This is a genomic window from Methylobacterium sp. E-025, from assembly GCF_022829705.1.
In the GTDB taxonomy this organism is placed as follows: Bacteria; Pseudomonadota; Alphaproteobacteria; order Rhizobiales; family Beijerinckiaceae; genus Methylobacterium.
Map to the genome: position 1 here is coordinate 1 of NZ_JAKSYR010000112.1, position 54,608 is coordinate 54,608.

A 54,608-nucleotide genomic window follows, 5' to 3' on the forward strand; every position below is an offset into this window, starting at 1 on the left:
CCCGTGGGCGCCGTCGTCGGCGCTCGGCTGTCCCGGCGAACGCGCGCGCCAGGGGCATCGGCGTCGGCGTCGCCCGCGGTCCGAGCGATGCCCGGGACGACGTCGCGATGCCGGGGTTCCGCGGCCGGGCTCGGCGTGAACTGGTATAGCCGGATCATTGACGTGAACGTGATCGATCATCCAGAACCCGGGGCACGAGCCGGACCGTAGAGGGGCAGGCAAAGCGACTTCCTCTACGAACAAAGGACGCCCCCTCCTCATGCACATCAGTACTGCGTCCGAAGAACTCTCGCCGAACGAGGGGTTGCCCCGTCATGTCCAGGACATGATCGGCCGGCGACTGGACGAGCTCTTCCCAGCGGTCGCCGACGCCGACCCCGAGACGAGGCTCGGCCAGGTCCTGCTTCGGCTCAGGGCCGCCCTGCTGGACGCCCAGGCGGAACGGCAGGTCTCGAAGGCGTTCAGCGACAGCCTGATCGCGGCGGTGCCGCGCCTGCGCCGCTTCGCGATGATGCGCACCCGGAGCGCGGCCGAGGCCGACGACCTGGTCCAGGCGACGCTGCTGAAGGCGTGGGAGCACCGCTCCCGCTTCCAGGCCGGCACGAACCTCGTCGCCTGGCTGTTCACGATCCTGTGCAATGCGCACATCAACCAGGGCAAGCGCTACCGGCGCGAGGTCCGCGACGTCGACGGTGCCTTCGCCGCGGCGCTGACGTCGCCGGCCGAGCAGGAGCATCGGATCGGGCTGATCGAGCTGCAGACCGCCCTGGCCGAGCTCCCCGTCGACCAGCGCGAGACCCTGCTCCTCGTGGTGCTGGAGGGCCTGCCCTACGAGGAAGCGGCCCTCGTCCTCGGGTGCCAGCCGGGCACGGTGAAGAGCCGGGTCAGCCGGGCGCGCGAGCGCCTTTCGCAGATTCTGGGCATCGCGTGAGGGATGCGGGGGTCGAGGAAGCGCGCGAGCCGACGGCCCCGTTCGATCCGACAGCCGCCTTCGCGCAGGTCCGGGCGGGCGTCGACGGCGACCTCGCGCAAAGTGCGCCCGCGTTGCGAGATGCCTTCTGAAAGCGGTCGCCCTCGTCTACGGAGGCGCCGCGTTCGGGTTCGGCACGGCGCGCGATCCGTCAGGTCCCCCGGCAAACAGGCATCGTGACCGTCGGAAGCTCGCGGATCCGCTGCGAGCCCCGACGCCGCTTCACGTTTTCTCGATCTGACCACATCGTCCGTTCCGCGGCGGAGCCGATGCCGCCCCCGGTCGTTCAGGCGATCAGGGCATTCTCCGTTTCCCGTGGATCGATCGCGACGATGCCGAAGGCTCCGCCATGGCTGCTCACGCGCGGCACGCTCGCCGTGGCGGCCATCGCCGTCCTCCTCGCGGCCGCCGCGCTCGCGATCTACCTCGCCCAGGCGACGACGCTGGTCATCGCGGTCGCCCCGCGGGACGGCACCGAGCCCGGACTGATCAAGGCCTATGCCGACGCCCTCGACGCCGGCGGCGAGAACGTCCGCCTCAAGATCCTCCCGTTCGACGACGTCCGCGAGAGCGCTGCGGCGCTCCAGGACGGGCGCGCCGACCTTGCGGTGGTCCGGCCCGACGTCGACCTGCCGACCAACGGCCTGACCCTCGCGATCCTACGGGACTAAGCCATGATCATCGTCTCGCCGGAGGCGGCCGGGATCGACGACTTCCCCAAGCTCGGCGGCAGGCGCCTCGGCATCGCCGCGCACAAGGACGCCGACTTCTCCCTGCTGAAGAGCCTCCTCGGCTATTACGGCCTCACCCTGGAGACCGAGGTCGCCGGGGCGAAGGTCCCGGCCCATTCCGTCCTGCTCGTCCCGGTCGAGGCGACCGAGGTCGGCACGGCCGTCCAGGCCAGGAAGGTCGACGCGATCGTCAGCATCATCGCCCCGTCGGCGCCGAAGGCCTTGGCCCTCGTCGAGGCGGTGAAGGCCGTCAGCAAGGGCGGCAAGGTCAACTTCGTCGGCGTGCCCGACGACGCCGCCCTCATCGAGCGCTTCCCGCGCCTGCAGGCCGTCACGGTCCCCGGGGGATTGTTCGGCGGCAAGCCCAAGCTGCCGGGCGACGACGTCAAGACGGTCGGCGCCTCGTACCGGCTGATGGCCCGAGCCTCCCTGAGCCGGGTGGTCGCGGCCGACGTGACCCAGCACCTGTTCGAGCTGCGCACCGCCGCCGCCAAAACCAGCGACGCGGCCGAGTACGTGCTGGCGCCGGCCTACGACACGACGGTCGCGGCCACGAGCGCGCGAATCCCGATCCATCCCGGCGCGATCGACTATTACGAGCGCGAGCAGCACAGCTTCGTCGACCGCTACGGCGACACCCTCTACCTGCTGGCGGCCCTGGCCGGCGGCCTGTTCTCGGCCGTGGCCTGGCTCCGCCAGCGGTTGGCCGGCCTGCGCCGCGAACGGATCGACGAGGTGACGGATCGGCTGCTGGCGATCATCGACGAGGCCCCGACCCTGCGCGACCCGGCCGCCATCGAGGCCCTGAACAGGGAGATCGACCGGCTCGCGACGGACGTGGTCCGCTACGCCCGCGAGCGCGCGCCGGAGATGCGGACCATGGCCGCCGTCGGCATCGCCATCGAGACCGCCAAGGCGACCGTGGCCGATGCCCGCAACGCGGTGTCCGGAGGCGACGCCCCCGGCAGCAAGCCGCCCTTCAGGCCGAGGCTTCACCTTGCGGGCGGCGGCGAGGGCTGACGGCGCTTCGCGCCTGCCGAGGATGCCCGAAAGGATTGTCGGCGCGACCCCGGCTTCGGCGGCGACGTCACGTCCTCGCGGTCACCGGCTGGCCGGCCGAGCCGAAGCCGCGCTTCGCGCCGGCGCGGTTGACGACGCCGAACCGCAGCACCGCCTGCTCCAGGTAGTCGATCGCCGCCACCAGGTGATCGCGGGCCGCCTCGATCGCCTCGGCCCCGTCCTCCGGCCGGGTGTCGGCGAGCTTCACCGCGGCGATCAGCACGCGGTCGCGCTCGTCCTCGATCCGCCGGTCGCGCTCGACCGAGCCGCGGATCTCGGCATCGAAGGCATCGACCACCGACCACGGGAGGGCGTCCGCGCCGGCAGAGCCGACGAACTTCTCGGCGTGGCGCCGGGCGGCGGCGGTGGCCCGTCGCAGGCTGGAGGCGAGCTCGGCGTCCATGGGGTTGTTCCGATCCTTGTACGCTGCACCGACGGTTTCAGCGCGCGCGCGTTCCCTCCCTACACCCCGACGCGCCGTCATGCAGGCGCCGCCCCGAGGCGGAGCCTGACGACGGGATAGCCCTGGGCGGGCGCAACGCGCCCGGCCCGAGCGTCAGGGCAGGGGCGCCTCGCGCGTCATCCAGGCCTCGATCCGGGTGACGTCGGCCTGCGACAGGCCGTGACCGCCCGGGAGGACCGCGTGCTCGACGCGGGCGCCGGCCGCGGCGAGCAGCGCGGCCAGCCCTGCCGCGTTGTCGCCCGGGACGATCGGGTCGGCCGCGCCCGAGAGCATCAGCACCGACCGGCCCGAGAGGTCCGCCGGCGCGGGGTCGGACAGCGGCATCATCGCCCGGAGCAGCACGGCGCCCGCCAGCGCCTCGGGGTGCAGCAGCAGCATCGCGGCGGCGATGTTGGCGCCGTTCGAGAAGCCGAGCGCCAACGGCGCCGGAAGCCCGTAGCGCGCTCGCGCCGCGGCGACGAACCCGGCGAGGTCGGCCGCCCGGCGCCGCACGTCCGCAGCATCGAACACGCCCTCGGACAGCCGGCGGAAGAAGCGCGGCATGCCGTTCTCGAGGACCGGCCCGCGCGGCGACAGCAGGGCCGCGCCGGGAGCGACGATGCGACCGAGGGGCAGCAGGTCGGTCTCGTCGCCGCCGGTGCCGTGCAGGAGGAGGAGGGGCCGGACGGGGGCGCGGCCCGGCTCGAAGCGGTGGACGAAGCCGAGATCGGGGTTGGGCATGTTCGGGCTCCCAAAGCGTGGGGCAGGACGATCCCGCCCCGCATTCGCGCGGGGCGGGACGACGGATCAGGCGAGGTCGGGCAGCGCGGCCGCGATCCGCGCCCGGTGCGGCTCGAGGCCGGCGGGCAGCTTCAAGGCGCTGCCCAGGGTGGCGAGCGGCTCGTCGACGGTGAAGCCCGGCACGTCGGTCGCGATCTCGAACAGCACGCCGCCGGGCTCGCGGAAATACACCGAGCGGAAGTACTGGCGGTCGCGCTGCTCCGTCACGGCGAGGCGGTGGTGGATCGAGAGCCGGTCCACCGTCGCCGCCTGGGCCGCGTCGTCGGCCGCCCGGAAGGCGATGTGGTGCACCGATCCGGCCCCCGGCCGCCCGCTCGAACGATCGGCCGCCGTGGCGAGCGTCACGAACCCGCCGGCCGCCGCGCTGCCGGCGTAGCGGATCGATGCGCCGTCGCGTGCGGCCTCGCGGAACCCGAGGCCGTCGGTGAGGATCGCGGCGGTCGGGCCGGTCTCGGCCAGGCGCAGCGTGACGCCGTGAAGGCCGCGCAACGCGTGCTCGGCCGGCACGTCGCCGCCGTCCCGGGTCGGCGCCGGGCCGGCCTCCTCGACGCCCACCAGGGCCAGCCGCATCCCGTCGGGATCGCGGAAGCGCAGGATCGGCTCGCCGAACGCGCTCGACGGCGCCTGGTGGTCGACATTCATCGCGACGAAGCGGTGGATCCACCAGCCGATCGAGGCCCGCGGCACCCGGAAGGCGGTCTCCTGCGCCTCGCCGACCCCGACGCGGCCGGCAGCCGCATGCGCGATCGGGAAGAAGGTCAGCAGCGTGCCGGGCTGCCCGGCCTCGTCGCCGTAATAGAGATGGTAGGTGCCCGGGTCGTCGAAGTTGACGGTCGTCTTGACGAGCCGCAACCCGAGCACGCGGGTGTAGAAGTCGCGGTTGCGTGCCGCCGGGCCGGAAAAGGCGGTGACGTGGTGGAGGCCGATCTCGGACATGAGGCTTCTCCTGCCTGGCGCCCCTGGGCGCTGGTGATGGACCTCACTTGAGGATTGCCCCGACCGATTGAAATCGAAACGATGGAAACGCATCGTTTCTGATGTCACATCGAACGGTCCGCCCGCCTTCGGCGACCTTCGGCGTGGCCGGGCGACGCTCCGGCTGCTATGGCGGGGCGTTCGACACGCGGGGAGACGGCGAATTTCCGACGATGCATGGGCGACCGCGCCGGGGCTGCTCGCGGTCCTCGTCCTGGTGCTGGCCAACGGGTTCTTCGTGGCGGCGGAGTTCGCCCTGGTCTCGGTACGCCGGAGCCGCGTCGCCGAGCTCGTCTCCGAGCGGCGCGCGAACGCGACGGCTCTGCAGCGGGCGACCGACCGCCTCGATGCGCATCTCGCCGCGACGCAGCTCGGCATCACCCTGTCGTCGCTGGCGCTCGGCTGGGTCGGCGAGCCGGCGCTCGCCCACCTGATCGCGCCGGCGGTCGACGGGCTGCCGCTGTCGCTCGGGCCGGTGGCCGCCCACTCCATCGCGGTGGCGATCGCCTTCGCCCTGATCACGTCGCTGCACATCGTGCTCGGCGAGCTCGCGCCCAAGAGCCTCGCCCTCCAGCGCAGCGAGCGCACCGCGCTCGCGGTGGTCCGCCCCCTGGCCCTGTTCCTGTTCGTGTTCCGGCCGGCGATCCTGTTCCTCAACGGGCTCGGCAACGGCGTGCTGCGGCTGTTCGGCCTCCAGCCGGGCCACGGCGAGGGCTCGCTGCACTCGACTGCCGAGCTCAACCTGCTGATCCAGGCGAGCCAGGAGGCCGGCCTGATCCGCGAGGTCCAGCAGGAGGCGGTGGAGCGGATCTTCGCCATCGGCGAGCGCCGGGTCAGCGACATCATGACCCCGCGCCACGAGGTCGAGTGGGTCGACGCCGACGCGGAGCAGGAGGCGATCCTCAAGGCCATGCGCGCCTGCGGGCACGCCCAGGTCGTGGTCAGCCGGGGCCAGGTCGACGAGCTCGTCGGCGTGGTCCGCAAGCAGGACCTGCTCGATCAGGTGCTCGACGGGCGGGCGATCGACATCGCCTCCGCGACGCAGGCGCCGATCGTCGTCCACGAGAGCATGACGATCCTGGCGGTGCTGGAGACCTTTCAGAGCCAGCCGATGCGCATGGCCGTGGTCGTGGACGAGTACGGCACCCTGGAGGGCATCGTCACCCAGACGGACCTGCTGGAGGCGATCGCCGGCGACATCCCCGAGCCCGGCGAGGAGCCCGACGTGGTCGAGCGGGCCGACGGCTCGCTCCTGATCGACGGGATGATCCCGGCCCGCCAGGCGTTCGAGCGGCTCGGGCTCGCCGAGCCGCCGGATTCCGACGACTTCACGACGCTGGCCGGCTACGTGATCTACCAGCTCGGCCGCATCCCCGCGGCGGGCGACGCCTTCGAGGCCGGCGGCTGGCGCTTCGAGGTCATCGACATGGACGGGCGCCGGATCGACAAGGTGCTGGCCTCCCGCGCCACCGCGTAGCACACCGGACGCCCCGGCCGAGGCGGCGGGGTGGGAGGCGAACCCCGACATGGCCGACGGCCCCGAGATCCCGATGCCCGGCCGCGCCGCGCCGCCCCGCACGTCCCCGCCGGCGGTCGGCCTCGCCGAGGCCGTCCCCGTCTGGGGCCGCATCGCCGCGCTCTCCTTCGGCGGCCCGGCCGGGCAGATCGCGGTGATGCATCGCATCCTGGTCGAGGAGCGGCGCTGGATCTCCGAGGACCGCTTCCTGCACGCGCTGAACTTCTGCACGCTGCTTCCGGGGCCGGAGGCGCAGCAGCTCGCGACCTATATCGGCTGGCTGATGCACGGCACGCGCGGCGGGCTGGTCGCGGGCGGCCTGTTCGTGCTGCCGGGCCTCGTCGCGATCATGGCGCTGAGCTGGGTCTACGCGCTGTCGGGCAACGTCGGCGTCGTCGCCGGCCTGTTCTTCGGGTTGAAGGCGGCGGTGCTGGCCATCGTCGCCGAGGCGGTGCTCCGCATCGGCCGGCGCGCCCTGAGGAGCGCACCGATGGTCGCGCTGGCGGCGGCCTCGTTCGTCGCGCTGTTCCTGTTCGACCTGCCGTTCCCGCTGATCGTCCTGGCCGCGGGCCTCGCCGGCTATCTCGGGGGCCGGGCCGGCCTGCCGCAGTTCCGGGTCGGCGGCGGCCACGGAGCGGCCGGCAGGACGGATGCCGGACCGTACCTCATCGGCGACGCGGCGCTGCCGCAGGAGCGGGACGCCCCCGCGCGCACGCTCCTGACGGCGGTTGTCTGGGCCGCGCTCTGGCTGACGCCGGTCGCGGCGATCGTCGCCATCCTCGGGCCCGACAACGTGTTCGGGCAGATCGCCCTGTTCTTCTCGAAGATGGCGATGGTGACCTTCGGCGGCGCCTACGCGGTGCTGGCCTACGTCGCCCAGCAGGCGGTCGGGCAGTTCGGCTGGCTCCGGCCGGGCGAGATGCTCGACGGGCTCGGCATGGCCGAGACGACGCCGGGGCCGCTGATCATGGTCACGCAGTTCGTCGGCTTCCTCGCCGCGTTCCGCAATCCGGGCAGCCTGCCGCCGCTGCTCGCCGGCACGCTCGGGGGCCTGCTCACCACCTGGGTCACCTTCGCGCCGTGCTTCCTCTGGATCTTCGTCGGCGCGCCCTACGTCGAGCGCCTGCGCGGCGACCGGGCGCTGGCCGGCGCGCTCTCGGCAATCACGGCGGCGGTGGTCGGGGTGATCCTGAACCTCGCGGTCTGGTTCGCGCTGCACACGCTGTTCGCCCGCCTCGAACCCGTCGCCCTCGGGCCGATCCGCCTCGAGCTTCCGGTGCTCGCGAGCCTGAATCCGTGGGCGCTCGTCCTCGCCGTCGCGGCGCTCGTCGCCGTGTTCCGGCTCAAGGCCGGCGTGATCCCGACGCTGGCGGCCTGCGCGGCGGCCGGCATCCTCCTGCACCTCGCCGGCCTGGTCGGATAGGCTGCGCGCGCGTCGTCGGGAACCGCGCCGCTGCGAAGGCGGCGACGCGGCTCAGGTTCACGTGCGCCGGCGATCACCAGCGATGATGCCAGCCGCCGTGGTGGCCGCCCCATCCGCGATGGCCGCCCCATCCGCGGTGCCAGCCGCCCCAGCCGACGTGACGGTGGCCGCCCCAGCGATGCCAGCGCGGGCCGTAGGCGAAGCGCCGGTAGCCGTAGAAGGCGGGGCGATGCACGAAGCGACGGTAGACGAACGGCCGGTAGCCGAAGTTCGGGCGGCAATAGCCGTAGAACCCGCGGTGGAATCCGGGGCCGCAGCCGTCGCGGGCCTCGGCGGCGCCGGCGCTCGCGCCGACGAGGCCGAGGGCGACGATCCCCGCCGCGACCGGGGTGGTGATGAACGATACCTTCATGGGATTCTCCTGTGACGGGTGAGGGCCGGCGGCACGCCGCCGGCATCGGTCGTTCGTGACGGGTCGTCAGAAGCGGTTCGGCCGGCAGCGTCGGCCGGCCGGGCCGATGTGGAAGCCCGGCGGGCACGAGCGGCCGCGGACGTAGCCGCCGGCCTGCCCGCCGGGTCGGCAGCCGCCGTAGGGTCCGCGATGGCCGAACGGGCCGCAGCCGCCGTAGACCTGGACGATGGTCGCGTCCGGGCCGGCGAGCCCGGCGAGGGGAAGCGCCGAGGCCGGGGCGGCCGCGGCGAGGGTGCCGGCCAAGCTGCCGGCGAGGATGCAGGCGCCGAGACGTCGTCTCACCATTCGAGTCTCCTGGACATGGAAGGCGCGGCCCGTCCGGCCGCACCGGGATCTTCCGGGTTCGAACCCCGGAAACGGGGGATCAGGCGAGGAGGTCGCGCATCGGCGCGACGCCTCCGCTGCCCGGGAAGACGGTGTCGGCCAGCGCCCGGTCGGGGAGGCCGAGATGGTCGCGCAGGACGCCCTTCAGCACGGCGCGCAGGTCCGTGGTCGGGCGCAGGTCGCGGCCCTCGAGCAGGGCCGCGGGTGCGAGGCCCGGCCAGTCGGCGACGACCCGCCCGCCGGCCACCGCGCCGCCGGCGAGGAAGGCGGCCGCCGCGGTGCCGTGGTCGGTCCCGTCGGTGCCGTTGGCGTGCGCGGTGCGGCCGAACTCGGTGGCGACCGCGACCACGGTGTCGCCCCAGGCGGGGCCGAGCTCCGCCTTCAGCGCCGCCAGCGCGTCGTCGAGCGCCTTGAGGAGGTGGGCGAGGCGGCCCGAGGCCGGCCCCTCCGCGGCATGGGTGTCCCAGCCGTCGAGCGCCAGGGTCGCGATCCGAGGCCCGTCGGGGCGGGCGAGCATCCGCCCCGCCGCCGCGGCCAGGGTGGCGTAGATGCGGCCGGGACCGCCGACCGCTTGCCCCCCCTCCGGCAGCATCGCGTCGAGACGGTTGCTTTCGGTCAGCGCCGCCAGCAGGGCCGGATCGCGCTCGCCGTAGAGACGCTCCAGCCGCATCACCGTGTCGTCGAGCGGCGCGCGCAGGTTGCCGGGCGACCAGCTCATCACCGGGGCGGGCCCGCGCATCACCAGGGGCACCGTCGCGCCGCAGGCGAAGAGGTCGCGTCCGCGGGCCGGGCCGGCGGACGGCAGCAGGGCGGCCGCGCGATTGAGCCAGCCGGTCCCGCTGCCGTTCGGGCTCGGGGTGCCGTTCTCCAGGACGTCCTGCCCGTCGAAATGCGAACGCTCGCGATAGGGCGTCGCCACCGCGTGCAGCATCAAGGCCTCGCGGGCATCGAACAGCCCCTTGAGGAACGGCAGGTTCGGGTTGAGGGCGAACAGGCCGCCGAGCGGCAGCGCCGCGCCGGCGCCCGACGCCGGCAGCGCCAGCGGGCCGCGCAAGGCGGCATAGGCCGGATCGCCGATCGCCGGGAGGAAGGCGAGACCGTCGAGCGCGCCGCGCAGGATCACGAAGACGAAGCGCGGGTCGCGGGTCGCGGCCGAAGCGATCCGCGGCATCAGGCCGGCGGCCGCGAGCGTCGAGCCGGCGGCGAGCAGGCCGCGACGGGTCGGCAGGCTGCCGCAGGTCGGTGGGTTGAGCCGCATCGCGCTATCTCCGCTGGAATTCCGGGCTCATCAGGAGCAGGGCGAGGCCCTGCGCCCCGGTCTCGGCCCGGGCGATCTCGCGCCGGGTCGGCGCGGAGAGCAGCGGACCGAACGCGTCCTCGGCGAGCGCGACCGGGTTGCCGGCGGGCGGCGCCCGCTCGCAGGCTTCGGCGGCCCAATCGATCCGGGCCTTGAAGGCGTGCGGCGCGAGCCATTCGGCGGCGGCGTCCGGCCAGCCGCGGGGGCTCGGCGGCGCGAAGGTGCGCTGCCCGAAGGCGGCGAGCGCCCGCGGCACGCGGCCGTCGCGTCGGTCGGCACCGGGGACGAGCCGGAGCGCGCTCAGCACGAACTCGTAGGGCGTCTTGAACTTGCGCGGCGCCGGCTCCCACGCCTCCGGCGTCGCGACCAGCGCGGCGGCCATCGCGGCGAGATCGCCGTCGCCGTCGCGATAGGCGGCGGCGAGCCGCGCCACCGCGCTCTCGGGCGGATCGTCGGCGATGAAGTGGGTCGCGAGCTTGCGGGCGAGATGGCGGGCCGTCGCCGGATGGCGCGCGAGCGCGTCCAGCACCGCGTCGCCCTGCTCCAGGCCGCCCGGTTCGTAGGTCCGGCCGAGGATCGTCGCCGGGCCGGGCTCGTGCCGGCTCGCGGCGAACAGGAAGCGCCCGGCATCCGGCCGGTCGGCCCGCGGCGGCACCCAGCCCCGGCCGGTGAGAACCCCGGCCAGCGCCGTGACGTCGGCCTGGCCGTAGCCGCCGTCGACGCCGAGCGTGTGCAGCTCCAGCGTCTCGCGGGCGAGGTTCTCGTTGAGGCCGAGGCCGCGCCGTGCCCCGGCCGGCGAGCTGGGGCCGACGGAGCGCTGATTGTCGAGGTAGACCAGCATCGCCGGGTGGCGCTGCACCGCCCGGAGCATGTCGGCGAAGCGCCCGAGCACGTGCGGTCGGATCGCCTCGCGCTCGAAGGCGCCGGCCAGCACGCGGACCGGCCCCTTGTCGCTCGAGACCGCGAAGTGGTTGGCGAAGAAAAGCGCCAGCCGCTCGACGAAGCCGGCCTCCGTCGCCGCGCCGTGCGCGAGCCGGGCCTCGACCTCGGCGCGCTCGATGGTTCGCCGGACCTGCCCGGGGTCGGCGGACGGCGGAGGCGCGGGCTGGGGGGGCGCAGCCGGCATCGAAGCGGGTTCGGCCGCCGCCCGGTCCCGCTTGGCGTTCCGGGCCTGCGCGAGGCTGCGAGCCGCCGCATCGGACGGCAGGAGCGCGGGATCGTCGATCAGGGCCGCCGCGGGCTGGGACAGCTGCGCGGCGAGCCATCCGCGGGGATCGCCGGCGATGCGGGCGGTCTCGCCCGGCCGTGCGCCGATCCCGAACCTGTTGAGTGCAAGGACCGCATCCGTGGTCATCGCTTCGATCCCTCGCGGCGCGCCGAACCGGCGGCCTGGATCGGACCTTCGCGCACGCCTGTCGCGCAACGATCCCAGGTTCGAAGACTTTCTTGCCGAGCTGTCGCAGGCCCGGCGGGCGGTTACATCTTGCGACGTTGTTTCCGCGCGGTCCGGCCGGCCCGGCCGCTAGGATCGGCCGGCGGAAGGCCCGACGACGAAGGCTCGACGACATGGACGCTGCCCACCTGCTGGTCGTCGACGACCACCGCGACATCCGCGATCCGCTGGCCGCCTACCTGCGCCGGCACGACCTGCGGGTGAGCGTGGCGGCCGACGCCGCGGCGGCGCGGGCGATCCTCGGCACCAGCGCCATCGACCTCGTCGTCCTCGACGTGATGATGCCCGGCGAGGACGGGCTCTCGCTCTGTCGCCACATCCGCGAGGTGCACGACACGCCGGTGATCCTGCTGACGGCGATGGCCGAGCAGACCGACCGCATCGTCGGGCTGGAGATCGGCGCGGATGACTACGTGACCAAGCCGTTCGACCCGCGGGAGCTGCTCGCCCGGGTGAAGAACCTGCTGCGCCGGGCCGCCGCCCTGCCGCGCGAGCGCGCCGAACCCGGCGCGCGGCGCCTCGCCTTCGACCGCTGGATCCTGGATAGCGACCGGCGCGAGCTCGTCGACGGGGCGGGTGAGGCGGTCGTGCTCAGCACCGCGGAGTTCCGCCTGCTCGCCGCGCTGGTGCGGCGCCCGCGGGTGGTGCTGTCGCGCGACCAGCTCCTCGACCTGACGAGCGGCCGCACCGCCCAGGCCTTCGACCGCAGCATCGACAACCAGGTCAGCCGGCTTCGGCGCAAGCTCGAGCGCGATCCCGCCCATCCCGAGCTGCTCAAGACGGTGTGGGGCGGCGGCTACGTCTTCGCCACCGACGTGCGGGAGGTCCGGTGAGTCGCCTCGTGCCGCGCTCGCTCGTCTGGCGGCTGGCGCTGCTCCTGGTGCTGGCGGTGGTGGCCGCGCAGGCCGCGGCCTTCGCGATGTTCGCGAGCGAGGCGACCCGCGTCGGGCGCGCCGCCGGCCGCACCCAAGTGATCGACCGCATCGCCATCCTCGTCCGCCTGCTCGACACGGTGCCGGCGGACGCGGTCCCAGGCACCATCGCGGCCTTCAACTCGCCCAGGCACCACTTCTCGATCGGCCCGGCGAGCCTCGTCCCCGACGGGGCGATGGACGCCGACGAGGCCCGGCTGGCGCACGGCCTCGACCGCCGCCTGCAGGCGGATGCGACCGAGGCGCGCCTGCTCCTGGTCAAGCGCGACTCGGTCAGGCGCGACGTCGCCGACGTCGCCGACGACCCGCCGGCCGAGGGGCGCTGGGCCAAGCCGGAGGCACTCCAGGTCTCGGTGCACCTCGCCGACGGGCGCTGGCTCAACGGCGAGGCGCCAGTCGCGCTGCCGACGCCGCCCTGGATGCGCATCGGCCTGTTCCAGATCGCCGCCAGCGTCGTCGCCGTGCTCGCCGTGGTCGGTCTCGGGCTGCGCGGGGTGGTCGGGCCGGTGACAGCCCTGGCGCAGGCCGCCGAGGAGGCCGGGCGCGGCACGATGGTCGCGCCGTTGCCGGAATCGGGCCCCGCGGAACTGCGGACGATGACGATCGCCTTCAACCGGATGCAGGCACGGCTCCGGGCCTACGTCGACGATCGCACCCGGATGCTCGCCGCCGTCAGCCACGACCTGCGCACGCCGATCGCCTCGCTGTGGCTGCGCGCGGAGATGGTGGAGGACGAGGACCTCCGCGCCGGCATGGTGCGGACGCTGGGCGACATGAAGCGGATGGTGGAGGCGACGCTGTCCTTCGCCCGCGACGACGCCGCCTCGCAGGCGAGCGGCCCCCTCGACCTCGCCGAGCTCGCCCGCACGCTGGCCTCGGACCACGCCGCGCTCGGCCGCGACGTCACCCTGTCGGCCCCAGAAGCCCTTCCCTTCGCCGGCCGGCCCGACGCCCTGAGGCGGGCGCTCGACAACCTCGTCGAGAATGCGGTCCGCTACGGGCGACGCGCGCGCCTCGCGCTCGATCGCGACGGCGCGGACGTGCGCATCCGGGTCGAGGACGACGGGCCGGGCATCCCTGCCGACCGGGTCGAGGCGATGTTCGAACCCTTCGCCCGGCTCGACGATTCGCGCAGCGACGAGACCGGCGGCACCGGCCTCGGGCTCGCCATCGCGCGCTCGGCGATCCGCGCGCATGGCGGTGAGATCCGGCTGCACAACCTGCCGCAAGGGGGCCTGCGCGCGGAGGTCGTCCTGCCGGGGGCGGGACGCTGACGCCGGTCGCGGCGTTCAGCCGGTCTCCGGCGCCGCGCGCATGAAACCGAAGTCGCAGCCCGCGTCGGCCTGCTCGACCGTCTCGTAGAGCAGGCGCGCGTAGCCGCGGGCGGCCCAGGCCGGGCGCTCGGCCGGACCCGCCTCGGACCGGCGCCGCTCCAGCTCGGCGTCGTCCACCAGGAGATCGATGCGACGGGCCGCCGTGTCGAGGCGGATGCGGTCGCCGGTGCGGACGAGCCCGAGCGGGCCGCCGTCGGCCGATTCCGGGGTGACGTGCAGCACGATCGTGCCGAAGGCGGTGCCGCTCATCCGCGCATCGGAGATGCGGACCATGTCCTTCACCCCGGCGGCGAGGATCTTCTTCGGGATCGGCAGGTAGCCGGCCTCGGGCATGCCGGGCGCCCCCTTGGGGCCCGCGTTCTGCAGGACGAGCACGTCGTCGGGGCCGACGTCGAGGTCGGGGTCGTCGATCCGCGCGGTCATGTCGGGGATCGAGGCGAACACCACCGCGCGGCCCTCGTGCTGGAGCAGCGCCGGGCTCGCGGCGCTGTGCTTGATCACGGCGCCCCGCGGCGCGAGGTTGCCGCGCAGCACCGCCATCGCGCCCAGCGGCTTGATCGGGTTGTCCCGCGACCGGATCACCGTCTGGCCCGGGACGTCCTCGGCCGCCGCGGCCACGTCGCGGAGCGTCCCGCCGGCCACCGTCCCGGCGTCGAGGTCGATCAGGTCCCCGAGTTGCGCCATCAGCTTCGGGACGCCGCCGGCATGGTGGAAATGCTCCATGTAGTGGTCGCCGGACGGCTTCAGGTCGACCAGCACCGGCACCGCACGGCCGAGCCGGTCGAAGGCGTCGAGGTCGATTCCGTGCGGTGTGCGGTTGGCGATGGCGGTGAGGTGGATCAGCCCGTTGGTCGAGCCGCCGATCGCCTGGAGCACCACCTGCGCGTTGCGGAACGCGTCGGGCGTCAGGAGCTCGCTCGGGCGGGGACCGCCCGAGGCCGCCATCTCGGCGGCGCGCCGGCCGCTCGCCTCGGCGAGGCGGATGCGCTCGGCGTGCGGGGCGGGGATCGTCGCCGACATCGGCAGCGAAAGGCCGAGCGCCTCGGCGATGCAGGCCATGGTGCTGGCCGTGCCCATCACCATGCAGGTGCCGACGGAGGGCGCGAGCCGGCCCTCGACGGCGGCGATCTCGGCCTCGTCGAGCTGGCCGGCGCGGTGCGCGCTCCAGAGCCGGCGGCAATCGGTGCAGGCGCCCAAAACCTCGCCCTTGTGGTGGCCCACCACCATCGGCCCGGTCGGGATCACCACCGTCGGCAGGTCGGCGCTGGCCGCGGCCATGATCTGAGCCGGAAGCGTCTTGTCGCAGCCGCCGATGACGATCACCGCGTCCATCGGCTGGGCGCGGATCATCTCCTCGGTCTCCATCGCCATCAGGTTGCGCAGGAACATCGAGGTCGGGTGCGCGAAGCTCTCGTGGATCGAGATGGTGGGGAACACCATCGGCATCGCGCCGGCGAGCATGACACCGCGCTTGGCCGCCTCGATCAGCGCCGGCACGTTGCCGTGGCATGGATTGAAGTCGCTGGCCGTGTTGGTGATGCCGACGATCGGCCGGTCGAGGGCGTCGTCGGAATAGCCCGCCGCCTTGATGAAGGCCTTGCGCAGGAACAGCGAGAACCCGGCATCGCCGTAGCTGGTGAGACCCTTTCGCAGACCCTTGCTCATCGTGCCGTTCCTCGCTCCGATCCAGGTTCACACACTCGGCGGCTCGGTTTCGGATCGGGGGCCGACCGGCTCCCTCTCCCTTTGGGAGAGGGTTGAAGTGAGAGGCGTGACCTCTCCGGAAAGCTCACGCCCCTCATCCTGTCCTTCTTCCCCATGGGAGAAGGGACCCGCGCGATGACACGGCTCCCAAGCGCCGTGTGCGCCCGCCTCCGCGCGCGCACCGCCAGCCGTCAGCGTTCCAGCGCGGCCGGGTTCACGAGGTTCCGCGGCCGCTCGCCGGACAGGATCCTGAGCATCTCCTCCACCGCCCCGAGGCCCATCGCGCGCAGGCTCGTGGCGGTGGTTCCGGCGACGTGCGGCGTCAGCAGCAGGTTCGGGCAGGCGTGGAGCGGATGGTCGGGCGCCAGCGGCTGATGCTCGAACACGTCGAGCGCCGCGCCGCCGAGCCGGCCGGCGTTCAGCGCCGCCACCACCGCGTCGGTCACGACGATCGGCCCGCGGGCGACGTTGATCAGCACCGCACCCGGGCGCATCCGCCCGATCAGCGCGGCGTCGACCAGCCCGCGCGTGGCGTCGGTGAGCGGGCAGGCGATCACCACCGCGTCGCTGCCCGAGAACAGCGTCGCGACGTCCACCGGCTCGACGAGCCCGCCATGGTCCGATGCGGTCCGCGACGCCCCGAGCACGCGCAGGCCGAAGCCGTGGCGGGCGATTCCCGCGACGCGGCGGCCGATCTCGCCCATCCCGAGGATGCCGAGCGTGGTGCCGCCGATCTCGGCGAGGTCGTTGGCGCGGGTCTTGGCCGCGAGCCAGCCGTCCCGGCGCAGGCCGGCATCGACGTCGGCGAGCCGCCGCCGCAGGGCGAGGAGGGCGGAGAGGACGTACTCGGCTACCGCCCCGGTGTTGCTGCCGGGCAGGTTCGCCACCGGGATCCCGCGGGCGGTGGCGGCCGCCAGCGGCACGAAGTCCAGCCCGACGCCGTGGCGGACGATGCCGCGAAGCTTCGGCGCGTGGTCGAGGATGTCGTCGGGCAGCTGCGCGCGCACGATCATCCCGGCGGCGTCGGGGGCGAGCGCCCGCAGGGAGGACGCCGCCGTGTCGGGGGCGACGACGACGCCGGCATGGGGCGCCAGCATCGCGACCGCGTCGGGGTGGATCGGGTTGGTGAGGAGGACGAGGGGCAGGGGGGTCAAGGAACGGCCTTTCTCGCCTTAGGCATTTCAGCCCGTGAAGCGCGCCAGCGTGACCGCCGTGTCGCCGTAGGTCCGCCGTCCCAGGTCCGTGAACCCCGCCGGCAGAGCGACGACCGCGTCGGCGGATTCCTCGATCACCACCAGGGCGTCGGGCGTCAACCAGCCGCCCTGCGCGGCCGCCGTCAGCGCTGCGGGCGCCAGGTCGCGGCCGTAGGGCGGATCGCAGAACACCAGGGAGAAGCGACCGGTGGTGCCCGAGGGGCCGAGCTTGGTCGCGTCCCGCCGGAACAGGCGGGTGCGCCCCTCGGCGCCGAACTGCTCGATGTTCTCGCGGATGACGCCGCGCGCCTCCGCCCCCTCGTCGACCAGCAGCGCGTAGGCCGCGCCGCGGGACAGCGCCTCGAAGCTCAGCGCGCCGGTGCCGGCGAACAGGTCGAGGATGCGGGCGCCCGGCACCGCGTCGTCGTAGGCGTGGGCCAGAACGTTGAACAACGCCTCCCGCAGGCGGTCCGAGGTCGGGCGGATCGCGTCGGAGCGCGGGGTGGCGAGGCGCCGGCCGCGCCAATCCCCGCCGACGATCCTCACCGCCCGCCGCGGCCGGGCGGACGGCCGCCGCCGGGCCGGCCGCCGGGCTTCGCACCGAACCCGCCGGACGGCTTGCTCCCGAACCCGCCGGGCTTGCCGCCCGCCGGACGACCGGCCCCGCCGCCGGGTCGGCCCTGCCCGCCCTCGCCGCGCGGCTTGAAGCTGCCCTCGACGCGGCCCTTGTAGCCGGTCTCGCGCTCGCCGCCGGGCTTGCCGCCGAAGCCGCCCGACGGCTTTCCGCCGAAGCCGCCGGGCTTCGCACCAAATCCGCCGGGCTTGCCGCCGAAGCCGCCGGGTCGATCGCCCGGCTGCCCGGCCGGCTTCTTGCCCTGGTAGCCGCGCCCCTCCGGGCGGGCGCCCTCGGCGCGGCCGCCGTCCCGGCGCTCGCCCTGGTACCCGCGCGATTCATTGCGGTCGCCGCGCGGGCGCTCGCCGGCCTCCTGCCCGCGGAACCCCGTGCCGCGATCGCTGCGCGGGGGCCCGCGATCCGCGCCCTCGTTGAAGCGCGGGGTGTAGGGCCGCTCCGGGCGGGCGCCCGCGTCGCGGTCGTCGCGCCGGCGCTGCGGCTTCGCGCCGTTCTCGTCGCGGGCGTAGCGGCGCTGCGGCTGCGCCTCCTCGGCGGGCGCCGGGCTCGCCGACAGCCGCTCGACGAGGACGCGCCGGTCGCCGGTGTTGATCGCCCCGACGCGCTCGCGCCCGCGGCTCTCGGCGGCCGCCGCCCGCTCGGCCTTCGGGTCGGCGCCGCGGCGCGGCACCTTAGAGGGCCGGAAGCCCTCCGGATTGTCGGATTCGCCGGCGCGCCAGACGGACCGGCGCGGACCGGCGCCCATGCCGCCGGTGGGCACGCGGGCCGGCGCGGCCGGGCGCACCGGGCGCCCGCCGGAGGGCGCGCGGCCGCGGGGCGCCTCGTCCCGGCGCGAGCGCTCGGCCTGGGCCTCCTTCTTCGGGCCGCCGAAGGGCGCGATCGGCTCGCGCACCGGGCTCTCGAAGTCGACGCCGGCCTGGCTCGCGAGGCCCTTGCCGAGCTGCTCCTTCAGGACCTTGGTCTTGATCTCCTCGGTCAGCCCGACCTCGAGGTCGCCGAGCTGGAACGGCCCGAACGACAGCCGGATCAGCCGGTTCACCGACAGGCCGAGATGCTCGAGGATGCGCTTAACCTCGCGGTTCTTGCCCTCGCGCAGGCCGAGCGTCAGCCAAACGTTGTCGCCGCTGGCGCGATCGAGGGTCGCCTCGACCGGGCCGTATTCCATGCCGTCGATGGTCACGCCCTTGCGCAGCTGGTCGAGCTCCATCTGCGTGATGTCGCCGAAGGCACGCACGCGGTAGCGGCGCAGCCAGCCGGTATCGGGATGGGCGATCACCTTGGCGAGGCCGCCGTCGTTGGTCAGCAGCAGCAGGCCTTCGGTGTTGATGTCGAGGCGGCCGATGGCGACGACGCGCGGCATCTCCTCGGGCATCACCTCGAACACGGTCTGGCGCCCTTCCGGGTCGCGCGCCGTGGTGACGAGGCCACGCGGCTTGTGGAAGATCCAGAGCCGGGTGCGCTCGCGCGTCGGCAGCGGCTCGCCGTCAACGGTGATGGCGTCGGAATCCGTCACGTTGATCGCCGGCGTGTCGAGCACGCGGCCGTTCAGCGTGATGCGGCCTTCCGCGATCATCGCCTCGACGTCGCGGCGAGAGGCGATGCCGGCGCGGGCGATCGCCTTGGCGATGCGCTCGCCCTCGTAGGTCTCGGGCGCAGCGGGGGCGGCCGTCGCCGGCGCGGTCTCGGGGGCCGCGATCTCGGAAGCCGTGGCCTCCGGCGCGGCGGCCTCGAGATCCTCGAGCTCGGCCTCATCGACGGGGGCCGACGCTGCCGCGGCCGGACGGCGGCGCAGGGGGGCGTCGCCGCCGCGCTCCTTCGAAACCTTCTCCTTGGCCGGGCGCTCGTTGGCGTGCCGGTCCTTGGGTCGGTCGCGGGCCACGCGCTCCCGCGGCGCCTCGTCGTCCGCGGATCGGACGTTGGCGTCGGTGGCCGGGCTCCAAGGCTTTGGACGGGAAGGCTCGTCCTGAGAGGCGGCCTCGCGGCGTGCGGGCTCGGCGTTCGCCGGGGTCTCGGGCGCCTGCGTCGTCTCGGGACCGCGGACGGGCTCGTCCGCGGAGGGGGTGGTCGGATTGTCGCTCATCGGCAAGCCCATAACAGAGCGGGCCCCGCCGCGCGAGACGGATCGTCGCTCAGGGGCGTCCGGCCAGTAGGCCGAGCCCGAAGCCGACGAAGATCGCACCGGTGGCCCGGTCGAACAGGCGCCGCAGCGCAGGCCTGGCGAGATGGCGCGCGAGCTGCCGGCCGCCGAGGGCGTAGACGGCATACCAGAACGCCTCGGCGGCGGCGAAGGTCGCGACCAGGATCGTCAGCTGCAACCCCTGATCCGCGGCGGGATCGATGAATTGCGGCAGGAACGCCGCCGCGAACAGCAGGAGCTTCGGGTTGCTCGCCCCGATCAGGAACCCGCCCCGGAACAGGCCGCCGGCGGAGGGGGCGATCGGTCCCGTTCCGACCTGCGGCACCCCGCCGGCCCCGCGCCACGCCTGAATCCCGAGGAGGACCAGGTATGCGACGCCGGCATAGCGCAGCCCTGCGAACAGGTTGGGCGAGGCGGCGAGCACGGCGCCGAGCCCCGTCGCCGAGGCGCAGAGTACCAGCACCACGGCCGACAGGCACCCGGCCATGGCGAACAGGCTGGCTCCGAGGCCGAAGCGAAGGCTGCGCGTCATCACGTGCAGCATGTTCGGGCCGGGGGTGCCGGAAAGCAGGAAGACGGCGCAGAAGAAGAGCGCCCAGGTTTGGGGATTCATGGACCGGACAGGGTGAGGTGAGGGCACCTGAGGCTACGCCCGCACGCGTTCCAATGCACCCCGTCACGCGAGAAGGGCGGCCCGATCCGGGCCGCCCTTCTCACAACGCAGAACTAGTCCGGCCGGTCAGAGCCGCGGCGCGCGTCCGCGCATCACGCCGAACACGGCGGAGACCAGGAACAGGGCGATGGCCACGAAGAAGACGATCTTGGCCGCCTCCATCGCCGTCCCGGCGATGCCGCCGAAGCCGAGGAGCGCCGCGACCAACGCGACCACGAGAAAGGTGATGGCCCAACCGATCATGCAGACCTCCTGGAAACGAATGCGTTGATGCAAGGCCGGGGGACGCACCGACCGGCCGACCGAACCCCGATGCGGAACGAAACCCGCATCCGCACCGGGGGATGCGTTGCTGCGAGGCTTACTTGCCGACGGCCGACTTCACGTCGCCCTTGACGCCTTCGGCCTTGCCCTTGGCTTCCTGCGCGGCGCCGTCGGCCTTCAGGTTCGCGTTGTCCGTCGCGTTGCCGATGCCCTGCTTGGCCTTGCCGACCGCCTCGTTGGCGGCGCCCTTGATCTTGTCGGTGGTGCTGCTCATCGCCGGCTCCTCATCCTGAATGCGGCCCTGCCGCGTTGGATGAGAAACGGCCGGCCCCCGTTGAATGTTCCGCCGATTAACATTGATCGGATTGGGGTCGATGTGCCGGCCGGTGCGGCGCGCTTTGCGGCGGCGGTGCCGGCGGCTAGGAACGTCCTCGTGCCCCACTCGATCCCTCCCGCGAAGACGTCGCCGTTCGATCTCGCCTTCGCCGCGGCGCGCCGCGCGGCGGAGGCCGGCGAGGTGCCGGTCGGTGCCGTCATCGTGCGCGGCGACGTCGTGCTGGCGGTGACGCACAACCGGCCGCGGGCGCTCAACGATCCGACGGCGCATGCGGAGATCCTGGCGATCCGCGCCGCCTGCGCCGCCCTCGGCGACGACCGGCTGCCGGGCTGCGACCTCTACGTGACCCTGGAGCCGTGCCCGATGTGCGCGGGCGCGATCGGGTTCGCGCGGATCCGGCGGCTCTATTACGGCGCCGCCGACCCCAAGGGCGGCGGGGTCGAGAACGGCGCACGCGTGTTCAACCATCCGACCTGCCACCACGCGCCGGACGTGTATGGCGGCTTCCGCGAGGACGAGGCGGCGGCATTGCTGCGCGCCTTCTTCCGCGAGCGGCGGGACTGACTCGTCGCCCCTGCGCGCGAACCGGCCCCGCCCGCCCGACGTTGCCCCGTCGGACAACCCGGAAGCCGCCTCCATGAGACCGACCTATCATCGCGCCCTGATCGTCGGGGCCGGCTCGGGCCTCAGCGCGGCGCTCGCCCGGCAACTCGCCGCCGACGGCCTGCGGGTCGGGCTGGCGGCCCGCGACGTCGGCAAGCTCGACGTGCTCGCCCGCGAGACCGGCGCGGCGGTCCACGCCTGCGACGCGAGCCGGCCGGACGACGTCGAGGCGCTGTTTGCCGCGATCGAGCCGGCGCTCGGCGGCCCGCCGGACGTGGTGGTCTACAACGCCAGCGGGCGCGTGCGCGGCGCGATCGCGGAGCTCGACCCGGCGGCCGTCGCCCAGGCGCTCGCCGTCTCGGCCTTCGGCGGGTTCCTGGTGGCGCAGGCGGCCGCCCGGCGCATGCTGCCGGCCCGGCACGGCGCGATCCTGCTCACCGGCGCCTCGGCGAGCGTGAAGGGGTTCGCCGGCTCGTCGGCCTTCGCCATGGGCAAGTTCGCCCTGCGCGGCCTGGCCCAGAGCCTGTCGCGCGAGCTGCAGCCCCAGGGCATCCACGTGGCCCACTTCGTCATCGACGGCGCGATCCGGAACCCGGCCCGCGCGCCCGAGGCGCCGGATGCCCCCGACAGCCACCTCGACCCGGAGGCCATCGCCCGCAGCTACCGCGACGTGCTGCGCCAGGATCGCAGCGCCTGGACCCAGGAGCTGGAGCTGCGCCCCTGGGTCGAGCGGTTCTGAGAGACCTGCGGCCTCACCCGTGCCGCAGGTCGCCCACCGGCGCCGGCGGGGGCCGGAAAGGTTGCGCGGTCGCGGGGATCTTGAACGGCAGGACGTTCGAGGGACGCCCGTCCGCGACCGGGGGCGACGGCCGCCGGCGGCCCGGCCGGAGGATCAGGCCGACCACGAGCCGGCTGCAGCCGCGCGCGGCGTGACGCTGCGCCCGGTTTCGCGTCCAGATCGGAAAATCCTGGCGGTTTCGCATGTCGGGCTCCCTCGTCAGGCTCGGACACGAGAGAACACCGCGATTCCGACGACCCGCACATCACCCGTTTGGGGGATGCCCCCGGCGATCGGTAAACGGCTGCGATGGGTCGGCTCAGGCCGGGTCTGGGCGCGCGGCGACGGCCTCGATCTCGACGAGGTAGCCGTGGTGCAGGCCCGGCACCGGCACCACGGCGCGGGCGGGGCGGGCCGCGCCGAACATCTCCGCGTAGATCCGATCGAAGGCCGGCCAGTTCTCGACGCCGACCAAGTAGGCGGTGACCTTGAGCACGCGCTCCGGGCCGCATCCGGCCGCGCCGAGGATGGCGAGCACGTTGGCCAGCGCCTGCCGAGCCTGCTCCTCGAACGGGCGGTCGAAGGTATGGCTGCCGTCGGGGCGGGGCCCGAGCTGGCCCGAGACGAAGACGAGGTCGCGCCATGCCGTCGCCTGGGCATAGTGCCCGGCGGGCTCCGGCACGGCCTTCGTCGCGATGCGCTCGATCGGATCTGTCATGGGGAGGATCACCAGCCGGCGATGCGGGGCCACGTGGCGGAGACGCGCCCGGCGGCGTCGAGCACGTGGTAGCTTCCGTGCTGCGCGGCGGTGGCGCAGGCATGGTTGGGCAGGATGCGCAGGCGCGCGCCCAAGGCAAGGTCCGGCAGCGCGGCGGCGGATCCGGGGCGGAGGGCGACGATGCCGTGCTCCTGGTTGGCGTCGCGCACGATCAGGTCGGGGTAGGGCGTCCCCGCCGGATCGCAGACGATCCCGTAGCCCTGGTCGACGGCTTGGCGCGCGGTGCCGCGGTCGCGCGACAGCGCCATCCATCCGGCGTCGACGATGATCCAGCCCTTCGCGCGCTGGTGCCCGATCACCGTCGCCAGCACCGACAGGACGATGTCCCCGGTTGCGCAGGTGCCGATGCCGGCCTGGAACAGGTCGCCGAACATGAAGACGCCGGCCCGCACCTCGGTCACGCCGTCGAGCGCCTCGGCGAACCGCGCAGTCGGGGTCGAGCCGATGCTGACCACGGGGCAGGGGAGGCCGGCGGCCCGCAGGTGCCCGGCCGCCGCGACGCCGGCCGCGCGCTCGGCCTCCGCCGCCGCCGCGATCCGCTCAGGCTCGCTCAGGCCGTAGCTGTCGCCGGCATGCAGCAGCACCCCGCGCAGCACCGCGCCCCCGGCGACGAGGACGCGGCCGATCGCCGTCAGCGTCCCGGCGTCGTCCGGCGCGACCCCCGAGCGGTGCCCGTCGGCGTCGACCTCGATCAGGACGGGCAGGGGCGCGCAGACGGGATCGCGGTTGGCCGCCACCCACGCCGCGACGGCCTCGGCCTGCGCCACGCTGTCGAGGACGATCGCGAGGTCGGCCCCGTATTGCCGGCGGATGCCGCCGACCCGATCGAGCTTCTGCGGCGCGATGCCGACGCCGTAGGTGAGGTCGGTGACGCCGCCCTCGGCGAAGTAGGCGGCCTCGCGCAGCGTCGAGACCATGGCCGGCCCGCGCGGGCCGGTCATCGCGCGGCGCGCCACGTCGAGGGACTTCGCCGTCTTGAGATGGGGCCGGAAGGCGACGCCGAGGCCGGCGAGCCGCGCCCGCATCCGCGCGACGTTGGCGCTCAGGCGCGCCTCGTCGAGGAGCAGGCAGGGGGTGTCGAGGGCGGCGAGCGAATCCGCGGCGACGTCGGTGACGGCCATCGCGACCCCTTTCCGATTCCGGTCCCGGCCTTCTAGGCAGATGCCGGGCGCAGGGCTAGGTGGTCGAGACCGTCGCCCGGCCTCGGAGAACCGCCATGACAGACGCGAACGCCGTCATCCTCCGCGCGTTCGGCGCCCCCGAGGCGATGCGCCTCGAAGCCGTCGACCTGCCCCCGCCCGGACCGGGCGCGGTGCTCCTGCGCCAGACCGCGATCGGCTTCAACTTCATCGACGTCTACCAGCGCAAGGGGGTCTACCCGCTGCCGCTGCCGACCGGGCTCGGCCACGAGGCCACCGGGCGGATCGAGGCGCTGGGCGAGGGCGTCGCGGGGTTCCGGGTCGGCGACCGGGTCGCCTACATGAACGCGGGGCTCGGCAGCTACGCCGACCGGCGCGTCGTGCCGGCGGACAAGCTGGTGGCGGTCCCCGACGCGGTCTCGGACGAGGACGCCGCCGCCCTGCTGTTCAAGGGGATGACCGCGCAGTACCTGCTCCGGCGCACCCACGCGGTCCAGCCGGGCGAGATGGTGCTGGTCCATGCCGCGGCCGGCGGCGTCGGGCAGATCCTGTGCCGCTGGGCCAAGGCGCTCGGCGCCACCGTGGTCGGCACCGCGGGATCGGCGCAGAAGTGCGCGGTGGCGCGCGAGGCCGGCTGCGACGTGGCGATCGACTATTCGCAAGGGGGCTGGCCCGAGGCGCTGCTCGCCGCCACCGGCGGCCGCAAGGCGCGGGTCGTCTACGATTCGGTCGGCCGCGACACCTTCCTGCATTCGCTCGACCTCGCCGCGCCCTTCGGCCTCGTGGTGCTCTACGGCGCCGCCTCCGGCCCGGCGCCGGCGATCGAGCCGGAGCTGCTGAACAAGAAGGGCTGCCTCTTCCTCACCCGCCCGTCGGTGTTTCCGCACAATGCCGACCCCGCGGACCTGCGGGCCAACGCGGCCGAGGTCTTCGCCGCCATCGCCTCGGGGGCGATCGTCGCGCGCATCGGCGCGCGGTTCCCGCTCGCGGAGGCGGTCGCGGCGCACCGCGCGGCGGAGGCACGCGAAACGACGGGATCGATCCTGCTGCTGCCGTGAGGCACGCCGCCCGTCAGGTCGCCCGCACCACCACCTCGACCAGGTTCGGCGCGCCCGACCGGATCCCGTCCTCGATCGCCGCCGCGATGTCGGCCGCCCGGGTCACGCGCCGCGCCGGCACGCCCATCGAGGCGGCCAGCGCGACGAAGTCGATGCGCGGATCGACGAGGTCCATGGCGATGAAGCGGTTGGCGCGCACCGACGCGTAGTGGGATTGCGACTTCATTTAGTTCTTCAGGATGTTGTACTCGGCGTTGTTGATCACCACGAAGGTCACCGGCAGCGCTTCGTGGGCGGCGGTCCACAGCGCCTGGGGCGAGTACATCGCCGCGCCGTCGCCGACGACGCAGACCACCGGCGCGCGGTCGAGGCCGAGCGAGGTGCCGACCGAGGCCGGCATTCCCCAGCCCAGGACGCCGCCGCGCATCGAGGCGTACTGGTGCGTCCTGTCGCTGTGCAGGAAGGTGCGCAGATGCGCCATCGTCGCCGGCGCCTCGTCGACGATGGCGGTGTCGGCGCCGACGGCGCGGGCGATCTCGCGGGCGGCGACCAGCGGCGCGATCACCGGGTCGGCGAAGGCGGCGTCGGCCGCCTCGGTCAGCTTTCCGCGACGGGCCGCGTAGATCCGCGCGGCCGCGACCCGCAGCTCGGCATAGGCGTCGGCCCGCTCCGCGAGGCGCGGCCTCAGGAGCGGCAGCAGCGCGTCGAGGGAGGCGCGCACGTCGCCGACCATCGAGAGGGTGGTCTCGTAGGTGCGCCCGAGGTCGCGCACGTCCGCCGAGAGCTGGAACACCTGCGTGCCGGCCGGCACCGCCGAGCCTTCCGTGTAGAGCACCGTGATCAGCGACTTGCCGCCGAGCGCGAACACCGCGTCGTAGGCGCCGAGGATGCCGGCGATCTCCGTGGCCTTGGTCGGCAGGTTCCCGGCCCAGAGCGGATGCGCGGTGGGGAAGGGGATGTGGGCCGGCCAGGACGAGCCGTAGACCGGCGCGCCGAGGAGGTCGGCGAGCGCCACGGCCTGGCCGGAGGCGTCGCTGGCGTCGATCTCGTCGCCGGCGATGACGGCGAGGCGCCCGGGCGCCACCGCGGCGAGGTGGTCGGCGAGCCGCTCGAGCGAGCCCGCCACGGCGCAGCGGTCGATCGTCGAGACGCCGCCGGCGGGCGCGGCGGTCATCGCCTCCATCACGTCCATCGGCAGCGACAGGAAGACCGGGCCCGAGGGCGCGGCCGAGCAGTCGTGGAAGGCGCGCCGCAGCAGGATCGGCAGCTGGTCGGCGTTGGTGACCTCGCGCGCCCACTTCACGGCGGGCGTGGCGAGGCTGACGAGGTCGCCGAACAGCAGCGGATCGGTGATCGCGTGACGCGAATCCTGCTGGCCCGCCGTCACCACCAGCGGCGTGCCCGAGACGTGGGCGTTGATCAGGTTGCCGAAGCCGTGGCCGAGGCCGCCGGCGGTGTGGAGGTTGAGGAAGGCGGGCCGGCGCGCGGCATGCGCGTAGCCGTCGGCCATCGCCACCGCGCTCGCCTCCTGCAGCGCCAGCACGTAGGCGATGTCGGGGGTCTCGGTGAGCGCGTCGATCAGCGGCAGCTCGGTGGTGCCGGGATTGCCGAAGATGTAGCGGACCCCCTCCGAGCGCAGCACCTCGAGCAGCACCATCGCCCCTCGGCGGCTTCCGCGCGCGTCCACCGTCGCAATCGCCATGGCCGTCCTTTCCGTCCCGTCGCGCGGCCGAGGCTACGCCGATGGCCGCACGGGGCAACCGCCCGGCGCGGTCAGAGCGCCAAGTGGGCCGCGACCGCCGAGGCGGCGCGCACCGCTCCCTGCGAGGCGCCCGTCGCGTAACGGATCGCGTGGCGCGCGACGCGGTTGCGCACCCGGCGGACCGCCCAGGGCAGGGCGGTCTCGGTGGCGAGCGCGCGGGCGTAGAGGCTGGATCGCAGGCTCGCCGCGTCGCAGGCGACCTTGACCGGGTCGGCATAGAACGCGGCGACTTTGTCGGCACCCATGCCGGGCGTCGCGAGCCAGCCCGGCAGGTGGGCGTCGGCCAGTTGCCGCACGTCGGTCAGCACCTTGCCGATCCCGGTCCCGGGAATCGGGCACGCGGTCTGGAACGCGTCGCCGACGAGGACCACCCCGTCGCGGACGTGGCCCTCGGCCCGCATCAGGTCGATCGGGCGCACCTCGACCGAGCCGGCGACGGCGAGGTCCGGGCAATGGGCCGCGAGCCCCGGCATCAGCGCGCGCAGGGCCGCCTCCGGCTCGGCGCGAAACGCCTTCGTCCAGGGGGCGTTCGGCTGCTGGTAGCCGAACAGGTTCGCCCGCATGGTCTCGCCGAGCGGGAACAGCGTCAGGTAGGCGTCGCGCCCGCCGAACCGTTCGGAGAAGTAGGTCATCGCCCGAAACGGGAAGGCGTCGCGCGGCGCCGCCATGTCGAAGCCGACGGCCAGCGAGTGGCGTTCGCCGATCACGCGCCGGACGATCCCGGCCTTGCGGCGCAGCACGTCGCCGAGCCCCGTCGCCAGCACCACGAGGCGGCCGGCGAACCGGCGCCCGTCGCCGAGGGTGACGACCTGCCGCTCCGGGCCGAGATCGAGGTCGGCGACCCGGCCGACGGTGAGCAGCCCGGCGGGCAGGTCGGCGCGCAGGGCGTTGATCAGGTCGGGATAGGCGGCGCCATACTCGGTGTTGCGCTCCCAATGCGCGAGGCTGCCGAAGCGCACGACCCGGACGGTGTCGGTCCTCGTGGTGCACCCGCGGGCGGCGGCGCCGAACCCGAGGGACTCGAACAGCGACATCTGCGCGGAGCCGTACTTCTCGGCGCGGAAATCGTGCGGGTGGACGGCGTGGGTGTCGATCAGCGCGACGCTGCGGCCGTCGCGGGCGAGGCGGCCGGCCAGGCAGGTTCCGGCCAGGCCGGCGCCGATCACCACGACATCGAAGCAGTCCGTCTCAGCAGGCATGGCGAGCACATCCCTCCGGCAGGGGCGCCTTCGACACGCCCGCACGGTACAGAAGTCGCAACCATCCCGAAAAGAAGATCCTTGCGTAGTTCTTCGCGATCAACCCTTCGTGACCAGCGAGAAACATCGTGGCAATGTTCTACCGAAGGTAGAGATCGCGTCGCGCCTTCATCGACGACGACATGGTGCGGTCTGTTCAGGCGTCGCGACCGTCGCGCAAGTGCGTCACGAATTCCTGCGCGAAGGTCGGCAAGCCTTCGTAGCTGCGCAGGCACAGGGTCAGGGCGCGCGTCGCCCACGGCTCGACCAGCGGCACGACGGCGATGTCGAGGCCGCGGGCGACCCGCCGGGCCATGCTCTCGGGCACGATGCCGACGCCGACGCGGGCATCGACGAGGCGGCAGACGGCGTCGAACCCGCGCAGCTGCACGCGCAGGCGCATCGGGCGCCCGACGCGCGCCGCCTTGTCGGCGAGAAACCGGGTGAGCGCGCTCGCCCGGTCGAGACCGACGAGGTCGTGCGCCAGCACCTCGGCGAAGGCGACCGCCCCGCGCCCGGCCAGGGCGTGCCCGCGCGCCGCCACCAGCACGAAGCGGTCCTGTCGGAACGGGAAGGTCTCGAGGTCGCCGGTGTCGACCGTGCCCGACAGGATGCCGAGGTCGGCCTGCCCGTCCGCGACGAGGCCGACGATCTCGTCCGAGGTGTGCTCGTCGATCTCGACGCTGACCCCGGGGTTCTTCGCCAGGTAGGCGGCCAGCGCATCCGGCAGGAATTCGGTGAGCGCGTTGGTGTTGGCCAGGACCCGGATCTGCCCGACCGTGCCGCCGGAGAAGGCCGAGAGCTCGCCCTGCATCCGCTCGATCGCGGCGATCAGCCCGCGGGCATGCGCCAGCAAGGCCCGCCCGGCCGGGGTCGGCGTGACGCCGAGACGGGTGCGGGTGAGCAGGGCGGCGCCGAGCGAGGTCTCCATTGCCCGGATCCGCGTCGAGGCGGCGGCGAGCGCGAGGTTCGCGCGCGCCGCCCCGTGGGTGATCGAGCCGGCCTCGACCACGTGGCGGAAGAGGGTGAGGTCGGACAGGTCGAAGCGCATCATCGCCGGGCTTCCTTACGCGGGCCGCGAAGCCGCTGCCGGCGCCACCGCGATGCACGAGCGACTGCGAAACGCGCGCTCCCGACGCTCAGCCTTCGCCGATCGCGAAGGCATCATCAAGGAAATCCGTATTGCGAACCGTTCCAATCGGGCCCCTAACCATCGGGCGGATCGAACAGGGTAGGGGCAGGGCGGCATGGGAGGCGGGACGACGATCTGGGCGACCGGCGCGCTGCTCGTGCTCTGCATGGGCCTCTGGGCGACGGCGCTGCTGCCCGAGATCGTCACCGCGCTGCTGTTCTTCGCCCTCGCCATGCTGCTCAAGCTCGGCACGGCGGCGACGGTGTTCTCCGGCTTCGCGGCCTCGGCCTTCTGGCTGGTGATGTCGGGGATGGTGGTCGGCCTCGCGATGACGCGGACCGGCCTCGGCGCACGCCTGGCGCAGGGGCTGAGCGGCCGGCTCTCGGGCTCCTATCCGCGCCTCGTCGCCGGGCTCGTGGGGTTCAGCTTCCTGCTCGCCTTCGTGATGCCGTCGAACCTCGGGCGCATCGCGCTGATGATTCCGGTGACCCTGTCGCTTTGCGACGCGTTCGGGCTGGCGCCCGGGCGGAAGGGCCGGATCGGCGCGGTGATGGCGGTCGGGCTCGCGACCCCGATCCTGTCGGCGGCGATCCTGCCCGCCAACGTGCCGAACCTGGTGATGGCCGGCGCGGCCGAGCGGCTCCAGGGCCTGCACCTCACCTACCTGCCCTATCTCTGGCTGCACGCGCCGGTCCTGGCGCTGGTGAAGGGCGTGCTGCTCGTGGCACTCCTCGTGACGCTGTTCCCCGACCGGCTCGAATCCGGTGCCGCGGCGCTGCCGGCCCTGCCCCCGGCCTCGCCCGCCGAGCGCCGGCTGGCCGCGATCCTCGTCGGCACGCTGGCGCTATGGATGACCGACGGGCTGCACGGCATCGCCCCGGCCTGGGTCGGGCTCTCGGCCGCGGTGATCTGCCTGATGCCGCGGATCGGCGTGCTGCCGGCGGACGCCTTCGCGCAGGTCTCGCTGCGCACCTGCTTCTACATCGCCGCGCTGCTCGGCCTCGTGGCGGTCGTCAACGAGACCGGCTTGGGCGAGCGGCTCGGCCACGCGCTGCTGGCGGTCGCGCCCCTGAGCCCGGGCGCGACCGTGCAGAACTTCGCGGTGCTGACCGGCATCGCCACGGCGCTCACCCTCGTGGTCACGGCCAACGGCGCGCCCGCGCTCTACACGGCGCTGGCGGGCGAGATGGCACAGGCCAGCGGCTGGCCTGTGCTCGACGTGGTGATGGTGCAGGTGCTCGGCTACGCGACGCTGTTCTTCCCGTATCAGGCGCCGCCCATCGTGTTCGCGCGCGAGCTCGGCGGCGTGTCGCTGAAGGACGCGACGCGCGCGACCTTCGCCTACGGGGTCGCGACGCTGCTGGTCGCCGCGCCGCTCGACTACCTCTGGTGGCGGCTGATCGGGCGACTGCCATGAGAAGGATACGTGTCGCGAGAACGGCGCCCGCCGTGCCCGGCGGCAGGCGATATCCCGACGAAATCGTCATCTCCGTCCTGCCATGCCGCATTGCGGCGAAACGCTCGGGCCTCTAGCGCTACAGATTAGAGACGGTCCAATTCCAAGATCGACCCGGTTCCGAGAACGACACGAGGCCTCCCGCACGATGGCACCCACCGCACGCCCCACCGTCGCCCAGCCGCTCTCGCCGCATCTCCAGATCTATCGCTGGACCTGGACGATGGCGATGTCGGTGTTCCACCGCATCACCGGCACGGCGCTCTACGGCGGCACCGCGCTCGTCGCGATCTGGCTCGTGGCGCTCGCCTCCGGCCCGGCGGCCTACGCCTGGGTGGCGTGGTTCTTCGGGTCCTGGATCGGGCGGATCGTGCTGTTCGCCTACACATGGATTCTGCTGCACCACATGCTGGGCGGCCTGCGGCACTTCGTGTGGGATGCCGGATACGGCTTCGACCGCGACAAGCGCATGGCGCTGGCCCGCGCCACCCTGATCGGCTCGGCGACGCTGACCATCGTCGTCTGGGCCGTCGCCCTTCTGGCGCGCTGAGGAGTTCCCGCCATGGCCAAGGCCAAGATCCTTCAGAACCCGCAGGTCTCGATCCGCACGCCCCGCGCCCGCGTCCGCGGCCTCGGCGTCGCCCACCACGGCGTCGGGCATTGGTGGATGCAGCGGCTGACCGCCGCCGCCAACGCGCCCTTGATGCTCGCCTTCGTGGTGATCATCGCGCTGATGGCCGGCCGCTCCTACGCGGAGGCGGTGGCCCTGGTGTCGCACCCCTTCGTCGCGATCGTCCTGATCCTCGCCGTGACCTCGGTCGCGATCCACATGCGTCTCGGGATGCAGGTGATCATCGAGGATTACGTCCACAGCCCGGGGCTGAAGATCGCCGCGGTGTTCGCCAACAACTTCTACGCGGTCGTCGTGGCCGTGGCCTGCCTCTACGCGATCCTGCGCGTGGGGCTCGGCCGCCTCGTCTGACCTGCTACTCGCGATCTTGAAGGAGCCTTCCATGGCCGCCAACGGACAGAACGGGCAGGGACCCGCCTATCCCATCACCGACCACACCTTCGACGTGGTGGTCGTCGGCGCGGGCGGCGCGGGCCTGCGCGCCACCGTCGGCTGCTCCCAGGCGGGCCTGCGCACCGCCTGCATCACCAAGGTGTTCCCGACCCGCTCGCACACGGTGGCGGCGCAGGGCGGCATCTCGGCCTCGCTCGGCAACATGGGCCCGGACGACTGGCGCTGGCACATGTACGACACCGTGAAGGGGTCGGACTGGCTCGGCGACCAGGATGCGATCGAGTATCTCGTGCGCAACGCTCCCGCGGCCGTCTACGAGCTCGAGCACTGGGGCGTGCCGTTCTCGCGCACGGAAGAGGGCAAGATCTACCAGCGCCCGTTCGGCGGCATGACCACCGATTACGGCAAGGGCACCGCGCAGCGCACCTGCGCGGCCGCCGACCGCACGGGGCACGCGATGCTCCACACCCTGTACGGGCAGGCGGTGAAGAACCAGACCAACTTCTTCATCGAGTACTTCGCCCTCGACCTGATCATGGACGACGAGGGCCGCTGCCGCGGCGTCATCGCCATGGACCAGGCCACCGGCGAGATCCACCGCTTCCGCGCGCAGATGGTGATCCTCGCCACCGGCGGTTACGGCCGCTCGTACTTCTCGGCGACCTCGGCCCACACCTGCACCGGCGACGGCAATGCCATGGTGCTGCGTGCCGGCCTGCCGCTGCAGGACATGGAGTTCGTGCAGTTCCACCCGACCGGCATCTACGGCGCCGGCTGCCTGATCACCGAGGGCGCCCGCGGCGAGGGCGGCTACCTGACGAATTCCGAGGGCGAGCGCTTCATGGAGCGCTACGCCCCGTCGGCCAAGGATCTCGCCTCGCGCGACGTGGTCTCGCGCTCGATGACCATGGAGATCCGGGCCGGCCGCGGCGTCGGCAAGGGCAGCGACCACATCTTCCTGCACCTCGACCACCTCGACCCGGCGATCCTCCACCAGCGCCTGCCGGGCATCTCGGAATCCGCCAAGATCTTCGCCGGCGTCGACGTCACCAAGGAGCCGATCCCGGTGCTGCCGACGGTGCACTACAACATGGGCGGCATCCCGACGAACTATCACGGCGAGGTGCTGACCTTGCGCGACGGCAACCCCGACACCGTCGTGCCCGGCCTGATGGCGATCGGCGAGGCGGCCTGCGTCTCGGTGCACGGCGCCAACCGCCTCGGCTCGAACTCGCTGATCGACCTCGTGGTGTTCGGCCGCGCCGCCGGCCAGCGCTGCGCCGAGATCGTCGAGCCGAACGGCCGGCCGATGGACCTGGCCAAGGATTCCGCCGACAAGGCGCTGACCCGCCTCGACCGCTTCCGCTACGCCGACGGCTCCACGCCGACCGCGGACCTCCGCCTCGAGATGCAGAAGACGATGCAGAACAACTGCGCCGTGTTCCGCACCGGCGAGGTGCTGGAGGAGGGCAAGGGCCTGATCCACAAGGTGTGGTCGGCATCCGCCGACATCCGCATCACCGACCGGTCGCTCGTCTGGAACACCGACCTGCTCGAGACCCTCGAGTTCGACAACCTGATCGGCCAGGCGGTCGTCACCATGGAATCGGCCGCCAACCGCGAGGAATCGCGCGGGGCGCACGCCCGCGAGGACTTCCCCGACCGCAACGACAAGGAGTGGATGAAGCACACCCTGTCGTGGCTCGACGAGAGTGCCCACCGGGTGAGCATTGATTACCGCCCGGTCCACACCTACACGATGTCGAACGAGATCCAGTACATCGAGCCGAAGGCGCGCGTTTACTAAGCTGCGCGCTTCGGAAAGCCGATCGGCGGGACCGCGTTCCCGATGCGTCTTGCCGATCGTTGCTTCGATCGACTCTAGCGGAAGCCAACGACAGCCATGGCCGAATTCTCCCTCCCCAAGAACTCCCAGATCACCGAGGGCAAGTCCTGGCCCGCGACGACGGGGGCCAAGAACCTCAAGGAGTTCCGCGTCTACCGCTGGAACCCGGACGACGGGAAGAACCCGCGGATCGACACCTATCAGGTCGACCGCGACGATTGCGGGCCGATGGTGCTCGACGCGCTGCTGTGGATCAAGAACAAGGTCGACTCGACGCTGGTGTTCCGCCGCTCCTGCCGCGAGGGCATCTGCGGCTCCTGCGCCATGAACATCGAGGGCCAGAACGCGCTCGCCTGCACCATGGGCATCGACGAGTGCCAGGAGCACGCGAAGGGCCGCAAGACCGCAGCGGTAAAGATCTATCCGCTGCCGCACATGCCGGTGCTGAAGGACCTCGTCCCCGACCTGACGAACTTCTACGCCCAGCACGCCTCGGTCGAGCCCTGGCTCAAGACCGACACCCTGGCCCCCGAGAAGGAGTGGCCGCAGACGCCCGAGGACCGGGCCAAGCTCGACGGGCTGTACGAGTGCATCCTGTGCGCCTGCTGCACCACCTCGTGCCCGAGCTACTGGTGGAACGGCGAGAAGTTCCTCGGCCCGGCGGCGCTGCTGCAGGCCTATCGCTGGCTGATCGACAGCCGCGACGAGAACACCGGCGACCGCCTCGACGCGCTGCACGACCCGTTCAAGCTCTATCGCTGCCACACGATCATGAACTGCGCCAACACCTGCCCGAAGAGCCTGAACCCGGCCAAGGCGATCGCCGAGATCAAGAAGATGATGGTCGAGCGCACGGTGTGATCCGGCGGGGCAGCCGACTGAGGCCGCCCCGCCACACTCGGCCCGAAAAGCCCCGCGCGCGGGCCCTCCGAAGACCGTTCCCCGACCGGCCGCCTTGCGGGCATCGCAATTGCCCCCGACGCAAGGGCTCGCAAGGGGCGCCGCACGTGCGCCGGGGAAGCCGAGACCGATGCCGCGTCAGTACCGTTCGACGATCGCCCTCCTCGCGCTGGCGGCAGGGCTCGGCGCCTGCGCGTCCCAGCGCTTCGACGGACCCCGCGTCCGCGGGCCGGCACAGCAAGCCGCCATCGACAACATCGCCCCGGCGATGCCCTCCGGCGCCGTGACCTCGGCGCCGCTCGCGCCGCCGCCCGGTGCCACCGCCGCGCCGGACGAGGCACCGATCGGCGCGCAGGCGTCGATCGCCCCGCCGGCCTCCAACGTCATCCCCGAGCCGGTGGTCGCCCCGCCCCCGGCCCCGCCGGTGGTGGCGAGCGGGCGCGCCTCGGTGGTCGGTGCCTGGGACGCCAAGGACGCGACCGGCGGAAGCTGCAAGGTGACGCTCTCGAGCGCGCCGGCCCTCGACCTTTACAAGGCCTCCGCCGCCGGCTGCCCGAACAAGGATCTGGCCAAGGTCACGGCCTGGGATTTCCGCGACGGCGAGGTCTACCTGTACCAGCAGGGCGGCACGGTGGCCGCCCGCCTGCGGCAGGGCGGCGGCGCCCTCGACGGCGCGCTCACCAAGTCCGGCGCCTCCCTCGCGCTGGTGCGCTGAACCGGGAGGGCCCGCGCACCGGGGCTACGGGTTCACCCGCAGCCCGAGCAGGAAGGTGTTGTCGGAAAAGCTCGCCGTCGCCGCCGTGCTGGTGATCTCCTGGTAGAGGTAGGTGCCGCGCAGCGTCAGCCAGCGGTTGAAGCGGTAATCGAGCCGGGCGGTGGCCGAGAAGCCGGTCTCGCGGATCGACACCCCCTGGTAGTCGTTGCGGAGGTAGGCGCCGCCGACGATGATCGAGAGGTTGCGCAGGAGGTCGTGCTGCACCTCCAGCGTCGCCGTCTGGGTCAGGATGCCGCTGGAGCCGGGGACCGTCGTCTCGGTGACGCCGGCCTGCGCGTTCAGGCGCACGGTGGTCAGCGGGGTCGCCGCCCAGACCAGGGCGGCTGCGAGGATCGGCGCGTCGAGGCCGCGCAGGCTCGGGTCGACGTAGGTCCGGTGCTGCAGGCCGCCCGAGATCTCGCCGCTGATCGAGCGGGTGAAGTTCACGGTCGCGCCGACCGAGGCGGCGATGCCGTCGGAATCGCGGCGCAGGCCGCTGGTGTCGCGGCGCAGGTCGTAGACCCGCGTGTCGGCGAGCAGCTCGACGAAGGGGCTGATCTCCGGCGTCACCTCGTAGGCCGTGCGCAGGCGCATGCTGTACTGGTTCTGGTTGCGGTCGGCCTGGCTGATCACCGTCCCGTCCGACAGCCGGGCATCCTCGAACTCGGAGCGGTCGACCGAGCCGCGCAGGGACACCGAGAGCCGGTTGAAGGTCTCGGTCGCGCCGAGCGAGGTGCCGTAGGTCGCGACGATCGGCCGGTTGGTCGCGGTCACGGCCTGGAGGTTGGGGCTGCCGGTGCGTTGGGTGTCGACGAGGAAGCGGGTCTCTGCGTCGATCCGCAGGTCGCGGTTGGCGTCGATCCGCAGGCGCACGGTGCCGGCCGCGTTCGGGCGGCTCGCCGCCTCGTTCTCCGGCGTCTCGAGGTAGCCGGCGCGCAACTCGCCGGCGAGCTCGCTCCGCGACCAGTCCGAGCGGAAATTCAGCTCCCCCTCGCTCCGGAGCGCGACCGAGCCCTTGGCGAGCGACGGCGTGGTCTGGTCCGGGTTGGTGTCGTAGCCGAGGCTCTGGGTGAAGGACGGAAGCACCGTGAAGCTGCCGAGCCTGATCCCGAGCGGCGCGTAGGCGTCCTCGGTGGCGATCGGCCGCCGCAGGCTGTTGGTCAGCAGCGCCCCCGGCGTGAGGACGCCGCTCAGCGGGTTGATCAGCGGCAATCCCGGCGCCTGCGGCCGCGGCGCCTCGGCCGGCAGTGGCACGCCGACCACCGGGTTCTGGATCACCGGCGAGAGGCGCAGGGCCGGCACGGGGATCTGGGTGACGTCCTGGGTGTAGCGCTTGGTCGCCGTCCCCAGGCGTCGGGGCGGCGCCGCGCGCTGACGCAGCAGGCTGATCGGGGCGCGGTTGTTGGTGCCGGACGTGGCGCCGCCGGTGCGGCTGCCGGAGGAGCGGACCCGGGTGTCGAGATTCGAGGCGCCGGCTTCGGCCCCGGTCGGCCCCGACAGGCTGGCGCCGCCGGAGGTGAGGCCGCCGGAGGATTCGCCGCCCGCCGCCTCGCCGGAATTGCCGTTGCCGAGGCGGGGCGGGCCCTCCGACAGGCGGTTGCGGCGCAGCACCGGCAATCCGTCCTGGCCGGGATCCTGCCCGATGCCCGGGTTGTCGGGCTGGCCGGCGACGGGGCTCAGGGATTCGAACCGCGTTGCCTGCGCCTGCGCCTGGCCGGGGAGGGCGATCGCGACGGCGGCCGGCAGGCCCGCGAGCAGCAGCGCGAGGCCGCAGGCAAGGCCCGCCTCCCGTCGCGCATGCCCCTCGCCCTCCAAGCCCAGCACCGGATCCCGACTCCCCTGGCTGGGCGCGTGCGAAGACGACCGTCGCACCGCTTCCGCGTGGTTAACGAAGGCTAGCCGGGCGTGGTTAATGCAGCGTCAACGGCACGGGCGGCGGAGCATCGTAGGAGACAGGATCCACCGGCGGATCGCCGCCGCCGATGGATCGAGGCGCGGGCAGGGTCTATAAGCGGCCGGACATGTCCGCCCCGCAGCCCGTCCGCCGTCTCGACCCGGTCCTCGTCGACCGCATCGCCGCGGGCGAGGTGGTCGAGCGGCCGGCCTCGGCGGTCAAGGAGCTGGTCGAGAACGCGATCGATGCCGGCGCCCGCAGCATCGCGGTGACGATCGAGGCCGGCGGCCGGCGGCTGATCCGGGTGGTCGACGACGGCGCCGGCATGTCGCCGGACGACCTGCTGCTCGCCGTCGAGCGCCACGCCACCTCGAAGCTGCCGGGCGGCGACCTGACCCGGATCGACACGCTGGGCTTCCGCGGCGAGGCGCTGCCTTCGATCGGCGCGGTCTCGCGGCTGTCGATCACCACCCGCACGGCGGACGCGGATTCGGGCGCGGCGCTCACCGTCGAGGCGGGCCTGCGCGGCGCGGTGCGCCCGGCGCCGGCGGCGCGCGGCACCCGGATCGAGGTCACCGACCTGTTCTCGGCGACGCCGGCGCGGCTGAAGTTCCTGAAATCCGACCGCGCCGAGAGCGCGGCGGTCTCCGACATTTTGCGCCGGCTCGCGGTGGCGCAGCCCGCGATCCGCTTCACGCTGACGAGCGAGAACGGCACGCCGCTGGTGCTGCCGGCCCTCGCCGGGGCCGAGCCGGACGACGCGACCGCGAGCCTCGCCCGGCTCGCGCAGGTGCTGGGATCGGACTTCGCCGCGAACGCCCTGCCGGTGGCGATGGCGCGGGAGGGCTTCTCGCTCACCGGCCATGTCGGGCTGCCGACCTTCCACCGCGGCGCGGCCAACCACATCCACTTCACGGTGAACGGCCGGCCGGTGCGCGACCGCCTGCTGCTCGGCGCGGTGCGCGGCGCCTATGCCGACACCCTGCGCTCCGACCGGCATCCGGTGCTCGGGCTGGCGATCGCCTGCGAGCCCGGCCTCGTCGACGTCAACGTCCACCCGGCCAAGACCGAGGTGCGGTTCCGCGATCCGGGGCTGGTGCGCGCGCTCGTCGTCAGCGCGATCCACGAGGCGCTGCGCCGCGGCGGGGCGCGGGCCTCGACCGGCGTGGCGGCCCGCACCCTCGAGGCCCTGCGTCCCTCGGGCGGCATCCCGTTGACGCAGCATGGCGGGACGGCGAGCCCGAGCCTGTTCCAGAGCGCGCGGACCGGCCTGTTCCGCCCGGGCACCCCGTCCGTCGCGGCCCCGTCCGGCTTCCACCGGCCGGCGCCGGATCGGCCGCACGGCTTCGGCGAGCCGGCGCAGGCACCGCTGGCGCCGGACGGCGCGGCCGACGCCTTTCCGGATCCGATGGCCGACCTGGCGCCGCCCGCGGCCGACCTGCGCAGCCTCGACGGCGCCGAGGATGCCCTCGACCATCCCCTCGGCGCCGCGCGGGCGCAGCTGCACGAGACCTACATCGTCGCGCAGACCCGCGACGGCGTGGTGATCGTCGACCAGCACGCGGCGCACGAGCGCCTCGTCTACGAGCGGATGAAGCGCGAGCGCGCGGCGGGCGGCATCCTGCGCCAGGGCCTCTTGATCCCCGACGTGATCGAGATGGCGCCCGAGGCCGCCGAGCGGCTGGCCGCGGCCGCCCCCGAGCTCGACCGGCTCGGCCTGACGCTGGAAGCGTTCGGCCCCGGGGCGGTGCTGGTGCGCGCGGTGCCCGCGGCTTTGGCCGGCGCCTCGGTGCGCGACCTCGTCGCCGACATCCTCGACGCGCTGGACGACAGCGGGGTGGAGGAGGGCGGGGCCGGGGCCCTGGAGGACGGCCCGCTCGGGCGGCGCCTCGACGCGGTGCTGTCGCGGATGAGCTGCCACGGCTCGATCCGCGCCGGAAGGCGCCTGCGCCCGGAGGAGATGAACGCGCTCTTGCGCGCCATGGAGGCGACGCCGAATTCCGGCCAGTGCAACCACGGCCGCCCGACCTACGTCGCCCTCGGCCGCCACGACATCGAGCGGCTGTTCGGGAGACGCTGAGCGGGGTGGCGCCCGGTCAGTCCGGGATCGCGAACCCGATCGACTGGCACAGGATCGCGACCATCGTCACGCCGCCGGCGACGAGCCCCATCCGGTCCGGGCGCGCGGGCGCCGACGGCGCGGCGCCGAGACGCAGCTCGTCCTCGTAGCGTGCCAGGATCCAGGCCTGCAGCGACGGTGCGGTCAGGGCGAGCCAGGCCCACAGGCCGATCGCCACGAAACCCAGGGCCTGTCCGCCATAGGTGAAGACGTCGTCGATCATGGCGCTCTCGGAGCGAGCACCCCCTCGCCGCGAACCTAGCCCAGCCGTCCGGCACCTGGAAAGCCCGGTCGGGGTTCGACCGCGTCGCCGACGCGCCTTTCGCGTGCGCTCGCACACGGATCAGCCTATGACACGCCCGACATCCGAACAACCCGGCGCCTTCCCGATGACCGCACTCGCAGATCTGTCCCCCGCCGAACTGGCCGCGCGCTACGCGCAGGCGCAGGGCGCCTACGAGGCGTTCCGCGCCCGCGGGCTCAAGCTCGACATGACCCGGGGCAAGCCCTCGCCCGAGCAGCTCGACCTCGCGTCGGGCATGCTGGCGCTGCCCGGCAACGGCGACCACACCACGGCGTCGGGGGAGGATGCCCGCAACTACGGCGGCCTGCAGGGCCTGGCGGAGGCGCGCGCGCTGTTCGGGCCGGCGCTGCTCGGCGTGCCCGCGGAGCAGGTGGTGGTGGCCGAGAACGCGAGCCTCGCCGTGATGCACGACTGCATCGTCTGGGCGATGCTGAAGGGCGTGCCGGGCTCGGAGCGCCCGTGGTCGCGCGAGGAGGCGCCGGCCTTCCTCTGCCCGGTGCCGGGCTACGACCGCCACTTCGCCCTGTGCGAGGAATTCGGCATCCGCATGCTGCCGGTGCCGATGACGCCGGACGGGCCGGACATGGAGGTGGTCGAGGCCCTCGTCGCCGACCCGGCTGTGAAGGGGATGTGGTGCGTCCCGAAATACTCGAACCCGTCCGGCGAGATCTATTCGGAGGAGACCGTCCGGCGGCTCGCCGCGATGAAGGCCGGCGCCCCGGACTTCCGCCTGTTCTGGGACAACGCCTACGCCGTCCACCACCTCACGCCCGAGCACCACGCGATCCCCGACATCCTGGAAGCCTGCCGGGCGGCCGGGCAGCCGAACCGCGCCTTCATCTTCGCCTCGACCTCGAAGATCACGCTCGCCGGCGCGGGTCTGGCCTTCTTCGCCGGCTCCCCCGACAACGTGCGCTGGTACCTCGCGCGGGCGGGCAAGCGCACGATCGGCCCGGACAAGCTGAACCAGCTCCGGCACGTCCGCTTCCTGCGCGACGCGGCGGGGCTCACCGCCCACATGGAGCGCCAGCGCGAGCTCCTCGCTCCGAAGTTCTCCGCCGTCACCGAGGCGCTCGCGCGGCACCTGACCGGGACGGACGTGGCCTGGAGCCGGCCCGAGGGCGGCTACTTCGTCAGCGTGGACGCCGGCGTCGGCACCGCCGAGCGCATCGTCGAGCTGGCCAAGGGCGCCGGCATCGGCCTGACGCCGGCCGGCGCGACCTTCCCCTACGGCCGCGACCCCCGCGACGCGGCGCTGCGGCTAGCGCCGTCCTATCCGAGCCTGTCCGAGGTCCGGGAGGCGGCGGAAGGGATCGCGCTCTGCATCCTGCTCGCCGCGCTCGAATCGGAGCGGGCGGTGCGCGCGGCGCCGCAGGAATGAGCGGCCTGCTCCGGGCGGCCGGCTTCCTCGTCCTGGTGGCGACGCTGCCGGCCTGCGCCGCGCCGCGCGCCGCGCGCGTCGCGTCCTGCGACGGGCTGACCGCCGCGATGATCCGCGCCACCGGCGCCTCGCTCGCCGGCCGCGCCGGCACGCGCGCGGTGTTCCGCGCGACCGATGCCGAGCGCATGAGCCTCGATTGCCGGGCGCCGGCGCGGATGGTGTTCGCCTCCCGCGACCGCGAGCCGGAGCGCGGCTTCTACGAGCTGATCGGCCAGGCGGCGCGTGCGCTCGCCGGCGCGGACGCCGAGACCGCCGAGGTGCTGGCACGGCAGGTCCACCAGGATTCGCTGCTGGCCGACGCACCGCGCCAGGGCGTCGCCGGCAAGGCGGCCCTGCGCTGCGAGACCGGGCCGCGGGCCGACGCGCTGGCCGGCGACCTCACCGTCTGCGTGCTGGTGCCGAACCGGCCGCCCGCCCTGCGCCGCAAGGCCGGACTTTCGCGGGAGGCTCCGGCGGGCTAAGCCTCCGGCCATGCCCGATTCCACCGACAGCCCAACGCCCAGGACCGTCCGCGCCGGCACGGTCGCCTTCGGCAACCACCTGCCGCTGGCGCTGATCGCCGGCCCGTGCCAGCTCGAGAGCCGCGACCACGCGCTCGAGATCGCGGCCGCGCTGAAGGAGATGGCGGAGTCCCTCGGGATCGCCCTCGTGTTCAAGGCCTCGTTCGACAAGGCGAACCGCACCTCGGGCGGCGCCGCCCGCGGCATCGGGTTGTCCGGCGCGCTGCCGATCTTCGCCGAGATCAAGGCGCGCTACGGCCTGCCGGTGCTCACCGACGTGCACGATGCCGGGCAGTGCGGGCCGGCGGCCGAGGTGGTCGACGTGCTCCAGATCCCGGCCTTCCTGTGCCGGCAGACCGACCTGCTGCTGGCCGCCGCCGCCACCGGCCGCGTGGTCAACGTGAAGAAGGGCCAGTTCCTCGCACCCTGGGACATGCAGCACGTGGCCGCCAAGGTCACCGGGGCCGGCAACCCGAACGTGATCGTCACCGAGCGCGGCGCCTCGTTCGGCTACAACACCCTGGTCTCCGACATGCGCAGCCTGCCGATCATGGCCGCGGTCACGGGCGGCGCGCCGGTGGTGTTCGATGCGACCCACTCGGTGCAGCAGCCGGGCGGGCAGGGGGGAAGCTCGGGCGGCGAGCGCCGCTTCGTCGCCGTGCTGGCACGGGCCGCCGTCGCGGTCGGCGTCGCGGGTGTCTTCATCGAGACCCACCCCGATCCCGATCGCGCCCCCTCCGATGGCCCCAACATGGTGGCGCTGCGGGACATGCCGGCGCTCGTGTCCGAGCTCCTGGCCTTCGACCGGCTGGCCAAGGCGCACGCGTAAGGCTCAGGACGTCGTCGCCGCCACGAGGACGTGCGCACGCAGCGGCTGCGACAGGACGTGGCGCCCGCCCGCATCCGTCTCGGCGGCGGCCGCGAAGGCGTCGGCGATCGCCGACGCGTTGTCGCGGATCGCGGCCCGCCGCGCCGGATCGACCGCCGCCACGCGCTCGAGGAAGGCGTCGCGGTCGGCGAAGGCCTCGCGACGCACGAACCTCGTGTCGGACAGGCAGAGGAACGCCCCGGCCGCGATCGCTGCGGCGATGGCGCCCTGCGCCGCGGCGCGGATCGCGGTCTCGTCCTCGACCGGCTTGAGCGCCGAGAAGAAGCTGCCCTCGGCCAGCGGCTCGACCACGACGATCCGGCCGCCCGGTGCGACGACGCGGGCCGCCTCGTCCAGCGCCGCGCGCGGGTCGGGAACGTGGTGCAGGGCGTTGAGGATGACCGCGCCGCCGAAGGTCCCGTCGGAGAACGGCAGGGCCTCGGCGGAGCAGATCTCGAAGGCGCAGTCCGGCGCCCGGCGCCGGGCCGCCGCGACCGCCGCTTCGCCGGGGTCGATCCCCGTCACCCGCGCGCCGTGGCCGGCCAGCGCAGCCGACATCGCCCCGGGGCCGCACCCGATATCGACGATGCGGCGCCCCGCGATCGGCGAGAACGCGTCGAGGACGAGCGAGAGGGTATCCATGGGGCAAGGTCCGGTCCGGGCGTTCCGGAGCACCATCGCGGGGCGGCCGGCACGGTGCAACCGCCGCGGGGCCGCGAGCGGGAACGCCGCGATCATCCGGCTGCAGCGGCCCGCGGGTTCTGTCGGGGCGTTACGAACGCGCCGCTTCGTGATCGCGAGATCAATCGTCGCGCCTGTTCACCCGTCCATCCCCCTGATAGTTTCCCGCTCATCACACGCATTCGGTTCTCGCAGCAGGCATCCATCACCGGAGGTCCTGATCGGCGTCACCTGCGACCGAACGATCATTCCCACGGAAGAGCGGATGCCGTATCTGTGGGATAAAATCCCACGGATATGTCCCGCAATGCCGCGCTTCACCATCGACCTGCATGACGGCGCGCACTTCGTGCGCGACACCGAGGGCTTCGATCTGCCCGATGCGGATGCCGCGCGCGAGAAGCTCGTCCGGATCATGTCGAAGATCGCGCAGGGCTTCGCGGCCGTCCCCGAGCGCCAGGACTACCTCGCGGTGGTCCGCGACGAGCACCGGAAGGTCGTCTTCCGGGCCCGTCTCTCGCTGGACATCGAGACGTTCGACGTCGGCTGAGCGCCGAGGATGGACCCTCGCGCGGCGCCGGCCGGGCATCGGCGCGTCACCGCGGCGTCGCGGGGCCGGCGGCCGAGCGCCTGGCGATGTCGACGACCTGCTCGGGCGTCGGCGGGTGCCCGCCGATCGGCCGCCGCATCCGCCGAGGCCGGTGCCTGCCCCTCTCCGGGCGGAACCGCGCCGTCTCCGGTGCCCGAGCCCTCGCGCTTGATCGCGCGGGTCGGCGCGGCGATGATCGCGGCCATGTCCGACATCGGTGATCCGCCCGCGGCGCGAACGCCGCCGCTCGTCTCGACCCGGGCGGCGACGTCGATCGTGATCGCCGACATGGTCGGGGTCGGCGTCTTCACCAGCCTCGGCTTCCAGGTCACGGACATCACGTCCGGCTTCACGCTGCTGCTGCTGTGGTTCGTCGGCGGCGTCGTCGCCCTGTGCGGGGCGTTCAGCTACGCCGAGCTGGCGGCGATGTTTCCCCGCTCCAGCGGCGAGTACAACTTCCTCACCCGCGCCTACGGCCCCGCCTTCGGCTTCATGGCCGGCTGGCTCTCCGCGACGGTCGGGTTCGCCGCGCCGGTGGCGCTCGCGGCGATGGCGTTCGGCCAGTATGCGCAGGCGATCCTGCCGGGGACCCCGCCCTTGCCCCTCGGCCTCGCGGTCGTCTGGGGGGTGACCGCCATCCGCCTGGTCGGGGGCCGCCACGGCGATGCGATCCAGGTCGGCTTCACGCTGCTGAAGCTCGCGCTGATCGTGCTCTTCATCGTCGCGGGCTTCGCCGGCGGCGGGGGCGGGTCGACCGACTTCGCGCCGAGCGCCGCCGACCCGGGCCAGATCTTCAGCGCGAGCTTCGCGGTGAGCCTCGTCTTCGTGATGTACGCCTACACGGGCTGGAACGCGGCGACCTACATCGTCGGGGATCTGGCCGATCCGCCGCGCAGCCTGCCGCGGGCGCTGTTCGTCGGGACGGGCGTCGTGCTCGTGCTCTACGTCGCGCTGAACGCGGTGTTCCTCTACACGACGCCGACCGCGGAGCTCGCCGGGCAGATCGAGGTCGCCCTGATCAGCGGGCGCCACGTGTTCGGCGAGGCGGGCGGGCGGCTCGTCGGCATCCTGATCTGCCTCGGCCTGATCCCGACGATCAGCGCCATGATGTGGATCGGGCCGAGCGTCACCGTGGCGATGGGCGAGGACGCGCCCTTGCTGCGCGTGTTCGCGCGGCGCGCCCGCACCGGCGTGCCCGTGGCCGCGACCCTGCTGCAGGCCGTCGTCGCGAGCCTGCTGCTCCTCACCCGCAGCTTCGAGGCGGTGCTGGAGTTCATCCAGTTCAGCCTGATCCTGTGCTCGTTCCTCACCGTCCTCGGCGTGATCAGGCTTCGCGTCACCCGGCCCGACCTGCCGCGGCCGGTCCGCGCCTGGGGCTATCCGGTCACGCCGCTGATCTTCCTCGGCGTCACGCTGTTCATGCTGGTCCACCTGGTCGCCTCGCGACCGCTCCAGTCGCTCGCGGGCTTCCTCCTGATGCTGGCCGGCCTGCTGCTCTTCGTCGTCGCGGACGGGCTGGCCCGGCGCGGGGACCGGACGCCGATGCGATGAGGCCGCTCGATCCCGAAGCCGATGCGTGCGACGCGAGGCCGGCCGAGACCGCTGGCGCGCACCGTTCCCGAAGCGCGATCACGGCGTCGAGGCGGCGCCCGGCTTGGTCGCGCGCAGCACGTCGAGCCGGTACTCGGCGGTTCGCGACTGCGCCAGCACCCGCGCGAAGCCCTTCGCGCCGGCGATGAAGCCTTCGGCCGCGTCGTCGCCGGAAAGCGGGTAGTGGGTGACGCCGAGCCAGTGCACCAGCACGATGTCGGCCTCGGGCAGCACCGCGTTCTCCACCCGTGCGACGAGACGCGCGAGATCGGCCCGGTCGAGGTAGTAGGCCACCTCCGAGATCACGATCAGGTCGAACCGCCCGTCGGGCCATTGCCCCGGAACGGCGGCGAGCTGGAAGCGCGCATTCGCGCAATCGGCGCAGCGGGCGCGGGCCGCCTCGATCACGGAGGGAACCACGTCGAGCCCGACCACGGCATCGCAGCGCTGGCAGAGCTGGTGCGTGAACACCCCGATCGAGCAGCCGACATCGAGGGCGGACGCGTAGCGGGGCCGGGGCAGGGCGGCGAGCGTCGCCTGGTACTTGGCACGCTCGTAGGCGCTCGAGGCGAACTGCCAGGGATCGGCCTCGGTGGCGTACATGCCCTTGAAGTAGTCGGTGTCGAGGGACTTCGCGCGCCGGCCCGTCTCCGTCACAGCCGGCCCTCCCGCCTCGCTCTCCGCACCCGCGTCGGCCGTCATCCCGAGCAGCGTGCCGGCGACGACGCCGCCCCCGGATCGCAGCAGGCTCCGGCGTGACGGTCGCTTGCAGTCGCGCACGATGAACCTCACCCCGTCCGTAGGCCTGTGATGAGCGCAACCGTATCCGCCCGGGACAGTTCCGCCGGAGCCCGCCCGCGTCAGGACAGCCCGATCGACAGTTCATGCCCGATCGACGGCCTGTGCCGGGAGCGTGAACGAGGAACATCGACGCGGCGCATCCCGTTGAGACAGCCGTATTATGGGAGAAAACGCATGGTCGACGTCGCGCAGATCAAGGAACACGCCGAGGTCGTCGGCTCGGACGGAGCCCACGTCGGCACGGTCGATCACGTCGACAAGGGCGAGATCAAGCTGACGAAGAAGGACGCGGCCGCCGGGGGCCTGCACCACTACATCCCGGTCGATTTCGTCCAGGCGGTCGAGGGCGACACCGTCCGCCTCGACCGGCCGGCCGAGGAGGTCAAGCGCGAGTGGTCGACGTCCTGACCCCATGGGATCCGCGGCGCCTGGGCGTCGCGTTCCGCCCCCGCACAGGCCCGAACGCGGTGTCCACGGCGTTCGGCGCAACGGGCGACGAGCCCCCGGCCAACCGCTGCCGGGCTCCGTCATCGTCTCCGATGAGCGACCGGGAATGGCATCAACCGTGTTGAGCCGCGATGTCCGATGACGATGCCGAGGCGTTTCTGCGCGAAGTCCGCGCGGCGCTCGCCACCGCTCGCCCCGAGGAACCGTCCCTCGACAGCCTGCAGCGCCTGATGACCTGGCTGCAGACCACCGAGATGGAGGAAGCCCCGCCCGAGGCCGGCCGCGACGGCACGGAGGACGGGAAGGACGGCGAGGGCGCCGTCCCCGAAGTCTCGGAGCCGTGACAGACGATCCGGACGGAAGGGCCGGCCGAGCGTCGCACCAGGCCCGGGGAGGCGACCCTGCCCGAGGGGGCAGGCAGGGCCGCCGCAGCGGATCGGGCAGATCTGCTGGCTGCCGAGGCAGTCAAGGCATGGTGCGGCAGACAGGTTGCCGAAGAATGACCGAGCGGCGCCCGAAATGGCGTTCGAATCGGACCGGAGGCGCAGAACCCCTGCCAAGGCGTCGATCAACGATCCGTGTGGGGCGGAACGCCGGGCTGGGCGGATCCGTTTCAGCCGCCTCACGGGAGCGTACCATCATGAAGCTCGGTCTCGCCGCCTCGCTGGTCGCCAGCAGCCTTCTCTTCGTCGCCCCCGCACGTGCGCAGGGCACGGCGAACGCGCCCGGCGCGGTGCCGGGGTCGGCGGCCACCGCACCGGCGGCCAATCCCACGGCACCGGGGAGCAAGCCCGCGGCGCCGAAGGCGGATCGCACCGCGCGATCGAAGGAATGCTCGATGCAGGCCGACAAGCAGGGCCTGCACGGCAAGGCGCGCAAGGCCTTCCGGAATTCGTGCAAGCACGGCCGATCCTGATCCGGTCGTCCGGCGCGCCGCCTTGATCCCGCTCTCGCCGACCGTGCGTCCGCGACGTCGGCCCATCGGTGATGAGGTCGGCCGGATGCGGCTGTCCCTCCTCGGTGCCTGCATCCTGCTCGCCCTCGGCGGCTGCCAGGATCCGAAGCCCGGCCCCGCCGGCCCGGCCGGGCCGAAGGGCGACACCGGCCCGCCCGGCCCCCGAGGGGACGCGGGCCTCACCGGCGCGACCGGGCAGCGCGGCGCGACCGGCGACAGGGGCGAGCGCGGCGAGCCCGGTCCCGTCGGCCCCGCCCTCGACGGCCTGGTGCGGCAGGACGTGCTCTGCCGGCGCGACGAGATCCTGATCGGCGCCTATTGCCAAGGCTACGCGGTGCTTCCCTCGGTCACGATCACCGACGGCATCGCCACCGTCGGATGCATGGACCTGCAGTCCAAGCCCGCCAAGAACGCCCGACCGGTCGCGACCTGCCTGAAGAAGCCATGAGCGACCTCCAGTTCTGGCTCTTCCTCGCGGTCGCCATCCCCATCCTGCTCCTGCCGGCTGGGATCGCGGCCTGGAAGGGGCGCAACCTCTGGCCCGTCATCGCCCTGAGCCTCGTGTTCTGGCCGGGCGCGCTGGGTTTGGCCCTGCGGACCAGGCGGCGGTGACGGCGCTGACCGGTACTGCCGTGCATGCCCCCGGCATCGAGCGGACGACGCCGTTGCACACCATGCGCCGCGATGGTCCGCGGCGCCCTACCGGATGATTTGCCCGCCGGCCGATGCGGACGATGCTGGCGGACCCGGGATCACCGAGCCGCGGTCGCGCTCGCGGATGAAGCCGGCGACCGCCTCCGATTGCAGCGGCACCGAGAGGCGCTCGATGTGCGGGTCGTGCGCGAGCGCCTGCGTCGTCGCCCGCACGTTGGCGTAGGGGTTGCCCTCGGCGCTCTCCAGGAAGAAGGCGCGAGTCGATCGATGACGGCATCGAGTTCACGCATCCGTTCGCGAGACGGCGAGGGTTCGGTGCCGCTCCCGATGTCGCCGATGATGTCGCGGGATCGGACGAAGGGCAGAAGGTCAGGAGCCTTTTGAAGAGTAGAATATAGTTCGCCAGCGGCCCCAGATTGGAGATCGTCTTTCTGGCTCGCCGTCTGCATTAAAAATTCCCTCTCGTTGACTTCGGGCGAGGCCGGGCGGATTTTTCGCAGCCCTTCCCGGTCCCGTCCGACAGGCGTCGGACGCGCGTCCTCGCTCGGGTCGACTGCTTCGGGCGGCTGCACGCGCCATCGCGGCGCGCGGCACCCCGGCCTTCGAACGCCCGAGCGATCAGGAGAGTCCCATGAGCCATCTCCCGCCCGATGCCGTCGAGTTCATCGGCTTCGCGGCCCCCCGGCTGACCTCCGAGATCCATCCGGCGGAGGGTCCGGCGATCGACCGGGACTACCTCGACCGCCTCGCTCAGGCGCACGAGGCCGGCGGCTTCGACCGCATCCTCGTCGCCGCCTACTCGACGGCGCCGGACGCCCTGCTGATCGCGTCCCGGATCGCGGCGGTGACGCGACGGATCGGTCTGATGATCGCCCATCGCACCGGCTTCACCGCGCCGACGGTGGCCGCCCGGCAATTCGCGACGCTCGACCAGCTCACCGGCGGCCGCATCGCCATCCACGCGATCAGCGGCGGCGACGATCGGGACCTGGCACGCGACGGCGATCACCTGAGCAAGGACGAGCGCTACGCCAGGACGCGGGAATTCCTCGACGTCGCGCGCCTGTCCTGGACCGCGGAAACGCCGTTCGACTATTCCGGCAGCTTCTACCAGGTCGAGCAGGGGTTCTCGGAGGTGAAGCCGGTGCGGGCCGACGGCATCCCGGTGTTCTTCGGCGGCGCCTCGCCGGCGGCGCTCGACGTGGCCGGGCGCCATGCCGACACCTACGCCCTCTGGGGCGAGACGCTGGATCAGGTCCGCGACCTCATCGCCCGCGTCCGCGCCGCGGCGGCCCCCTACGGCCGGAATCCGCGCTTCAGCCTGTCGTTCCGGCCGATCCTCGCCGACACGGAGGCGGCGGCCTGGGCGCGGGCCGAGGCGATCCTCGCCAGGACCAGGGCCGTGCGCGCGGCCAGGGGCCTCGGCCCCGCGGCGACCCCGCAGAACGAGGGCGCGCGAAGGCTCCTCGCGGCGGCCGCGAGCGGCACCCGCCTGGACAAGCGCCTCTACACGGCGATCGCCGCCGAGACCGGCGCGGCCGGCAATTCCACCGCGCTCGTCGGCACGCCCGATCAGGTCGCCGAGGCGCTGCTCGACTATCACGACCTCGGCGTGCGCACCTTCCTGATCCGCGGCTTCGATCCGCTGGAGGATGCGATCGGCTACGGTCGCGACCTGCTGCCGGCCTTCCGCGCGCAGCTCGCCAACCGCTCCACCACCGCGGACGCCGCCTGATGCGCGCGCTTCTGACGGTTCTCGCGCTCCTCGTTGCCCTGATCCCCGCCCGGGCCGAGGACGTCCTCCGGGTCGGCGACCAGCGCGGCAACGCACGCGCGCTGATGGAGGCCGCCGGCGTCCTCGACGGGCTGCCCTACCGGCTGGCCTGGAGCGAGTTCCCGGCCGCCGCCCCGTTGCTCGAGGCCCTGAACGCCGGCGCGATCGATGCCGGCGGCGTCGGCGACGCGCCCTTCACCTTCGCCGCCGCCGCGGGCGTTCCGGTCAAGGCCTTCCTCGCCTTCCGGAACCGCCAGGACGGGCTCGCGATCCTGGCGGCGGCGGATTCGCCGATCCGCACGGTCGCCGACCTCAAGGGCAGGCGCATCGCGACGAACCGCGGCTCGATCGGGCATCAGGTGGTGCTCGCGGCCCTGGAGGAGGCCGGGCTGCCGGCCGATGCCGTCACCCTGAGCTTCCTGCCGCCGGCCGACGCCAAGATCGCCCTGGCCTCGGGCAGCGTCGACGCCTGGGCGACCTGGGAGCCCTACACCTCCACCGCCGAGCTCGCGGGCCTGGTCCGTGTCGTGCGCGACGGCAACGGCATCACGCCAGGCCTCAGCTTCGCCGTGGCGAGCGACGCCGCGCTGAAGGGCAAGCGCGCGCTGCTCGCCGATTTCGGGGAGCGGCTCGCGCGGGCCCGGGCCTGGGCGCTCGCCGACCCCGCCCCCTACGCGAAGGTCTGGTCGAAGCTCATCGGCCTGCCGGAGGCGGTGCCGCTGCGCTGGTTCGGCCGGGCGCAGTACCGCAACGTCCCGATCGACGAGGCCGTGATCGTCGACGAGCAGGCCAACATCGACCTCTACGTGCGCGCAGGCCTGATCCCGAAGGCGCGCGCGCCGCGGGCTGAGGCGATCTTCGACACGGGATTCCTGCAACCGGCTGCGTTACGCTGATCGGCCGACGAGCAGGATTCGAGCGATGCACGATCACCACGACGACCCGCACGACCACCCGCACGCCCAGGGCGAGCCGGGTCCGGGCGCCGAGCGCTGGAAGCACGACGGCGTCCGGGTGATCCCCGGCGACAGGCTCGACGCCAACACGGCGCAGACGCCGGGCATGTTCCGGCAGGCGGCGATCAACCATGCCCGCGTCGGCGCGCAGAAGATCTGGGCCGGCACCGTGGCGATCGAGCCCGACGCCAAGACCGGGGTGCACCATCACGGCGCGCTGGAGAGCGTGATCTTCGTGCTGTCGGGGCGCGCCCGGATGCGCTGGGGCGACCGGCTCGAATACGTCGCCGAAGCGGGCCCCGGCGACTTCATCTTCGTGCCGCCCTACGTGCCGCATCAGGAGATCAACGCCTCGCCCGACGAGACGCTGCAATGCGTGCTCGTGCGCTCCGACAACGAGGCGGTGGTGGTCAACATCCCGGAGGTCGAGCCGGTGGAGCGGCCGGAGACCGTCCACTGGGTCGATCCGATCCACAAGCATCCTTGAGGCCCGGCGCCGCGAGCGCTGAAACGGCGCAGGTCGCGGCGCGTTCTGCAATGCGGGCGCCTGAAAGGCCCAGTGCGACATTCACCATCGGCCGGCGGGACGGGACACCTTGGGACAGGACACGTTGCGCCTCGGCGCGTTCTTCTACGCCACCGGCCACCACGTGGCGGGCTGGCGCCACCCGTCGAGCGAGGCCGACGGCGGCCTCAACCTCGAGCGCTACGTCGGCTGGGCGCAGCGGGCCGAGGCGGCGAAGTTCGACCTCGTTTTCCTCGAGGACGGCTCCGGCATCCGCGACTCGAACCTGCGCTCGAGCGAGCGGACTGCGCGCTCGGCGCATTTCGAGCCGGTGACGCTGCTGTCGGCGCTGGCCGCCGTCACCAGCCGGATCGGGCTCGTCGCGACCACCTCGACCAGCTTCAACGAGCCCTACAACGTCGCCCGGCGCTTCGCCTCGCTCGACCACCTCAGCGGCGGCCGGGCCGGCTGGAACCTCGTGACCTCCACGACCGACGCCGAGGCCGCCAATTTCGGCGAGGCCGGCATCGCCCGCCACGGCGACCGCTACGCCCGGGCCGAGGAGTTCGTCGACGTGGTGCTGGGCCTGTGGAACACCTGGGACGACGGCGCCGTCGTCATCGATCGCGCCAGCGGCCAGTTCTCGAAGCCGGACGGCTTCCGCCCGCTGAACCATTGCGGCACGCATTTCGAGGTGCGCGGACCGCTCAACATCGCGCGCACGCCGCAGGGCCAGCCGGTGGTGGTGCAGGCGGGCTCGTCGGGGCCGGGCAAGGATCTGGCGGCCCGCACCGCCGAGGTCGTGTTCACCGCCAACCAGACGCTCGCGGAAGCGGTCGAGTTCGCCGGCGACCTCAAGGCGCGCCTGCCGCGGTTCGGCCGCGAGCCCGGCGACCTCAAGGTCATGCCGGGCCTGTTTCCCGTCGTCGGGCGCAGCGAGGCGGAGGCGCGGGCCAAGTTCGAGGCGCTGCAGGACCTGATCGACCCGGTGGTGGGCCTCGCCCTGCTCGAGCGGATGGTCGGCGGCTTCGACCTCTCCGGGTTCGATCCCGACGGCCCGGTGCCGGAGCTGCCGGAGGCCGAGGGCGCCAAGTCGCGCCAGCAGCTGATGTTCGACCTCGCCCGCCGGGAGGGGCTGACCCTGCGCCAGCTCTACCTGCGGATCGCCGGGGCGCGGGGCCACTCGCAGATCGTCGGCACGCCCATGCAGGTCGCCGACGAGATGGAGGCCCGCTTCCGCGCCGGCGGCGCCGACGGCTTCAACATCATGCCCGCGACCCTGCCCGGCGGCCTCGACGACTTCATCGAGCTGGTCCTGCCGGAGCTGCGCCGGCGCGGCCTCGTCCGGACGGAGTACGAGGGCCGCACGCTGCGCGGGCATCTCGGCACGCGTCCGCCCGCGGGCTTCGGCCCGGCGGCGCCGTCCGGCTCGGGCAGCGGCACGAAGGAGGGACGATGAGCCGGGACCGACGCCTGCATCTCGGGGCGTTCATGCGCCCGCTCGGCATCCATACCGCCTGGTGGCGCTATCCCGGCGGGTACCCGGACGCCAACTTCAACCTCGAGCATCTCGTCCACTTCGCCCGCCGGCTGGAGGCGGCGAAGTTCGGCGCCTTCTTCATGGCCGACCATCTCGCGGTGATGAACATGCCGCCGGCGGCCTTGCGCCGCTCGGCCACCGTGACCTCGTTCGATCCGCTGACCCTGCTGCCGGCGCTCGCCATGGTCACCGAGCGCATCGGGCTGATCGCCACCGCCTCGACGACCTACAACGAGCCCTACCACGTCGCCCGCAAGTTCGCCTCGCTCGACCACATCTCGAAGGGCCGCGCCGGCTGGAACCTCGTCACCTCGGGCAATCCCGACGAGGCGCACAACTTCGGCCGCGACGCACATGTCGAGCACGCCACCCGCTACGCCCGCGCCCGCGAGTTCTTCGACGTGGTGACCGGCCTCTGGGACTCGTTCGCCGACGACGCCTTCCGCATGGACCCCGAGAGCGGGCTGTTCTTCAACCCCGACAGGATGCACGTCCTCGATCACCGCGGCGCGTTCCTGAAGGTGAAGGGCCCCCTCAACGTCGCCCGGCCGGTGCAGGGCTGGCCGGTGATCGTGCAGGCCGGCGCCTCCGAAGCCGGACGGCAGATCGCCGCCGAGACCGCCGAGGTGGTGTTCGGGTCGAGCTCCACCCTGGAGGCGGGCCAGTCGTTCTACGCCGACGTCAAGGGCCGCATGCCGGCGCTCGGCCGAGACCCGGACCACCTCAAGATCCTGCCCGGCGCCTTCGTGGTGCTGGGCGGGACCGAGGACGAGGCCAGGGCCAAGAAGGCGCGGCTCGACGAGCTCGTCCATCCCGACAGCGGGCTCGCCAACCTCTCGGTGCGCCTCGGCGTCGACGCCTCGGGCTTCGCCCTCGACGCGCCGCTGCCCGAGATCCCCGAGACCAACGCGAGCAAGAGCGGGCAGGCGCAGATCGTCGACTACGCCCGCAGGACCGGCGCGACGGTGCGGGAGCTGGCGCGCAAGGTCGGCGGCTACGGTGGCCTTCAGATGGTCGGGACCGCGGCACAGGTCGCCGACCGGATGGAGGAGTGGCTCGACGGCCGGGCCTGCGACGGCTTCAACGTGATGTTCCCCTTCGTGCCGGAAGGCCTCGACGACGTGGTCGACCGGCTGGTGCCGGAACTGCAGCGCCGCGACCTGTTCCGCCGGGACTACGAGGGGACGACCCTGCGCGACCATCTCGGCCTGCCGCGCCCGGGCAACCGCTTCTTCGCCTGAGGGCCCCCCGGCAGACGATCCATCCCGGCACGCCCGTGCGTCGGTCCGAGGCGGATCGAAGCGCCGGGCAGCACCGCACGCCCGGATCGCCTCGACAAACCGGACGAAACGCCGTCAGATCGGCGCTCGAGAACCGCGCGGGGTCCCAGGTCGCACGCCAGAAGGAGCGACCGGCGAAGTCCCGTCGGCGATCCGGGAGGAGAGTGCGATGCGTCGGAACGCGCTGCTGTCGGCCCTGGCCGTCGCCACGAGCCTGTCCTGCATCGGCGGAGCCGCCGCCAAGCCGCTCACCTTCACCGGCATCCGGCTGATCGACGGCCTGTCGGCCGAGCCGGTCGCGGATGCGGTGCTGGTCGTCGACGGCGACCGCATCGTCGCGGCGGGGCCGCGCATGGCGGTCGCGGTGCCGTCCGACGCCGAGATCCGCGAACGGCCCGGGCACACGATCATGCCGGGACTGATCTCCGATCACTCTCACGTCGGCATCGTAAGGGGCGTCGACGTCGGCGCCCGGAACTACACGCGCGAGACCATCCTCGCCCAGCTCGAAGCCTACACCGCCCGGGGCGTCACCACGATCATGGCGCTCGGGCTCAACGGCGCGATCATGCCC

At 73.2% G+C, this 54,608-nt stretch carries 57 protein-coding genes and 1 pseudogene (1 of these 58 running past the window's edge); 33 read left to right on the top strand and 25 right to left on the bottom strand.

Annotated features, from left to right (window positions below; genetic code table 11):
- Positions 1-259: 259 nt before the first annotated feature.
- From MKK64_RS15565 to MKK64_RS15575, 3 genes are all read left to right on the top strand, one after another.
- Positions 260-931: a sigma-70 family RNA polymerase sigma factor gene (locus tag MKK64_RS15565; protein WP_243935803.1), complete on the top strand. Its 672-nt coding sequence runs from the start codon at positions 260-262 to the stop codon at positions 929-931.
- A gap of 371 nt (positions 932-1,302) precedes the next feature.
- Complete coding sequence (locus MKK64_RS15570) at positions 1,303-1,641, top strand: hypothetical protein (protein ID WP_243935804.1); 339 nt, start codon at positions 1,303-1,305, stop codon at positions 1,639-1,641.
- A gap of 3 nt (positions 1,642-1,644) precedes the next feature.
- Positions 1,645-2,721, top strand: a complete 1,077-nt coding sequence (locus tag MKK64_RS15575; protein ID WP_243935805.1) for a TAXI family TRAP transporter solute-binding subunit — start codon at positions 1,645-1,647, stop codon at positions 2,719-2,721.
- A gap of 67 nt (positions 2,722-2,788) precedes the next feature.
- Here the strand turns inward: MKK64_RS15575 and MKK64_RS15580 are convergent, their stop codons facing one another.
- The 3 genes from MKK64_RS15580 to MKK64_RS15590 form a co-directional block, all read right to left on the bottom strand.
- On the bottom strand, positions 2,789-3,163 hold the full coding sequence (locus MKK64_RS15580) for a hypothetical protein (protein ID WP_243935806.1): 375 nt from the start codon (positions 3,161-3,163) through the stop codon (positions 2,789-2,791).
- A 153-nt stretch (positions 3,164-3,316) separates the two neighbouring features.
- Entirely contained in the window at positions 3,317-3,943 is a 627-nt protein-coding gene (locus MKK64_RS15585) for an alpha/beta hydrolase (RefSeq protein WP_243935807.1), read from the bottom strand.
- Positions 3,944-4,009: 66 nt separating this feature from the next.
- Positions 4,010-4,939: a ring-cleaving dioxygenase gene (locus tag MKK64_RS15590; protein ID WP_243935808.1), complete on the bottom strand. Its 930-nt coding sequence runs from the start codon at positions 4,937-4,939 to the stop codon at positions 4,010-4,012.
- Positions 4,940-5,192: 253 nt separating this feature from the next.
- Here MKK64_RS15590 and MKK64_RS15595 point away from each other — a divergent pair, with 253 nt between their 5' ends.
- Together MKK64_RS15595 and chrA are read left to right on the top strand one after the other, a co-directional pair.
- Positions 5,193-6,455 carry a hemolysin family protein gene (locus MKK64_RS15595; protein ID WP_279593214.1) on the top strand — a complete coding sequence of 421 codons (1,263 nt, stop codon included), beginning with the start codon at positions 5,193-5,195 and terminating at the stop codon, positions 6,453-6,455.
- A gap of 49 nt (positions 6,456-6,504) precedes the next feature.
- Positions 6,505-7,917, top strand: coding sequence for a chromate efflux transporter (gene chrA, locus MKK64_RS15600; protein ID WP_409567959.1), 1,413 nt, complete (start codon positions 6,505-6,507; stop codon positions 7,915-7,917).
- A gap of 73 nt (positions 7,918-7,990) precedes the next feature.
- Here the strand turns inward: chrA and MKK64_RS15605 are convergent, their stop codons facing one another.
- The 4 genes from MKK64_RS15605 to MKK64_RS15620 all read right to left on the bottom strand — a co-directional run bounded on the left by MKK64_RS15605 (position 7,991) and on the right by MKK64_RS15620 (position 11,364).
- Positions 7,991-8,329, bottom strand: coding sequence for a GCG_CRPN prefix-to-repeats domain-containing protein (locus tag MKK64_RS15605; protein ID WP_243935809.1), 339 nt, complete (start codon positions 8,327-8,329; stop codon positions 7,991-7,993).
- A 66-nt stretch (positions 8,330-8,395) separates the two neighbouring features.
- A complete protein-coding gene (locus MKK64_RS15610) occupies positions 8,396-8,674 on the bottom strand; it encodes a GCG_CRPN prefix-to-repeats domain-containing protein (RefSeq protein ID WP_243932851.1) in 279 nt (92 codons plus the stop codon).
- A gap of 79 nt (positions 8,675-8,753) precedes the next feature.
- On the bottom strand, positions 8,754-9,971 hold the full coding sequence (locus MKK64_RS15615) for a DUF1501 domain-containing protein (protein ID WP_243935810.1): 1,218 nt from the start codon (positions 9,969-9,971) through the stop codon (positions 8,754-8,756).
- 4 nt (positions 9,972-9,975) lie between these two features.
- On the bottom strand, positions 9,976-11,364 hold the full coding sequence (locus tag MKK64_RS15620) for a DUF1800 family protein (protein WP_243935811.1): 1,389 nt from the start codon (positions 11,362-11,364) through the stop codon (positions 9,976-9,978).
- A gap of 212 nt (positions 11,365-11,576) precedes the next feature.
- On the opposite strand from MKK64_RS15620, the gene MKK64_RS15625 reads away from it, so the two are divergent.
- The gene (locus MKK64_RS15625) at positions 11,577-12,296 is read left to right on the top strand and encodes a response regulator (protein WP_147844073.1); all 720 of its coding nucleotides are present in this window, start codon (positions 11,577-11,579) and stop codon (positions 12,294-12,296) included.
- Positions 12,293-13,669, top strand: a complete 1,377-nt coding sequence (locus MKK64_RS28270; protein WP_243935813.1) for an ATP-binding protein — start codon at positions 12,293-12,295, stop codon at positions 13,667-13,669. The genes MKK64_RS15625 and MKK64_RS28270 overlap by 4 nt, the downstream gene beginning before the upstream one ends.
- Before the next feature lie 15 nt (positions 13,670-13,684).
- Here the strand turns inward: MKK64_RS28270 and MKK64_RS15635 are convergent, their stop codons facing one another.
- The 7 genes from MKK64_RS15635 to MKK64_RS15665 form a co-directional block, all read right to left on the bottom strand.
- Complete coding sequence (locus MKK64_RS15635; RefSeq protein WP_243935814.1) at positions 13,685-15,394, bottom strand: IlvD/Edd family dehydratase; 1,710 nt, start codon at positions 15,392-15,394, stop codon at positions 13,685-13,687.
- Between the two features lie 230 nt (positions 15,395-15,624).
- Positions 15,625-16,587, bottom strand: a complete 963-nt coding sequence (locus MKK64_RS15640; RefSeq protein WP_243935815.1) for an NAD(P)-dependent oxidoreductase — start codon at positions 16,585-16,587, stop codon at positions 15,625-15,627.
- A gap of 27 nt (positions 16,588-16,614) precedes the next feature.
- Positions 16,615-17,172: a 16S rRNA (guanine(966)-N(2))-methyltransferase RsmD gene (rsmD, locus tag MKK64_RS15645; RefSeq protein WP_243935816.1), complete on the bottom strand. Its 558-nt coding sequence runs from the start codon at positions 17,170-17,172 to the stop codon at positions 16,615-16,617.
- Complete coding sequence (locus MKK64_RS15650; protein WP_409567960.1) at positions 17,169-18,953, bottom strand: pseudouridine synthase; 1,785 nt, start codon at positions 18,951-18,953, stop codon at positions 17,169-17,171. The genes rsmD and MKK64_RS15650 overlap by 4 nt, the downstream gene beginning before the upstream one ends.
- Positions 18,954-19,386: 433 nt before the next feature.
- Positions 19,387-20,007, bottom strand: a complete 621-nt coding sequence (locus MKK64_RS15655; protein WP_243935818.1) for a LysE family translocator — start codon at positions 20,005-20,007, stop codon at positions 19,387-19,389.
- A gap of 126 nt (positions 20,008-20,133) precedes the next feature.
- Entirely contained in the window at positions 20,134-20,310 is a 177-nt protein-coding gene (locus tag MKK64_RS15660) for a DUF1328 domain-containing protein (RefSeq protein WP_147729528.1), read from the bottom strand.
- A gap of 118 nt (positions 20,311-20,428) precedes the next feature.
- Entirely contained in the window at positions 20,429-20,605 is a 177-nt protein-coding gene (locus tag MKK64_RS15665) for a CsbD family protein (protein WP_147729527.1), read from the bottom strand.
- 159 nt (positions 20,606-20,764) lie between these two features.
- On the opposite strand from MKK64_RS15665, the gene MKK64_RS15670 reads away from it, so the two are divergent.
- Together MKK64_RS15670 and MKK64_RS15675 are read left to right on the top strand one after the other, a co-directional pair.
- Positions 20,765-21,232: a nucleoside deaminase gene (locus MKK64_RS15670; protein WP_243933835.1), complete on the top strand. Its 468-nt coding sequence runs from the start codon at positions 20,765-20,767 to the stop codon at positions 21,230-21,232.
- A 73-nt stretch (positions 21,233-21,305) separates the two neighbouring features.
- Positions 21,306-22,010 carry an SDR family NAD(P)-dependent oxidoreductase gene (locus tag MKK64_RS15675; protein ID WP_243935819.1) on the top strand — a complete coding sequence of 235 codons (705 nt, stop codon included), beginning with the start codon at positions 21,306-21,308 and terminating at the stop codon, positions 22,008-22,010.
- Between the two features lie 13 nt (positions 22,011-22,023).
- Here MKK64_RS15675 and MKK64_RS15680 read toward each other — a convergent pair whose 3' ends face one another.
- The 3 genes from MKK64_RS15680 to MKK64_RS15690 all read right to left on the bottom strand — a co-directional run bounded on the left by MKK64_RS15680 (position 22,024) and on the right by MKK64_RS15690 (position 23,948).
- Positions 22,024-22,254, bottom strand: a complete 231-nt coding sequence (locus tag MKK64_RS15680) for a hypothetical protein (protein ID WP_243935820.1) — start codon at positions 22,252-22,254, stop codon at positions 22,024-22,026.
- A 114-nt stretch (positions 22,255-22,368) separates the two neighbouring features.
- On the bottom strand, positions 22,369-22,767 hold the full coding sequence (locus MKK64_RS15685; RefSeq protein WP_147729782.1) for a RidA family protein: 399 nt from the start codon (positions 22,765-22,767) through the stop codon (positions 22,369-22,371).
- Positions 22,768-22,775: 8 nt separating this feature from the next.
- Positions 22,776-23,948, bottom strand: a complete 1,173-nt coding sequence (locus MKK64_RS15690; RefSeq protein WP_243935821.1) for an alanine racemase — start codon at positions 23,946-23,948, stop codon at positions 22,776-22,778.
- A 95-nt stretch (positions 23,949-24,043) separates the two neighbouring features.
- On the opposite strand from MKK64_RS15690, the gene MKK64_RS15695 reads away from it, so the two are divergent.
- Positions 24,044-25,024, top strand: coding sequence for a quinone oxidoreductase family protein (locus MKK64_RS15695; RefSeq protein WP_243935822.1), 981 nt, complete (start codon positions 24,044-24,046; stop codon positions 25,022-25,024).
- A gap of 13 nt (positions 25,025-25,037) precedes the next feature.
- Here the strand turns inward: MKK64_RS15695 and MKK64_RS15700 are convergent.
- The 3 genes and pseudogenes from MKK64_RS15700 to MKK64_RS15710 form a co-directional block, all read right to left on the bottom strand.
- Positions 25,038-26,726 (bottom strand): annotated as a pseudogene (locus MKK64_RS15700) (thiamine pyrophosphate-binding protein).
- A gap of 71 nt (positions 26,727-26,797) precedes the next feature.
- Positions 26,798-27,985: an FAD-dependent oxidoreductase gene (locus MKK64_RS15705; RefSeq protein WP_243935823.1), complete on the bottom strand. Its 1,188-nt coding sequence runs from the start codon at positions 27,983-27,985 to the stop codon at positions 26,798-26,800.
- Positions 27,986-28,181: 196 nt separating this feature from the next.
- The gene (locus MKK64_RS15710) at positions 28,182-29,078 is read right to left on the bottom strand and encodes a LysR substrate-binding domain-containing protein (RefSeq protein WP_187275534.1); all 897 of its coding nucleotides are present in this window, start codon (positions 29,076-29,078) and stop codon (positions 28,182-28,184) included.
- A 193-nt stretch (positions 29,079-29,271) separates the two neighbouring features.
- On the opposite strand from MKK64_RS15710, the gene MKK64_RS15715 reads away from it, so the two are divergent.
- The 6 genes from MKK64_RS15715 to MKK64_RS15740 all read left to right on the top strand — a co-directional run bounded on the left by MKK64_RS15715 (position 29,272) and on the right by MKK64_RS15740 (position 35,097).
- The gene (locus MKK64_RS15715; protein WP_243935824.1) at positions 29,272-30,573 is read left to right on the top strand and encodes an SLC13 family permease; all 1,302 of its coding nucleotides are present in this window, start codon (positions 29,272-29,274) and stop codon (positions 30,571-30,573) included.
- 187 nt (positions 30,574-30,760) lie between these two features.
- Complete coding sequence (gene sdhC / locus MKK64_RS15720) at positions 30,761-31,162, top strand: succinate dehydrogenase, cytochrome b556 subunit (RefSeq protein ID WP_243935825.1); 402 nt, start codon at positions 30,761-30,763, stop codon at positions 31,160-31,162.
- A gap of 12 nt (positions 31,163-31,174) precedes the next feature.
- Positions 31,175-31,594, top strand: a complete 420-nt coding sequence (sdhD, locus tag MKK64_RS15725) for a succinate dehydrogenase, hydrophobic membrane anchor protein (protein ID WP_147727560.1) — start codon at positions 31,175-31,177, stop codon at positions 31,592-31,594.
- Between the two features lie 31 nt (positions 31,595-31,625).
- A complete protein-coding gene (gene sdhA, locus MKK64_RS15730) occupies positions 31,626-33,443 on the top strand; it encodes a succinate dehydrogenase flavoprotein subunit (RefSeq protein WP_243935826.1) in 1,818 nt (605 codons plus the stop codon).
- 96 nt (positions 33,444-33,539) lie between these two features.
- Complete coding sequence (locus MKK64_RS15735) at positions 33,540-34,343, top strand: succinate dehydrogenase iron-sulfur subunit (RefSeq protein WP_147727562.1); 804 nt, start codon at positions 33,540-33,542, stop codon at positions 34,341-34,343.
- 169 nt (positions 34,344-34,512) lie between these two features.
- Positions 34,513-35,097, top strand: coding sequence for an AprI/Inh family metalloprotease inhibitor (locus MKK64_RS15740; protein WP_243933827.1), 585 nt, complete (start codon positions 34,513-34,515; stop codon positions 35,095-35,097).
- A gap of 24 nt (positions 35,098-35,121) precedes the next feature.
- Here MKK64_RS15740 and MKK64_RS15745 read toward each other — a convergent pair whose 3' ends face one another.
- Positions 35,122-36,951, bottom strand: coding sequence for an outer membrane beta-barrel protein (locus tag MKK64_RS15745; RefSeq protein WP_243935857.1), 1,830 nt, complete (start codon positions 36,949-36,951; stop codon positions 35,122-35,124).
- Between the two features lie 206 nt (positions 36,952-37,157).
- Between MKK64_RS15745 and mutL the strand changes: the two genes are divergently transcribed.
- Positions 37,158-39,110: a DNA mismatch repair endonuclease MutL gene (mutL, locus tag MKK64_RS15750; RefSeq protein WP_243935827.1), complete on the top strand. Its 1,953-nt coding sequence runs from the start codon at positions 37,158-37,160 to the stop codon at positions 39,108-39,110.
- A 16-nt stretch (positions 39,111-39,126) separates the two neighbouring features.
- On the opposite strand, the gene MKK64_RS15755 is transcribed toward mutL, so the two are convergent.
- Positions 39,127-39,372 (bottom strand): hypothetical protein, encoded by a 246-nt coding sequence (locus tag MKK64_RS15755; protein ID WP_147844588.1) that lies wholly within the window; start codon positions 39,370-39,372, stop codon positions 39,127-39,129.
- A gap of 166 nt (positions 39,373-39,538) precedes the next feature.
- On the opposite strand from MKK64_RS15755, the gene MKK64_RS15760 reads away from it, so the two are divergent.
- From MKK64_RS15760 to kdsA, 3 genes are read left to right on the top strand one after another with little or no spacing between them, the layout of a single operon-like run.
- Complete coding sequence (locus tag MKK64_RS15760; RefSeq protein ID WP_243935829.1) at positions 39,539-40,834, top strand: aminotransferase class I/II-fold pyridoxal phosphate-dependent enzyme; 1,296 nt, start codon at positions 39,539-39,541, stop codon at positions 40,832-40,834.
- Positions 40,831-41,355, top strand: a complete 525-nt coding sequence (locus MKK64_RS15765) for a hypothetical protein (protein WP_243935831.1) — start codon at positions 40,831-40,833, stop codon at positions 41,353-41,355. Before MKK64_RS15760 ends, MKK64_RS15765 begins: the two co-directional genes overlap by 4 nt.
- 10 nt (positions 41,356-41,365) lie before the next feature.
- Entirely contained in the window at positions 41,366-42,223 is an 858-nt protein-coding gene (kdsA, locus tag MKK64_RS15770) for a 3-deoxy-8-phosphooctulonate synthase (protein ID WP_243935832.1), read from the top strand.
- Positions 42,224-42,226: 3 nt separating this feature from the next.
- On the opposite strand, the gene MKK64_RS15775 is transcribed toward kdsA, so the two are convergent.
- Complete coding sequence (locus tag MKK64_RS15775; protein ID WP_243935833.1) at positions 42,227-42,904, bottom strand: class I SAM-dependent methyltransferase; 678 nt, start codon at positions 42,902-42,904, stop codon at positions 42,227-42,229.
- A 346-nt stretch (positions 42,905-43,250) separates the two neighbouring features.
- Here MKK64_RS15775 and MKK64_RS15780 point away from each other — a divergent pair, with 346 nt between their 5' ends.
- Positions 43,251-43,493, top strand: coding sequence for a DUF6894 family protein (locus MKK64_RS15780; RefSeq protein WP_147729487.1), 243 nt, complete (start codon positions 43,251-43,253; stop codon positions 43,491-43,493).
- 243 nt (positions 43,494-43,736) lie between these two features.
- The gene (locus MKK64_RS15785; protein ID WP_243935834.1) at positions 43,737-45,083 is read left to right on the top strand and encodes an APC family permease; all 1,347 of its coding nucleotides are present in this window, start codon (positions 43,737-43,739) and stop codon (positions 45,081-45,083) included.
- Between the two features lie 78 nt (positions 45,084-45,161).
- On the opposite strand, the gene MKK64_RS15790 is transcribed toward MKK64_RS15785, so the two are convergent.
- Entirely contained in the window at positions 45,162-45,824 is a 663-nt protein-coding gene (locus MKK64_RS15790) for an SAM-dependent methyltransferase (RefSeq protein ID WP_279593216.1), read from the bottom strand.
- Between the two features lie 273 nt (positions 45,825-46,097).
- On the opposite strand from MKK64_RS15790, the gene MKK64_RS15795 reads away from it, so the two are divergent.
- The 5 genes from MKK64_RS15795 (at position 46,098) to MKK64_RS15815 (ending at position 47,937) form a co-directional block, all read left to right on the top strand.
- Positions 46,098-46,331 (top strand): DUF2171 domain-containing protein, encoded by a 234-nt coding sequence (locus tag MKK64_RS15795; protein ID WP_243933815.1) that lies wholly within the window; start codon positions 46,098-46,100, stop codon positions 46,329-46,331.
- A gap of 170 nt (positions 46,332-46,501) precedes the next feature.
- Entirely contained in the window at positions 46,502-46,714 is a 213-nt protein-coding gene (locus MKK64_RS15800) for a hypothetical protein (RefSeq protein WP_243935838.1), read from the top strand.
- Positions 46,715-47,010: 296 nt separating this feature from the next.
- On the top strand, positions 47,011-47,286 hold the full coding sequence (locus MKK64_RS15805; protein ID WP_243935840.1) for a PsiF family protein: 276 nt from the start codon (positions 47,011-47,013) through the stop codon (positions 47,284-47,286).
- Positions 47,287-47,371: 85 nt separating this feature from the next.
- On the top strand, positions 47,372-47,773 hold the full coding sequence (locus MKK64_RS28105) for a hypothetical protein (RefSeq protein WP_279593213.1): 402 nt from the start codon (positions 47,372-47,374) through the stop codon (positions 47,771-47,773).
- Positions 47,770-47,937 (top strand): hypothetical protein, encoded by a 168-nt coding sequence (locus MKK64_RS15815; RefSeq protein ID WP_187275395.1) that lies wholly within the window; start codon positions 47,770-47,772, stop codon positions 47,935-47,937. The genes MKK64_RS28105 and MKK64_RS15815 overlap by 4 nt, the downstream gene beginning before the upstream one ends.
- 87 nt (positions 47,938-48,024) lie before the next feature.
- Here the strand turns inward: MKK64_RS15815 and MKK64_RS15820 are convergent, their stop codons facing one another.
- Complete coding sequence (locus MKK64_RS15820; protein WP_187275396.1) at positions 48,025-48,192, bottom strand: hypothetical protein; 168 nt, start codon at positions 48,190-48,192, stop codon at positions 48,025-48,027.
- Between the two features lie 418 nt (positions 48,193-48,610).
- On the opposite strand from MKK64_RS15820, the gene MKK64_RS15825 reads away from it, so the two are divergent.
- The 6 genes from MKK64_RS15825 to MKK64_RS15850 form a co-directional block, all read left to right on the top strand.
- Positions 48,611-49,714 (top strand): LLM class flavin-dependent oxidoreductase, encoded by a 1,104-nt coding sequence (locus MKK64_RS15825; protein WP_243935842.1) that lies wholly within the window; start codon positions 48,611-48,613, stop codon positions 49,712-49,714.
- Entirely contained in the window at positions 49,714-50,649 is a 936-nt protein-coding gene (locus MKK64_RS15830; RefSeq protein ID WP_243935844.1) for an ABC transporter substrate-binding protein, read from the top strand. The genes MKK64_RS15825 and MKK64_RS15830 overlap by 1 nt, the downstream gene beginning before the upstream one ends.
- Positions 50,650-50,674: 25 nt before the next feature.
- Positions 50,675-51,196: a cupin domain-containing protein gene (locus MKK64_RS15835; protein ID WP_243935846.1), complete on the top strand. Its 522-nt coding sequence runs from the start codon at positions 50,675-50,677 to the stop codon at positions 51,194-51,196.
- 109 nt (positions 51,197-51,305) lie between these two features.
- Entirely contained in the window at positions 51,306-52,673 is a 1,368-nt protein-coding gene (locus MKK64_RS15840; RefSeq protein ID WP_243935848.1) for an LLM class flavin-dependent oxidoreductase, read from the top strand.
- A complete protein-coding gene (locus tag MKK64_RS15845) occupies positions 52,670-53,995 on the top strand; it encodes an LLM class flavin-dependent oxidoreductase (protein WP_243935850.1) in 1,326 nt (441 codons plus the stop codon). Before MKK64_RS15840 ends, MKK64_RS15845 begins: the two co-directional genes overlap by 4 nt.
- A gap of 208 nt (positions 53,996-54,203) precedes the next feature.
- On the top strand, positions 54,204-54,608 hold the 5' portion of the coding sequence (locus MKK64_RS15850; RefSeq protein WP_243935852.1) for an amidohydrolase family protein. 960 nt of this gene lie beyond the right edge of the window; the window shows 405 of its 1,365 coding nt (coding positions 1-405); it begins with the start codon at positions 54,204-54,206; its stop codon lies beyond the right edge, outside the window.

Coding starts and splice junctions, on each gene's coding strand:
- MKK64_RS15815 (WP_187275395.1), top strand. CDS start 47,770: ATGAGCGACCTCCAGTTCTGGCTCTTCCTCGCGGTCGCCATCCCCATC.
- MKK64_RS15690 (WP_243935821.1), bottom strand. CDS start 23,948: ATGGCCGTCACCGACGTCGCCGCGGATTCGCTCGCCGCCCTCGACACC.
- MKK64_RS15765 (WP_243935831.1), top strand. CDS start 40,831: ATGAGCGGCCTGCTCCGGGCGGCCGGCTTCCTCGTCCTGGTGGCGACG.
- MKK64_RS15585 (WP_243935807.1), bottom strand. CDS start 3,943: ATGCCCAACCCCGATCTCGGCTTCGTCCACCGCTTCGAGCCGGGCCGC.
- MKK64_RS15580 (WP_243935806.1), bottom strand. CDS start 3,163: ATGGACGCCGAGCTCGCCTCCAGCCTGCGACGGGCCACCGCCGCCGCC.
- MKK64_RS15785 (WP_243935834.1), top strand. CDS start 43,737: ATGTCCGACATCGGTGATCCGCCCGCGGCGCGAACGCCGCCGCTCGTC.
- MKK64_RS15685 (WP_147729782.1), bottom strand. CDS start 22,767: ATGACAGATCCGATCGAGCGCATCGCGACGAAGGCCGTGCCGGAGCCC.
- MKK64_RS15715 (WP_243935824.1), top strand. CDS start 29,272: ATGGGAGGCGGGACGACGATCTGGGCGACCGGCGCGCTGCTCGTGCTC.
- MKK64_RS15605 (WP_243935809.1), bottom strand. CDS start 8,329: ATGAAGGTATCGTTCATCACCACCCCGGTCGCGGCGGGGATCGTCGCC.
- kdsA (WP_243935832.1), top strand. CDS start 41,366: ATGCCCGATTCCACCGACAGCCCAACGCCCAGGACCGTCCGCGCCGGC.
- MKK64_RS15735 (WP_147727562.1), top strand. CDS start 33,540: ATGGCCGAATTCTCCCTCCCCAAGAACTCCCAGATCACCGAGGGCAAG.
- MKK64_RS15565 (WP_243935803.1), top strand. CDS start 260: ATGCACATCAGTACTGCGTCCGAAGAACTCTCGCCGAACGAGGGGTTG.
- MKK64_RS15660 (WP_147729528.1), bottom strand. CDS start 20,310: ATGATCGGTTGGGCCATCACCTTTCTCGTGGTCGCGTTGGTCGCGGCG.
- MKK64_RS15760 (WP_243935829.1), top strand. CDS start 39,539: ATGACCGCACTCGCAGATCTGTCCCCCGCCGAACTGGCCGCGCGCTAC.
- sdhC (WP_243935825.1), top strand. CDS start 30,761: ATGGCACCCACCGCACGCCCCACCGTCGCCCAGCCGCTCTCGCCGCAT.
- chrA (WP_409567959.1), top strand. CDS start 6,505: ATGGCCGACGGCCCCGAGATCCCGATGCCCGGCCGCGCCGCGCCGCCC.
- MKK64_RS15695 (WP_243935822.1), top strand. CDS start 24,044: ATGACAGACGCGAACGCCGTCATCCTCCGCGCGTTCGGCGCCCCCGAG.
- MKK64_RS15575 (WP_243935805.1), top strand. CDS start 1,645: ATGATCATCGTCTCGCCGGAGGCGGCCGGGATCGACGACTTCCCCAAG.
- MKK64_RS28105 (WP_279593213.1), top strand. CDS start 47,372: ATGCGGCTGTCCCTCCTCGGTGCCTGCATCCTGCTCGCCCTCGGCGGC.
- MKK64_RS15590 (WP_243935808.1), bottom strand. CDS start 4,939: ATGTCCGAGATCGGCCTCCACCACGTCACCGCCTTTTCCGGCCCGGCG.
- MKK64_RS15635 (WP_243935814.1), bottom strand. CDS start 15,394: ATGAGCAAGGGTCTGCGAAAGGGTCTCACCAGCTACGGCGATGCCGGG.
- MKK64_RS15845 (WP_243935850.1), top strand. CDS start 52,670: ATGAGCCGGGACCGACGCCTGCATCTCGGGGCGTTCATGCGCCCGCTC.
- MKK64_RS15570 (WP_243935804.1), top strand. CDS start 1,303: ATGCCGAAGGCTCCGCCATGGCTGCTCACGCGCGGCACGCTCGCCGTG.
- MKK64_RS15835 (WP_243935846.1), top strand. CDS start 50,675: ATGCACGATCACCACGACGACCCGCACGACCACCCGCACGCCCAGGGC.
- MKK64_RS15620 (WP_243935811.1), bottom strand. CDS start 11,364: ATGACCACGGATGCGGTCCTTGCACTCAACAGGTTCGGGATCGGCGCA.
- MKK64_RS15790 (WP_279593216.1), bottom strand. CDS start 45,824: ATGACGGCCGACGCGGGTGCGGAGAGCGAGGCGGGAGGGCCGGCTGTG.
- MKK64_RS15610 (WP_243932851.1), bottom strand. CDS start 8,674: ATGGTGAGACGACGTCTCGGCGCCTGCATCCTCGCCGGCAGCTTGGCC.
- MKK64_RS15780 (WP_147729487.1), top strand. CDS start 43,251: ATGCCGCGCTTCACCATCGACCTGCATGACGGCGCGCACTTCGTGCGC.
- MKK64_RS15705 (WP_243935823.1), bottom strand. CDS start 27,985: ATGCCTGCTGAGACGGACTGCTTCGATGTCGTGGTGATCGGCGCCGGC.
- MKK64_RS15655 (WP_243935818.1), bottom strand. CDS start 20,007: ATGAATCCCCAAACCTGGGCGCTCTTCTTCTGCGCCGTCTTCCTGCTT.
- MKK64_RS15795 (WP_243933815.1), top strand. CDS start 46,098: ATGGTCGACGTCGCGCAGATCAAGGAACACGCCGAGGTCGTCGGCTCG.
- MKK64_RS15625 (WP_147844073.1), top strand. CDS start 11,577: ATGGACGCTGCCCACCTGCTGGTCGTCGACGACCACCGCGACATCCGC.
- MKK64_RS15805 (WP_243935840.1), top strand. CDS start 47,011: ATGAAGCTCGGTCTCGCCGCCTCGCTGGTCGCCAGCAGCCTTCTCTTC.
- MKK64_RS15825 (WP_243935842.1), top strand. CDS start 48,611: ATGAGCCATCTCCCGCCCGATGCCGTCGAGTTCATCGGCTTCGCGGCC.
- sdhA (WP_243935826.1), top strand. CDS start 31,626: ATGGCCGCCAACGGACAGAACGGGCAGGGACCCGCCTATCCCATCACC.
- MKK64_RS15710 (WP_187275534.1), bottom strand. CDS start 29,078: ATGATGCGCTTCGACCTGTCCGACCTCACCCTCTTCCGCCACGTGGTC.
- MKK64_RS15740 (WP_243933827.1), top strand. CDS start 34,513: ATGCCGCGTCAGTACCGTTCGACGATCGCCCTCCTCGCGCTGGCGGCA.
- MKK64_RS15615 (WP_243935810.1), bottom strand. CDS start 9,971: ATGCGGCTCAACCCACCGACCTGCGGCAGCCTGCCGACCCGTCGCGGC.
- mutL (WP_243935827.1), top strand. CDS start 37,158: ATGTCCGCCCCGCAGCCCGTCCGCCGTCTCGACCCGGTCCTCGTCGAC.
- MKK64_RS15775 (WP_243935833.1), bottom strand. CDS start 42,904: ATGGATACCCTCTCGCTCGTCCTCGACGCGTTCTCGCCGATCGCGGGG.
- MKK64_RS15755 (WP_147844588.1), bottom strand. CDS start 39,372: ATGATCGACGACGTCTTCACCTATGGCGGACAGGCCCTGGGTTTCGTG.
- MKK64_RS15675 (WP_243935819.1), top strand. CDS start 21,306: ATGAGACCGACCTATCATCGCGCCCTGATCGTCGGGGCCGGCTCGGGC.
- MKK64_RS15665 (WP_147729527.1), bottom strand. CDS start 20,605: ATGAGCAGCACCACCGACAAGATCAAGGGCGCCGCCAACGAGGCGGTC.
- MKK64_RS15680 (WP_243935820.1), bottom strand. CDS start 22,254: ATGCGAAACCGCCAGGATTTTCCGATCTGGACGCGAAACCGGGCGCAG.
- MKK64_RS15800 (WP_243935838.1), top strand. CDS start 46,502: ATGTCCGATGACGATGCCGAGGCGTTTCTGCGCGAAGTCCGCGCGGCG.
- sdhD (WP_147727560.1), top strand. CDS start 31,175: ATGGCCAAGGCCAAGATCCTTCAGAACCCGCAGGTCTCGATCCGCACG.
- MKK64_RS15830 (WP_243935844.1), top strand. CDS start 49,714: ATGCGCGCGCTTCTGACGGTTCTCGCGCTCCTCGTTGCCCTGATCCCC.